The 57,671-nt window shown below is 34.2% G+C and carries 46 protein-coding genes (1 of these 46 running past the window's edge); 12 read left to right on the top strand and 34 right to left on the bottom strand.

The genetic code is table 11. The annotated features are described in order from the left end of the window. Positions 1-748: 748 nt before the first annotated feature. Positions 749-1,981 carry an ABC transporter permease gene (locus AC1DVP_RS06595; protein WP_477182706.1) on the bottom strand — a complete coding sequence of 411 codons (1,233 nt, stop codon included), beginning with the start codon at positions 1,979-1,981 and terminating at the stop codon, positions 749-751. A 106-nt stretch (positions 1,982-2,087) separates the two neighbouring features. Continuing rightward, positions 2,088-2,582: a YkgJ family cysteine cluster protein gene (locus AC1DVP_RS06600; protein WP_477182707.1), complete on the bottom strand. Its 495-nt coding sequence runs from the start codon at positions 2,580-2,582 to the stop codon at positions 2,088-2,090. 75 nt (positions 2,583-2,657) lie between these two features. On the opposite strand from AC1DVP_RS06600, the gene AC1DVP_RS06605 reads away from it, so the two are divergent. Next, the gene (locus tag AC1DVP_RS06605) at positions 2,658-3,365 is read left to right on the top strand and encodes a class I SAM-dependent methyltransferase (RefSeq protein ID WP_477182708.1); all 708 of its coding nucleotides are present in this window, start codon (positions 2,658-2,660) and stop codon (positions 3,363-3,365) included. 72 nt (positions 3,366-3,437) lie between these two features. On the opposite strand, the gene AC1DVP_RS06610 is transcribed toward AC1DVP_RS06605, so the two are convergent. From AC1DVP_RS06610 to AC1DVP_RS06650, 9 genes are all read right to left on the bottom strand, one after another. Further along, complete coding sequence (locus tag AC1DVP_RS06610) at positions 3,438-3,836, bottom strand: energy transducer TonB (protein WP_477182709.1); 399 nt, start codon at positions 3,834-3,836, stop codon at positions 3,438-3,440. Positions 3,837-4,188: 352 nt separating this feature from the next. Continuing rightward, positions 4,189-4,821 (bottom strand): 7-carboxy-7-deazaguanine synthase QueE, encoded by a 633-nt coding sequence (locus AC1DVP_RS06615; protein ID WP_477182710.1) that lies wholly within the window; start codon positions 4,819-4,821, stop codon positions 4,189-4,191. A 150-nt stretch (positions 4,822-4,971) separates the two neighbouring features. Beyond that, positions 4,972-6,642 carry a tetratricopeptide repeat protein gene (locus AC1DVP_RS06620; RefSeq protein WP_477182711.1) on the bottom strand — a complete coding sequence of 557 codons (1,671 nt, stop codon included), beginning with the start codon at positions 6,640-6,642 and terminating at the stop codon, positions 4,972-4,974. A gap of 20 nt (positions 6,643-6,662) precedes the next feature. Further along, the gene (locus tag AC1DVP_RS06625; RefSeq protein WP_477182712.1) at positions 6,663-7,586 is read right to left on the bottom strand and encodes a PstS family phosphate ABC transporter substrate-binding protein; all 924 of its coding nucleotides are present in this window, start codon (positions 7,584-7,586) and stop codon (positions 6,663-6,665) included. A 2-nt stretch (positions 7,587-7,588) separates the two neighbouring features. Further along, positions 7,589-7,819, bottom strand: coding sequence for a hypothetical protein (locus AC1DVP_RS06630; RefSeq protein ID WP_477182713.1), 231 nt, complete (start codon positions 7,817-7,819; stop codon positions 7,589-7,591). Continuing rightward, the gene (locus AC1DVP_RS06635) at positions 7,819-8,616 is read right to left on the bottom strand and encodes an energy transducer TonB (RefSeq protein ID WP_477182714.1); all 798 of its coding nucleotides are present in this window, start codon (positions 8,614-8,616) and stop codon (positions 7,819-7,821) included. Before AC1DVP_RS06635 ends, AC1DVP_RS06630 begins: the two co-directional genes overlap by 1 nt. A 30-nt stretch (positions 8,617-8,646) precedes the next feature. Beyond that, positions 8,647-9,219, bottom strand: a complete 573-nt coding sequence (locus tag AC1DVP_RS06640; RefSeq protein WP_477182715.1) for an ExbD/TolR family protein — start codon at positions 9,217-9,219, stop codon at positions 8,647-8,649. A gap of 18 nt (positions 9,220-9,237) precedes the next feature. Next, positions 9,238-9,861, bottom strand: coding sequence for an ExbD/TolR family protein (locus tag AC1DVP_RS06645; protein ID WP_477182716.1), 624 nt, complete (start codon positions 9,859-9,861; stop codon positions 9,238-9,240). A gap of 42 nt (positions 9,862-9,903) precedes the next feature. Next, positions 9,904-10,728, bottom strand: a complete 825-nt coding sequence (locus AC1DVP_RS06650) for a MotA/TolQ/ExbB proton channel family protein (RefSeq protein WP_477182717.1) — start codon at positions 10,726-10,728, stop codon at positions 9,904-9,906. A gap of 363 nt (positions 10,729-11,091) precedes the next feature. On the opposite strand from AC1DVP_RS06650, the gene AC1DVP_RS06655 reads away from it, so the two are divergent. The 3 genes from AC1DVP_RS06655 to AC1DVP_RS06665 all read left to right on the top strand — a co-directional run bounded on the left by AC1DVP_RS06655 (position 11,092) and on the right by AC1DVP_RS06665 (position 13,486). Continuing rightward, a complete protein-coding gene (locus AC1DVP_RS06655) occupies positions 11,092-12,600 on the top strand; it encodes a helicase HerA-like domain-containing protein (protein WP_477182718.1) in 1,509 nt (502 codons plus the stop codon). 64 nt (positions 12,601-12,664) lie between these two features. After that, positions 12,665-13,033, top strand: a complete 369-nt coding sequence (locus tag AC1DVP_RS06660; protein ID WP_477182719.1) for a DMT family protein — start codon at positions 12,665-12,667, stop codon at positions 13,031-13,033. 6 nt (positions 13,034-13,039) lie between these two features. Further along, a complete protein-coding gene (locus AC1DVP_RS06665) occupies positions 13,040-13,486 on the top strand; it encodes a YybH family protein (protein WP_477182720.1) in 447 nt (148 codons plus the stop codon). A gap of 1 nt (position 13,487) precedes the next feature. Here AC1DVP_RS06665 and AC1DVP_RS06670 read toward each other — a convergent pair whose 3' ends face one another. Beyond that, positions 13,488-15,878 carry a penicillin acylase family protein gene (locus AC1DVP_RS06670; protein WP_477182721.1) on the bottom strand — a complete coding sequence of 797 codons (2,391 nt, stop codon included), beginning with the start codon at positions 15,876-15,878 and terminating at the stop codon, positions 13,488-13,490. Between the two features lie 271 nt (positions 15,879-16,149). On the opposite strand from AC1DVP_RS06670, the gene AC1DVP_RS06675 reads away from it, so the two are divergent. After that, positions 16,150-16,797 (top strand): flavin reductase family protein, encoded by a 648-nt coding sequence (locus AC1DVP_RS06675; RefSeq protein ID WP_477182722.1) that lies wholly within the window; start codon positions 16,150-16,152, stop codon positions 16,795-16,797. Between the two features lie 50 nt (positions 16,798-16,847). Here the strand turns inward: AC1DVP_RS06675 and kynU are convergent, their stop codons facing one another. The 17 genes from kynU to rhaT all read right to left on the bottom strand — a co-directional run bounded on the left by kynU (position 16,848) and on the right by rhaT (position 39,787). Then, entirely contained in the window at positions 16,848-18,125 is a 1,278-nt protein-coding gene (gene kynU / locus AC1DVP_RS06680) for a kynureninase (protein WP_477182723.1), read from the bottom strand. Between the two features lie 245 nt (positions 18,126-18,370). After that, entirely contained in the window at positions 18,371-19,420 is a 1,050-nt protein-coding gene (gene queA / locus AC1DVP_RS06685; protein ID WP_477182724.1) for a tRNA preQ1(34) S-adenosylmethionine ribosyltransferase-isomerase QueA, read from the bottom strand. Between the two features lie 175 nt (positions 19,421-19,595). Beyond that, a complete protein-coding gene (gene aroA / locus AC1DVP_RS06690; protein WP_477182725.1) occupies positions 19,596-20,831 on the bottom strand; it encodes a 3-phosphoshikimate 1-carboxyvinyltransferase in 1,236 nt (411 codons plus the stop codon). An 81-nt stretch (positions 20,832-20,912) separates the two neighbouring features. Then, positions 20,913-21,239: a nucleotide pyrophosphohydrolase gene (locus AC1DVP_RS06695; protein ID WP_077373631.1), complete on the bottom strand. Its 327-nt coding sequence runs from the start codon at positions 21,237-21,239 to the stop codon at positions 20,913-20,915. A gap of 42 nt (positions 21,240-21,281) precedes the next feature. Further along, positions 21,282-23,273 carry a DUF3857 domain-containing protein gene (locus AC1DVP_RS06700; protein WP_477182726.1) on the bottom strand — a complete coding sequence of 664 codons (1,992 nt, stop codon included), beginning with the start codon at positions 23,271-23,273 and terminating at the stop codon, positions 21,282-21,284. Between the two features lie 4 nt (positions 23,274-23,277). After that, positions 23,278-25,302, bottom strand: coding sequence for a transglutaminase (locus tag AC1DVP_RS06705; protein WP_477182727.1), 2,025 nt, complete (start codon positions 25,300-25,302; stop codon positions 23,278-23,280). A gap of 7 nt (positions 25,303-25,309) precedes the next feature. Continuing rightward, positions 25,310-27,226: a DUF3857 domain-containing protein gene (locus AC1DVP_RS06710; RefSeq protein WP_477182728.1), complete on the bottom strand. Its 1,917-nt coding sequence runs from the start codon at positions 27,224-27,226 to the stop codon at positions 25,310-25,312. 164 nt (positions 27,227-27,390) lie between these two features. Continuing rightward, positions 27,391-28,545, bottom strand: coding sequence for a mannonate dehydratase (gene uxuA, locus AC1DVP_RS06715; protein WP_477182903.1), 1,155 nt, complete (start codon positions 28,543-28,545; stop codon positions 27,391-27,393). A 30-nt stretch (positions 28,546-28,575) separates the two neighbouring features. Then, a complete protein-coding gene (locus AC1DVP_RS06720; protein WP_477182729.1) occupies positions 28,576-29,394 on the bottom strand; it encodes an SDR family oxidoreductase in 819 nt (272 codons plus the stop codon). A gap of 208 nt (positions 29,395-29,602) precedes the next feature. Then, on the bottom strand, positions 29,603-30,190 hold the full coding sequence (locus AC1DVP_RS06725; protein WP_477182730.1) for a LutC/YkgG family protein: 588 nt from the start codon (positions 30,188-30,190) through the stop codon (positions 29,603-29,605). Beyond that, positions 30,180-31,583 (bottom strand): lactate utilization protein B, encoded by a 1,404-nt coding sequence (locus AC1DVP_RS06730; RefSeq protein WP_477182731.1) that lies wholly within the window; start codon positions 31,581-31,583, stop codon positions 30,180-30,182. The genes AC1DVP_RS06725 and AC1DVP_RS06730 overlap by 11 nt, the downstream gene beginning before the upstream one ends. Positions 31,584-31,593: 10 nt before the next feature. After that, positions 31,594-32,964, bottom strand: coding sequence for a glycoside hydrolase family 28 protein (locus AC1DVP_RS06735; RefSeq protein WP_477182732.1), 1,371 nt, complete (start codon positions 32,962-32,964; stop codon positions 31,594-31,596). Positions 32,965-32,969: 5 nt separating this feature from the next. Next, a complete protein-coding gene (locus tag AC1DVP_RS06740) occupies positions 32,970-33,710 on the bottom strand; it encodes a (Fe-S)-binding protein (protein WP_477182733.1) in 741 nt (246 codons plus the stop codon). Between the two features lie 87 nt (positions 33,711-33,797). Continuing rightward, positions 33,798-35,168 (bottom strand): FGGY-family carbohydrate kinase, encoded by a 1,371-nt coding sequence (locus tag AC1DVP_RS06745; RefSeq protein ID WP_477182734.1) that lies wholly within the window; start codon positions 35,166-35,168, stop codon positions 33,798-33,800. Positions 35,169-35,171: 3 nt separating this feature from the next. Then, complete coding sequence (locus tag AC1DVP_RS06750; protein ID WP_477182735.1) at positions 35,172-36,446, bottom strand: sugar isomerase; 1,275 nt, start codon at positions 36,444-36,446, stop codon at positions 35,172-35,174. Between the two features lie 114 nt (positions 36,447-36,560). Next, entirely contained in the window at positions 36,561-38,702 is a 2,142-nt protein-coding gene (locus tag AC1DVP_RS06755) for a bifunctional aldolase/short-chain dehydrogenase (protein ID WP_477182736.1), read from the bottom strand. Positions 38,703-38,737: 35 nt separating this feature from the next. Beyond that, positions 38,738-39,787, bottom strand: a complete 1,050-nt coding sequence (rhaT, locus tag AC1DVP_RS06760; RefSeq protein WP_477182737.1) for an L-rhamnose/proton symporter RhaT — start codon at positions 39,785-39,787, stop codon at positions 38,738-38,740. A 524-nt stretch (positions 39,788-40,311) separates the two neighbouring features. On the opposite strand from rhaT, the gene AC1DVP_RS06765 reads away from it, so the two are divergent. From AC1DVP_RS06765 to AC1DVP_RS06790, 6 genes are all read left to right on the top strand, one after another. Continuing rightward, positions 40,312-41,352 carry a GntR family transcriptional regulator gene (locus AC1DVP_RS06765; RefSeq protein ID WP_477182738.1) on the top strand — a complete coding sequence of 347 codons (1,041 nt, stop codon included), beginning with the start codon at positions 40,312-40,314 and terminating at the stop codon, positions 41,350-41,352. A gap of 29 nt (positions 41,353-41,381) precedes the next feature. Next, the gene (locus AC1DVP_RS06770) at positions 41,382-43,073 is read left to right on the top strand and encodes a glycoside hydrolase family 28 protein (protein WP_477182739.1); all 1,692 of its coding nucleotides are present in this window, start codon (positions 41,382-41,384) and stop codon (positions 43,071-43,073) included. Between the two features lie 309 nt (positions 43,074-43,382). Then, entirely contained in the window at positions 43,383-44,399 is a 1,017-nt protein-coding gene (locus AC1DVP_RS06775; protein ID WP_477182740.1) for an STM3941 family protein, read from the top strand. 83 nt (positions 44,400-44,482) lie between these two features. Beyond that, positions 44,483-45,277 carry a hypothetical protein gene (locus AC1DVP_RS06780; RefSeq protein ID WP_477182741.1) on the top strand — a complete coding sequence of 265 codons (795 nt, stop codon included), beginning with the start codon at positions 44,483-44,485 and terminating at the stop codon, positions 45,275-45,277. 13 nt (positions 45,278-45,290) lie between these two features. After that, positions 45,291-45,692: a ribosomal maturation YjgA family protein gene (locus tag AC1DVP_RS06785; protein WP_477182742.1), complete on the top strand. Its 402-nt coding sequence runs from the start codon at positions 45,291-45,293 to the stop codon at positions 45,690-45,692. Position 45,693: 1 nt separating this feature from the next. After that, positions 45,694-46,248: a hypothetical protein gene (locus AC1DVP_RS06790; RefSeq protein WP_477182743.1), complete on the top strand. Its 555-nt coding sequence runs from the start codon at positions 45,694-45,696 to the stop codon at positions 46,246-46,248. A 165-nt stretch (positions 46,249-46,413) separates the two neighbouring features. Here AC1DVP_RS06790 and AC1DVP_RS06795 read toward each other — a convergent pair whose 3' ends face one another. From AC1DVP_RS06795 to AC1DVP_RS06815, 5 genes are all read right to left on the bottom strand, one after another. Then, positions 46,414-47,628 carry a glycoside hydrolase family 88 protein gene (locus tag AC1DVP_RS06795; RefSeq protein ID WP_477182744.1) on the bottom strand — a complete coding sequence of 405 codons (1,215 nt, stop codon included), beginning with the start codon at positions 47,626-47,628 and terminating at the stop codon, positions 46,414-46,416. Between the two features lie 4 nt (positions 47,629-47,632). Then, positions 47,633-48,964: a BNR repeat-containing protein gene (locus AC1DVP_RS06800; RefSeq protein ID WP_477182745.1), complete on the bottom strand. Its 1,332-nt coding sequence runs from the start codon at positions 48,962-48,964 to the stop codon at positions 47,633-47,635. A 301-nt stretch (positions 48,965-49,265) separates the two neighbouring features. Continuing rightward, entirely contained in the window at positions 49,266-51,125 is a 1,860-nt protein-coding gene (locus AC1DVP_RS06805) for a rhamnogalacturonan lyase (RefSeq protein ID WP_477182746.1), read from the bottom strand. Positions 51,126-51,232: 107 nt separating this feature from the next. Continuing rightward, on the bottom strand, positions 51,233-53,362 hold the full coding sequence (locus AC1DVP_RS06810) for a hypothetical protein (protein WP_477182747.1): 2,130 nt from the start codon (positions 53,360-53,362) through the stop codon (positions 51,233-51,235). A gap of 106 nt (positions 53,363-53,468) precedes the next feature. Continuing rightward, positions 53,469-57,104, bottom strand: coding sequence for a DUF4450 domain-containing protein (locus tag AC1DVP_RS06815; RefSeq protein WP_477182748.1), 3,636 nt, complete (start codon positions 57,102-57,104; stop codon positions 53,469-53,471). Positions 57,105-57,392: 288 nt separating this feature from the next. On the opposite strand from AC1DVP_RS06815, the gene AC1DVP_RS06820 reads away from it, so the two are divergent. Next, positions 57,393-57,671, top strand: the beginning of a protein-coding gene (locus AC1DVP_RS06820) for a rhamnogalacturonan acetylesterase (RefSeq protein WP_477182749.1). The gene runs 1,071 nt beyond the window's last position; 279 of the gene's 1,350 nt are visible here — the first part of the coding sequence; the start codon lies at positions 57,393-57,395; its stop codon lies off the right edge, out of view.

The raw sequence follows: 57,671 nt of genomic DNA on the forward strand, positions 1-57,671 counted from the left end.
CAAATTCTAGTGGTCTTTCTCAAATCTTCCGATTCTATTACTCTTATTTTATTTGTCTCGTCTTTTGGACGAGACGGCTGTCAATTCAATATGTCTAGGAACGTGTTCTTACTTATTTATTCCGCTTTTCGTTTATCTCTCAAAGCGGGTGCAAAAGTAACTATTCTTTTTTATCTGGCAAGATATTTTTGAAGTTTTTTTTGAAAAATATTTTTTTTCAATTTCTTCTCATTTTCTTATCAGCCTATCAAGGAACGTTACGCGTTTTGCGGGGTGCAAAAATAACATCCGTTTTTAAATCTCACAAGCTTTTTTAAATCTTTTTTTGAAAATAAATTTTCTCTTTGATCATATTGCCTGCCAGTATTTTAAAGAACGTAATCGCCGTTGCGGGTGCAAAAGTAGCCCCTTTATTCGTTTCTGCAATGCCTTTTCTTAACTATTTTTTGTTTATTTTTTAATACATTGGTTTGGCGAGGGTTACAATGCGGATTCTTGAAGATTATTGAATCGGAACAAGTGATTTTGCAGAGTTATATCGGTTTTAGCCGGATTTTGGAGGTTTCTTTATGAATCCTGCACACTTTATGCCCCTGAAAAACCTATACCTAATATATACAGGAAAGATCACCCCTATGAAAAACCAATGCCCTAGCCCTGATCGAAGCGGAAATCCCTGCGGGCCGGGGTTCGGAACACAAGATTGAAACGAAGAGCAGGTGGAAGCTACTGATTATCACCACAAGAACTAATCAAATCGAATAGCTTTGACTGGAGAAATTTTTGTGACTATATAAGATGGTATTAATAACACCAGTCCACATATTATTACCGTAAGAAAATTCAACGCTAAGATATATCCTAAGTTAAGATACACTGGAGCTTGATTGACATAATAATTTTCGGGATTGAGTTTTATAATTCCGAAATGTTGCTGAACTAACAGCAAAGAAATTCCGATTCCATTACCCCAAACAAGACCTCTTACGATAAGATAAAAGGCATTGTAAAGGAATATTTTTCTAACTGACCAATTATTAGCTCCTAATGCTTTTAGAATCCCTATCATTTGAGTACGTTCCAGTATAAGCACCAACAAGGCTACTACCATATTTATAGTTGCCACAAGTATCATTACAACCAATATTACAATTATATTGAAATCGAAAAGCTGCAGCCACTCAAATATGTAACTGTATTTTTCAATAATTGTCTTAGTATCCAAAGTTGAAGATGTTTTTTCATATACCTGCTCTCCTGTTTCCTTTATTGTATTGAAATCTTTGACAAAAACCTCAAACGCTCCAATTTGATTTGGTCTCCATTTATTGATTCGCTGTATATGGCTAATATCTCCTATTATATATGTAGCATCAAATTGCTGGAATCCTGAATTAAAAACACCAGCTATTTTGAATCTTCGAACATTTGGCAATTGATTTTGATCTTCCTTAATAAAGAAGGTATTAAAAGAATCTCCAACTTTGAGCTGTAGCCGGTTAGCCAAAAACTGAGAAATCACAACTTCTTGGGTGTTTTTTAAAAAATTAGGCAATTCTCCAGAAACAAGATACTCTTTTATGTTCCCCCATTGATAATCATTACCTACTCCTTTAAAAATAATTCCTTCAAATGCAGTATCAGTTCTAATAATTCCAGATTTACTGGCTATTGCCTGAATATGGTTTACTTCTGGAACAGCATTAAATTTTGGATAAAAATCCTGATTCTTATCGATAGGTGATAATGTAATTTCAGATTGGTTATTATCATAGTTCGAAATTATAATATGCCCGTTGAAAGCCGCAATTTTTTCGCGGATTTTATTTTGCAAACCAATACCAGTCGCCACAGAAACTATCATCATAATCATACCTATAGCTATAGCCGATATAGCAATGTTAATTATTGGAGCCGATATGCTGCTTTTATAATCTTTGGCCGTAATAAGCCTTTTTGCAATAAAATATTCTAAATTCAAATTGATTTATTTTGAGGAACTAAACAAATATACGTAAAGTTTTATTTAAGGCCTTGTTAACCTTTTTTAGCGATTTGAATAACAATCGCCTTAACAAACTAGAATCTTAAAGTGGTAATTTCTTTTTCATTTCTTCGACAATATTGAATACCGCTGGACATATTGCAATATTTTTAAGTGTCAAATCAGTAATTTGCTGAAACTTCTTTCTGTCAGTATGTGGAAATTCCCGACACGCTTTCGGGCGAACATCATATATAAAACAAGTATTATCATTATCCAAAAAAGTACAAGGGACATTTTGCAACACATAATCCCTATCCTCATCTATACGTAAATATTGCTCAATAAATTGTTGTGGCTTTTGCCTCAAATGTTTTGAAATACGTTCAATATCCGCCAATGTAAACAACGGACCAGTAGTTTTACAGCAATTGGCACATTTTAAACAATCCGTTTTTTTGAATTCAGCATCGTGAATATCCTGCATTACATAATCCAAATTCTTAGGTGTTTTCTTTTTTAGCTTATCAAAATACTTTTTATTTTCGATATGCTTATCTTTGGCAAGTTTTCCTAATTCGTTTAAAGCTGGTTTCAATTTTTAAATGTTGGATGTTGAATTCGCAAAAGTAATAAACTTTAAACTCGGAAATTTAAACTTGAAACTAATTTTATGAAAGATCTTTTTGGAAAAGCAATACTTGACTACCAAACCAACAATAAACCTGAAGATTTAATAACCGAAACTTCTATTTCAGAAGAAGACGAAATGAGCGTTGCTTATCTGTTTCGAGGCTATACCGAGATGCCTAAAATAGAACAAAAAGCATTACAACTGGCCAAAGGAAAAGTTCTTGATGTGGGATGTGGAGCCGGAAGCCACAGTTTAACTTTACAAAACGACAGGCATCTTGATGTTACATCCATCGACATTTCGGAAAATGCAATTCAAACTTGTAAACTTCGCGGATTGAAGAATGCCAAAGTACAAGATTTGATGACTCTAGAAAATGACAAATTCGATACCATTATTATCCTAATGAATGGACCAGGAATTTGTGGTAAACTAAAAAACCTTTCAAAATTTCTTTTGAAATTAAAATCCCTGTTAAATGATGGAGGACAAATATTAATGGACAGCTCTGATATCATCTATATGTTTGATGAAGATGAAGATGGCGGAAAATGGATTCCAACAGAAAATGAATATTATGGAGAAACCATTTTCAGCATAACCTATAAAGGAGAAAAAGAAGAACCTCTGGACTGGTTATTTCTAGATTATAACACATTGCAAAACGCAGCTTTCGCAAATGGACTTCAATGCGAAATGCTTCTTGAAGGAGAACACTATGACTACTTAGCGAAACTTACAATCTAAAAACAAGGAAACCAAATGCAAAAAACATTTGGTTTCCTATAACAACGATTCTTTATATTTTAAATACTCAAATTAACCTTGACCAGCAATTTTAATAGGTACCTCATAAAGAACCCTAACTTTTTTTCCTCTAGTTTCGCCTGAAGTCCATCGAGGAGACTTACTGATAACTCTCTTTGCTTCAGCACCAGTGCCTCCGCCAAGATCTTTAACAACATTAACATTAGTTACCGTACCGTCAATTTCAATAATAAAAGCAACTTTTAAAGTCCCTCCACTACCATCATACTCAGGCATTTGATAGTTAGTGCTAATAAATGTCATGAATGCATTGTTTCCGCCAGGAAATTCCGGCCTCACTTCTACCTCTTCATAACTGTAAGGAGCATCATCAACAATAGTGGCAGTTACCTGTGCAGAAGCAAAATCCACAATAAACAAAGTAATTACAGAAAGTAAAATTCTTTTCATGGGCTAATTCAATTATATGTTTTTAAAAAAGTAGGTTTTGGTAAATGTATAAAAAAATACACTTATAAAAACAGATTGAATAAAAATAATAAAATAAAATTAACACATTGTCACAAAATTATATTTTAGAGTTAACAATTTAATCCAAAAAAAATTTGAAATATCAAAAAAACAATTTTTAACAAGAAAAAACATAGTGATTACTTTTCTAAAAAAAGACCAAACCATCTAATTTATAGACAAATAGAAAAGTAAGCAATCAAATCAAAAAAAACATTGCTAATTACCCGACTAGCATTTTGGCAATTAACAATATTTTCAAAAAAAACTATAATATAAACTAAAGTATATATTAAGGGATATTTAAGTATTTATGCGTTTGCAATGAAACGCGCCATTTGGGATTATTCATGACATATTCAACAATTAGAGGGGTCATTTCTTCCTTTTTGCTCCATTCTGGCTGCAGAAAAAGAATTGCGCCAGAATTAACCTTTTCAGCTTGTTCCTCGGCAAAAATAAAATCATGCTTATTATAAATAATCACCTTAAGTTCATTAGCATTATCATAAACTGTTTCTGTTGGCAATTTGTTTTTCTTTGGCGAAAGACAAATCCAATCCCAATTACCACTTAAAGGATAAGCTCCGGAAGTTTCAATATGAACTCTTAAATTATGGTCTTTTAATTTTTGAGTCAAAGGACTCATATCCCACATTAAAGGTTCACCCCCAGTAATAACTATCGTATCAGCATATTTAGCCGCATTCTCTACAATCAAATCGATTTTGGTTGGCGGATGTAGCTCTGCATTCCAACTTTCTTTAACATCACACCAATGACAACCAACATCACAACCTCCTATTCTAATAAAATAAGCAGCGGTACCTGTATGAAAACCTTCTCCTTGTATAGTATAAAACTCTTCCATTAACGGAAGCATAGTCCCTTTATTAACTTCTAATTGAACTTCTTTAGATAACATTATATAAATTTAGGCTACAAATATACGCAATTAAAAGAAACCTAAATAATAACCAAAAAACACAATCAAAATGAACAGGGAAACACCAATTAGGAATATAAAAAAAACGGCAACTATTTCTAATTGCCGTTTTAAAAAAAATATTTTTGATTATTTTAAAGATTTCAATGAATCTAAGGCATATTGATTCGCAGGATCAATAACCAATGTTTTATTAAAATATTCAATTGCTTTAGTTTTATCTGAATTTGCATAACTAGCTCCAGCAGTATTGTAGCTTTCAATTAATTTTTTAGCTACAGCAGGTTTTGCCAATTCTTCTGGTCCTTTTTCCGTAACAATATTTACGTAATCATTGTAATATTTTATTGTCATCTCATCATTTTCCAACAAACTGTTTGTTCTTGCTCTGTATAAATAAGCATCTTGAGTTTTAGGAGAAGCCTCAATTACGGCAGCATAAGCTAAATCAGCTCTTTGCAAAGCAATCGGATCTGGTTTCGCATCCTTTTTTGTATTATCAAAATATAAACTATTTCCTAAATAAAAGTTGTCCAAAACATAGTTTTTAGATTCTTTATTAGCAACAGCGATTTCATAAATAATTCCAGCCTGTTTGAATAATTTTAATTCGTATAATTTTTTCCCAATATCGCTAATATTCATAGCTAAACTATTAGCATCCATTTCTGATGATTTTTTCACATCAAGAATACCATTATCAAACAATGCAGCATCAAGATTTTTTCCATCTTCACCAATTGCTTTCTTAATTTTAGCAAAACCTAAAACTTGATAATCAAAAGCAATAACTTTATTCGTAGGATCTGAAATAAAACTTTCTAAAGATTTTATTGCGACATCATAATTTCCATTTTGATAAGCTGAAATCCCTAAATAGCGCAGAATTCTAGGATTAACCTTATCTAGTTCAACCATTTTATTTGCTTCAGCTTCTAACGCCTTATACTCACCAGCTAAAACCAAAAAGTCAGCATGACGCATTCTAGAGCTAACTGAATAATCTGTTAAACTCAAATATTTTTCATAATTAAGCAAGGCTTTTTCAATATAAACTCTATACTTAGAAGGTTCATTTCTACCCCATAAATAATACGTTTCAGCTAACTCACGATAAACTGGCCCATAATTTGCATTGATAGCAATAACTTCATCAAAGGCTTTTATTGCTTCTGTATAAGCTTTAGCGCCTTTCAGCAAAACACCTAACTGCATTTTTGCTCTAATCATTGTATTATCAATAGTATAAGCATTTCTATAAGCTGAGTAAGCTTCATTTTGATTTTTATCACCAAAATAAGCATTCCCTAACGCTAAATTTAATTGCGCATCTTGAGGATTAACTAATTTGGCCTTATTCAAATATTCTAATGCTTTTTTATAATCTGGATTGGTCGAAAATGTATAAGCACGACCTATAAAAATATACTCTTCAATATCTTTCTTTTTTAAATCTTTGGTTGCTAACGCAAATTTTTGTTCAGCTTCTGCTGCATTACCATTATCTAAATCTATTAGACCCAAACCAATATTATTTAGTCTTGCACCTTCTGAACCAGTAAGACCTTTTTGATAATAGATTTTTGCTGAATCTGCATTATTCTGCAATAAATAAACATTTCCTAAATAAAAAGCTGCAGTTCCATTAGTTGGTTTTGCTTGAATTATAGATTTTAATATGCTTTTTGCACTTTCAAATTGCTCAGCATCAATAGCTTTCTTTGCTTGATTAAGATCTTGCGCACGGCCTGTTGCCACAACTGCCAATAGAGCAATACTTAAAATTTTAATTTTATTCATCTTCATTAAATTAATTTATTTTATTTCTTTTCGATATTAGACTTACTTCGTATTATATTTAATTTTCTTGCGGGAATCTTATATGGCAACAAACCGGATTTTAAAATAATTCGTTGTCCTATATCGCCTGCAACGAACGAAGAAAGCCCCATTCCTAAACCGGCATACCCTTGGCAATTCACAATATATAAATCTCTCAATAAAGGATACGTCCCTTCGGCAAAATTACTTTGTGAAGGAGCATAATACCCTTCTCTATTTAAGCCCTTAACATTTAAAACATTTATATTCTTAATAACTGATTCCATTGCTGCAACAGGCTGAGACAGCCAATTTACTCCAACAACCCCAATCATTCCATCATTTTCTGAAACAAATTTTAAAACTTCATTATTAGTTTTAAAAGTGTAAATATCATTCTCTGACAAATTGTTCAATCCAGCTAAATTATTCATATAACTCACAGTGCTTGAATTTGGATTGTCAAAAACGATACCTTTTATTTTAGAGCTTCGTTCTCCTTTCATAAAACCAATTACATCTTTCAATGCAATTAATGTATCATTACTAGATTTATTAGAAACAAAAGCTATGCCATCAATAGCAAATTTAGTTATTTTAGGAACTATTTTTCTTTGTTCAAAAAGATTTAACTCTTTTTTTGATAAATTCCGAGCTAATACAACAATACTAGCCTTTTTGTTAAATAATGAATTTAAGACTTCAGATTCAGATTTAGAAATTAAAGTGAATTTTGCATCATATGAACCTTCAAACACCATAACTTCATCTTCAACAATAGGAGTAATTGTCTCATCGACATAAATAGTAGCTTTACCTTTTAAAATTGTTTCATCATTTAGAGCATTGTTTTCATCCTTTTTGCAATTAAAAAAGAAAAAAATAAAGGATCCAAAAATCAAATAAAAACTAAATCTGGACATAATTATTCTTTATTAGCATTATATACACGGAAAAATCTAATAATAGCATATGCAATTAATACAACGCCTAAAGCTATTCTATATTGCATTTGCATATCAAATGGAAATTTATCCCAAAAAATAACCATTATTCCTAAAAAGAAATAAGCTAAGAAAACCAATATGGTTATAACAAGAAGAAATCGCTCAATAAGCGATTTCTTCTTCAAATTGTTAAATAAATTATTTAACATTATTCTGCTGATTGAATAGTAATCGGAAGAGAGTATAAAACCCTAACTTTTTTACCATTTTGTTCACCTGGAAGCCATTTCGGACATTTATTCAAAACCCTGATTGCCTCTTTTCCAGTTCCATAACCAATATCTCTAATTACTTTGATATCCGTTAAAGATCCATCTTTTTCAACAACAAATGTAACGTAAACTTTTCCTTTAAGGCCTTCTTCTTCTGGAGCTTGATAATTTTTACCTACGAAAGCATAAAATTTTTCAATCCCTCCAGGGAATTCAGGTTTTTGCTCAATACCGGCTAAAGAGTGTACACTAGTATCCTCTGCAATAACTTCAACTACTGGTCCATTACCCACTTCTTCAACTGTAAGAGGAGCATCCGGATCTCCTTTGATAGTTTCTGCACCAGTTTTCTTGTCTTTGATATCATCCATTTTTGGCGGATCTTCAGTAACATCCTCTGCCTTAGCAACAACTGGTTTCACAAATTTAACCATGTCTTGTTTTGGCGGTGGTGGTGGTGGCGGTGCGAGATCTTTCGGCGCCTCAACTTTCTTCTTAGGAGGCATCTTCACGGTAACAATCTTTTTATCCATATCTTCTTCTTCCCCTCCCTTTGGCAAGTAACTTGCGATAAGAGGAGCGCTGATAGCTAGACTAAAAAGAACACTACCAATGATAAGAGCCCGTATAGAAGTCTTACGATTCGATTTTCTAAGTTCGTACGCACCATAAAGTTTATTACGCCCTTCGAAAACGATCTCAATCCATTGATTTTTTATTAAATCTAATTTCATTTTTTATAATTATTAGGTTATTAGTAAAAATTATTTTTTTACTTCTAACAATTTTACTTCTTCAGGTGTAAAGTCATTAACTATTGCATAAGAACCAGTCTTATTTACCCCAACAATTGCCATTTCATCCAAAACATCAACCAGATTACGATAGGTTGATTTTTTGCTCGGCTTGATAATTACAATCATTCCTTTCCCTGGTTCTCCTTTAGCAGTTGAATACTGCTTTACCTGTTCCATTCGAGTTATTAATTCTTTACGAATTCCATCTTTACCATAAGAAAAATCTTTAGGAGTAGCAATTGGACTTTCTAACATTCCCATATAACGCACCAATTTCCCATTTTCCCCAAGCAACAATGTTAATGTTTTATTTTCATCAACTTTAATTGGCTTTTCCTTGGTTTCATCTTTTTCTTTATCTGGCAACGTCAAATCCATGGATTGAGGTTTTGACAAAGTAGTAGTAAGCATAAAGAATGTGATTAACAAGAAAGCCAAATCCACCATGGCAGTTAAATCTACCTTAGAGTTTTGTTTTTTACTTCTTACTTTACCACTGCCTTTTTTGCCACCGCCACTGTCGGTATTTAATTCAGCCATTTTGTGTGTCTTTTTTAATTAAAAATTCTTTCCTCTTAAACCTGTAACCAAGTTAAAGCTATTGACCTTTTGATCTTGCAAAATATCCATTACTTGCTTAATTGCAGGATATTGCTCCTTCGCATCTCCTTTTATTGCAAAATTCAATTCTTTGTCATTAACCTCAATATTTGCTTTACGAGAATAAAGAACCCAATCCTTCAACTGGTTATCCAAAGAATCTTTAGGTATTCCAGGCTGTCCTGCTTTACTTCTATCTGCTGCTTTCATATTCAAAATTTCTTTTAAATTTTGAATTGGCACACCAAAACTTTCCATTAATCCAAATTCCTCAGATTCTTTTTCAGTAAAGGAAACATTATATTTATCCGACATAAATTCAAGTGCTTTTTTACGAACATCTTTTCCTTTTAGGTCAAAAAATACAACTGATTTTCCTTGTACCTTACCAATCGTCAACGTCGACAGATTATCTGCAGGCAATTTAGTTTGAACGGTAGATTGCGGAGTATCAACTGGTAATACTTCAGGTGTTTTAGCAGTGGCAGTCAAAATAAAGAACGTTAGCAAAAGAAACGCAACATCACACATCGCCGTCATATCGGTAGACGTGGACTTTTTTTTCATTTTTATTTTAGCCATTATGTATGTCTATTATTTTGATAAAAAAATATCAAAAATTAATTATTGTTTTAAACTACCTCTAAAATGTCTGTAAGTATTTACGATTGTAGTTCCAGCTTCATCGATTGAATAAGTTAAATCATCAATTTTTGAAGTAAAGAAATTGTAAGCAACAATTGCTGTAATAGAAGTAGAGATTCCTGTAGCCGTGTTAATCAAAGCTTCAGAAATACCAACAGCAAGAGCAGCTTGATCTGGAGTTCCAGCAGTAGCCAAAGCACCAAACGCTTTAATCATCCCAGATACAGTTCCTAATAATCCACCAAGTGTTCCTAAAGAAACTAAAGAAGAAATAATAGTCATGTTTTTCTCTAACATTGGCATTTCAAGAGCAGTAACCTCTTCGATTTCTTTATGTATAACTTCAGAAGCTTCTTCACTATTAAAACCTTCTTTTTTAACATCTTGATATTTAACTAATGCAGATTTAATTGCATTTGCAACAGAACCTTGTTGTTTATCACATGAAACAATCGCTCCTTCAATATCTCCTGATTTGATACTTACTTGGATTGCTTTCATAAATTTATCTAAATTTCCTTTACCTGCAGCTTTTGCGATAACAAAAAATCTTTCAATAGAGAAAACGATAACCATTAATAACATACCTAATAATACTGGTACTATAAATCCTCCTTTGTAAACTTGTCCTAATGTATTTAATGGGTGTCCTTTTTCCGTATCTCCACCTTCAAAATTCGATGGGTCTCCCATCACTTGAGACCAGACTAACCAACCTACAAAAATACATAATGCAATAATAATTCCTGAAACCATTCCTCCACCATTTGAAGTGCTTTCTTTTTTAACTTTAACGTTTGCCATTTTTTTAAATTTTAAATATTTATTTTAGTTTTAATAAACTTGTATAGGAGCAAATTTAATTTTTTAGTTGAAATAAAAAAACTTTTTTTTAAGTATTCTAACAATTTATTTTATTCTTAAAACAGTACTGTAAGGTTTTTTAAGAATAATTGAATATTTTTTTTAAAAAACCTTTCAAAATTATTAAAAAAACAAGACGTTTTAAGCATTCCGAATGTTTTTATTCAAAAAATAGCCTAATTAAAAAACTTACAATTCCTATCAAATCAATCTTTTTTTGTGATATTATTTATAAGAAACACTTGATTATTCMGTTTGAAGAATATTTAATATCTTGCAGTTGATTTCAAAAACTCCCTTAAAATGAGCAACAAAGAAAATTTTATTCAGTGCATAAATAATGGCTATTTATCCAAAGGTGAAAGCATTACACTTGGAGCCTCTATCCTAGATGGTGAAGTATTAGCAAACACTCCTGTAAAAATCCCATTAAAAACATTAAACAGACATGGATTGATAGCTGGCGCCACTGGAACCGGAAAAACAAAGACAATTCAAGTTCTCTCTGAACAGCTATCCTCTTTCGGCATTCCTGTTTTAATGATGGATATAAAAGGTGATTTTAGCGGTATTGCCAAAGAAGGAGAAGAAAAAGATTTCATAAAAGAACGGCATTCAAAACTAAATATCCCTTATGCTGTATCGGGTTTTCCTGTCGAATTAATGACACTTTCCAAACAGGAAGGCGTAAGGCTTCGATCTACAGTTTCAGAATTCGGACCTGTTCTTTTTTCCAGAATTTTAGATTTAAATGACACACAAGCCGGAGTTGTTTCGGTTATTTTTAAATATTGTGATGACAATAAAATGCCTCTGTTAGATTTAAAGGATATTAAAAAGGCCATTAATTACATAACAGAAGAGGGAAAAGACGAAATTGAAGAAAGTTACGGTAAGATATCTACTTCGACTACAGGAACTATTTTAAGAAAAATAATTGAACTGGAACAGCAAGGCGGTGATTTATTTTTTGGAGAATTATCTTTTGAAATTGATGATTTACTGCGTATTGATGAAAACGGAAAAGGTTACATTAATATTATCCGACTAACAGATATTCAAGATAAGCCTAAATTATTCTCCACTTTCATGCTGAGTTTATTAGCCGAAATATACCAGCAAATGCCTGAAAAAGGAGATGCAGACCAACCCGAATTGGTTATATTTATAGACGAAGCCCATTTGATTTTTAATGAAGCCAGCAAAACTTTATTGGAACAAATAGAAACCATAGTAAAGTTAATTCGCTCCAAAGGAATTGGTGTTTATTTTATTACTCAAAATCCAATGGATATCCCTAGTGGCGTTTTAGCACAACTCGGATTAAAAATACAGCATGCCCTAAGAGCTTTTACCGCCAATGACAGGCAAGCCATCAAACAATCGGCGGATAATTACCCCTCATCCGAATATTACAAAACAGATGAAGTATTGACCAGTTTAGGAATTGGAGAAGCCTTTGTAACTGCCTTAAACGAAAAAGGAATTCCAACTCCGCTTGTAGCTACAATGATGCGTGCGCCTATGAGCCGAATGGACATTTTAACGGATGCTGAAATTCAGGAAATTAACAATAAGTCAAAATTAGTTAAAAAATACAGTGAAGTGCTCGACCGCGAAAGTGCTTATGAGATGCTCACTAAAAAAATAGAATCTGCACAAGAACAAGCGATTGTTATTGAGGAAACAAAAAAAGTAAGTAATGAACCAAGCACTGCAAGTGTTGTCACAAAATCGGTTTTGAAGGTTGTTACCAGCGCAACTTTCATCAGAGGCGCATTTGGAATACTCTCTAAAATGTTCAAAAAATAAACCTCCACAGTTTTCAATATTAAAATAGCAACTATAATTACTATTTTTGGTTCAAAAACAAAACATGAAAGCATACGCTACTATAGGATTATTGCTGTTGTCGAATATTTTTATGACATTGGCTTGGTATGGGCATCTTAAATTCAAGGAATTAAAATGGTTTGAAAATGCAGGATTAATAACTGTCGTATTGATAAGCTGGGGCTTGGCATTATTTGAATATTTTTTTCAAGTTCCTGCCAACAGGATAGGCTATGAAGGCAATGGCGGGCCATTTTCTTTGTTACAGCTTAAGGTAATTCAAGAAGTAATCACATTAGTTATTTTTGTGTTGTTCTCCTTGCTTTTTTTCAAAAATGAAACTTTGAGATGGAATCATTTTATTGGTTTTATATGTTTAATTTTATCCGTTTATTTTATATTTAAAAAATAATTCACAATGAAAAAAGTCTTCAAATTATTGATTTTTATATTAATTCTGAATAGCTGTTCGCCAAAGTCAGAAACTAAAAATGCTGCGTATGTCAAATTACAAATTGTTAAAACCGAAAAAGACTTTGAAAAATTAGTAGCAGAAAAAGGATTGGCTGAAGGTTTTTATCAATTTGCAGATTCTAACGCAGTTATCAAAAGAGAACATGACACTTTAATTATCGGCAAGAATAATATTAAGAACTATTATTCAAATCCTAAATATCAAAATAAAACCGTAACATGGTCTCCTGATGCCGTAACTGTTTCCAATGCTGGCGACATGGCTTCGAGTTACGGCAAATATGTTTGGACTTCAAAAGATTCCTCTGGAAAAGCACAAACTTCAAAAGGCATTTTTCATACTGTCTGGAAGAAACAAAAAGACGGTTCTTGGAAATACATTTGGGATTAGATTAATTCTTTACAGGATAAAAGACCAGCTTTGTGGAAGACTGTATAATTTCTTTTTTATTCAATTTCATTTTTCTGAATTTTCCAGAATTATACAATTCAAACTGATCATTGTAATGCGTGCTAAATGGATTTCCGGATTGACCCGTTGGCAAAATCCCCCAACTATTTTCAATATCTGAAAAATCTATCACTCTTCTGCTTGAAGGCCCTCCTTTTACTTTATAAAAACCATCTTCAGCAAAATCAAAAAATTGATTATTTATCACTTCATTCGATCCTGAAACTTCAAAAGGCCCCACATTAAAAAAAGGTCTTAATAATGCTAATTTACCTATTGGGTGCTGATATTCTGCCGTGTGAACTTTTTCCCATTTCCAATCCGAAAGTGTACTGCCTAATTGTTTTTCTAAAGCTGTTACCGCTTCCTCAAATGACTTTGCCACTATTTCGTTTCTGGTTTCCTTCTTGTTTTTGGTCGTAATATCATCCCACCATGGTGAATTTTCACTAGAAATTTGCCTTGTGGTAATTTGCTTCATACAATGAGTCCCCAGAAACCGTTTAAACTTTTCATTCCCTAATTCGTCTTGAAAAGTATTCTTTAAATACAAATAAATCCATTTATTATAAATGACCGGAGCTGTATCAGTCAGATTATTAGTTCCTTTCCATGATTTTAAAACAAATATTGCTTCTTTTTCTATTTTGGAAAGTGATTTTAAATTTAAACTTGAAATCAGTTTTTTCACCATTTCAGGGGCAATTACAGATGTATTGTCATTAATCATTTCGCCAACTGAACCTTTATCCCAATTCGATTTTGAATCCAATAATTGTGTAATTCTTTTCGCTCTGTCTTCAGGAAGATAATATCCAGGATACACAAAACCATCAATTGCTTCCGGCTGATTATTTGCAGAATAAACATAGTTCCAACTTGGATTGACAGCTGAAGGATTTTTAGAAAAATCTAAATATTCAAGATCATCATCTTTACCATCGGATCCATTCAGTATGAAATTAGTATTTACATTATTCTTGTGCCTGTACAATTTTCCTGTTGCCCACCAGCCCACATTTCCTTTAGCATCACCATACATTACATTGAGTCCTGGCGCATGAATAAGTGCTGCGCCTTTTTCAAATTCGGAAACAGACTTAGAATGCGATAAAGCATAAATAGCCTCAATATTATGATTAGGATGCTGTGTATAAATCCAAGACATTGCAACTGGTTTATCGCTTTCCAAACCTACTAATAAATCATTCATAATAGGGCCGTGCTGACTTACTTTAATATTCAGAGCCACATCTGCTGAATCTTTTACTTTTATTATTTTCTTTCTGATTCCGTACTCTTGGAATCCGTTTTTAGTTTTATACTGATTACTGTTTTCCGGATTATTTTCTTCTTGGTAAAAATCCACATCATCGTTTTCAAACATCGTCAAACCATAAGCATATTCATGATTATGCCCCAACAAAGGAAACGGCGCGCCAGCCAAATAACAGCCATATAATTCGAAATCTGGAGTTACTATATGAGCTTCATACCAAGTGCCTGGCTGTGAGAATCCAATATGAGGATCATTGGCAAAAATCACTTTTTTATTTTTTGTTTTCGGTGGAGCAATAACCCAGCCGTTACTCCCTACAAAAGGAGCAACTGGCGATTCATCCAATAATGAAGCAATAGATTGTGAAATAGCCGCATACTCTTGTATATTTTGTTTTGCATTCTTGATTTGAGTCGTATTGAATTGTCCTTCTAAGCCAAAATCTTTTAAATAATCCATTCCAAATTTATTACGAATATCGGTAAGCAAAGGATCTGTTTTTTGAGCCATTGCAAAACTAAAAGACATGTAACCAAAAATATTATAGACATCTTGTACCGTAAATTTATCTTTTTTAATTCCTAATAACTGAAACTCAACAGGAGTTGATCCTTCTTCAATATACTGATTAATTCCATCGAGATACGCTATCATCAATTGATATGCCGGGCTATTTTTATCGAAGCCTGCAATTGCTTTTTGAGAAGCTTCTTCAATTCCTAAACCAACAAAAAAGGTATCATTCTTTAAAGCTACCGAACCAAATATTTCGGACAGCCTCCCAGGGACTATTCGTCTAAGCAGTTCCATTTGCCATAATCGATCCTGAGCATGTACATATCCCAAAGCCTCCATTGCATCTTTGGAATTTTCCGCATAAATGTGCGGCACACCAAATTCATCAAAATAAACAACAGTTTCCTTTTGAATACTTTTTAAATAAATTTCCCCTTCATATTTAGGCTTTTGATATCCTCTATATACTGCAAAGAAAATTAGTACCGCAATAAGCAAAAAAATAAATGCAAACAAGACCCGTTTTAATATTCTCATCAGAAGCAATTTTAAGACTTTCCCAAACTTATGTAAAAATCATTATATTTTATATCCATTTTCTAAAACATCTTAAAAAAAGAATCATTTTTTCTCATCAAATGCTGACAAATCATGATTTTGCCACTTTTAATATTATTGTTGAAATTTTAATTACAAAACAAAGAATGCTCATTCTAAAAATTAAAATCAACTATTTAAAATAAGATTTTCACAAGAAATTCTGCATGATTAAACAGCAGTTCCTTATATTTGTTTAAACAGAAAAAACATGAAGAGCATTTCGAAAGAAACCATTTCACAGATGGATAAGATTGAAAAATTAAATTTAATCAGTTCATGTACAGGTTATAAATCTGCCAATTTAATAGCTACAAAATCTATCGAAAACACAACTAATGTTGCTATTTTCAGCAGTGTTACCCATTTGGGAAACAGTCCATCATTAATCGGTTTCATTGTACGCCCAACCACTACTCCAAGAGACACTTATAAAAATATCATGGAAACCGGTTACTTCACCGTAAACCACATAACAATTGATATGATTGCTGACGCTCATCACACATCTGCCAATTATGAATATGGAATTTCTGAATTTGACAAAACCAATTTAGAAGAAGAGTATAAAGAAGGAATCAGTATCCCTTTTGTAAAAGGAAGCCCAGTACAGCTTTATTGCAAATTTGTGAATGAGTATAATATAAAAGAAAACGGAACTATACACCTCATAGCTTCCATCGAAAGTATTTTTTATGAAGAAGCATTAGAACATAAAGATGGCTGGCTGCAATTAGACAAAGGAAATGTTGTTGCCTTAAATGGCACTGACGGTTATTTTTTACCAAAACTAATTGACCGTTTTCAACAGGCTCTGCAAGACGTTCCGACAAAACCTTTCAGGAAAGACAAAGAATAAAAAAATATTAATAAAAAACGGGAACAGCATATCTAACTATTCCCGTTTTTTTATTTCTCTAATATTCCTTTTTTCAAAATCTGCCCAAAGTGAAACATATCTTCATAGGATGTATATAATGGAACTGGTGCCAATCGAATTACATTAGGCTCACGCCAATCAGTAATTACGCCATTTTTCATTAGATAATCAAAAAGCCTGCGCCCTTCTCCATGCAGAAAAACAGATAACTGACATGCTCTTTCGGAAGAATTAGCGGGTGTAATAACCTCAAAAGAACCTTGCACTTCTTTGCCGATTTCTTTCAGGATAAATTCTAAATATGACGTTATTTTATCTCTCTTTTCAATTAATTGATCCATCCCGATTTCTTCAAACATTTCAACAGACGCTAAATAAGGCGCTAAAGATAAAATAGGCAGATTACTTATTTGCCAGCCATCAGCTCCGTGAACAGGGTCAAAAACAGGCTCCATCTTGAAACGTCGTTCTTTGTTGTGTCCCCACCAACCGGCAAAACGGGGCAGTTCTTTATTATTGTGATGTTTTTCATGAACAAAACAGCCCGAAGCATTTCCTGGTCCGGAGTTCATGTATTTATAACTGCACCATGCGGCAAAATCAACATTCCAATCGTGCAGTTCTAATTTAATATTTCCTGCAGCGTGAGCCAAATCCCAACCCACATAAGCACCTTGTTTGTGACCAGCCTCCGTAATTGTTTTCATGTCAAAAACCTGGCCTGTATAATAATTTACACCGCCTATTAAAACTAGAGCCAACTCCTCTCCCACTTCTTCAATTGTTGCCAGAATGTCTTCCAATCGAATGTTATGTTCCCCATCACGGCGCTTAATCTCTACGATTGCATCTTCTGGTTTATAGCCGTGAAAATGCACTTGGCTCTGAAACATATATTGATCTGAAGGGAATGCTTTTTCTTCGCAAATGATTTTACAGCGTTTTGCAGCTGGTCTGTAGAATGACACCATCAATAAATGAAGATTCACTGTCAAAGTATTCATAACCGTGACTTCTGACGGCAATGCGCCCACTAATTTACTCAACGGATTAGCAAAACGTTCCTGATAGTCCCACCAAGGTTTTTCGGCATAAAAATGGCCTTCAACGGCTAAATTTGCCCAATCATTCATTATCTCATCAATATATTTTTTGGCTCTTTTAGGCTGTAATCCCAAAGAGTTACCTGTAAAATAAATTACTTTTTCATTGTTGACTTTTGGAAAAATAAATTCGTCTTKGTATTTATTTAAACAGTCTTCAGCATCTAATTTTTGGGCAAATTCCAGTGTGTTTTTGAAATCCATATTTTCATTATTTATGCTGTAAAAATAAAAAAAAGAACACATCTAAGTCATAAAAAAAGATAATTCAATAAAAAATCAATTCATTTTAAACCAAATTTTACATTTAAGCCAACAAATACTTATTGCCAGAATAGTATTCAGATTGCAGTTTACCTATTATTTAGACAAGTGTTTTTAATAACTAGATTGCATAAAAAAACTCGCCATTGCTGACGAGTTTTAATTTTATATAAATTGAATATTTTTTAGATAATCAACATGGCATCTCCGTAAGAGTAAAATTTATATCCTTCTTTGATTGCTTCTTCGTAGGCCCTTTTCATTAAATCATGTCCGCAAAAAGCTGAAACCATCATTAACAAAGTAGATTTTGGCGTATGAAAATTAGTAATCATACAAGTTGGAATACTGAAATCGTGAGGAGGAAAAACGAATTTATTTGTCCATCCATCATAAGGATTTAGTGTGTTTTGTGAAGAAACCGAACTTTCTACAGCGCGCATAGAAGTAGTTCCTACAGTACAGATTCTTTTCTTAGCAGCCTTTGCAGCATTTACAATATCGCAAGCTTCTTGAGTGATTTTTAACTCTTCGGAATCCATTTTATGCTTAGACAAATCCTCAACCTCAACAGGGTTAAAAGTCCCTAAACCAACGTGAAGCGTAACTTCGGCAAACTTAACTCCTTTGATTTCCAATCTCTTCAATAAATGCTTAGAAAAGTGCAAACCAGCAGTTGGTGCCGCTACTGCTCCTTCTTCTTTGGCGTAAATTGTTTGGTAGCGCTCAGCATCTTCCGGAGTCACTTCACGGTTAATATATTTTGGGATAGGAGTTTCTCCTAGTTCAGTCAATTTATTTCTGAATTCTTCATAAGAACCATCATATAGAAAACGTAAGGTTCTACCACGAGAAGTAGTATTATCAATTACCTCTGCCACTAATGAATCGTCATCGCCAAAGTATAATTTATTTCCAATTCTGATTTTACGGGCTGGATCTACCAATACATCCCAAAGTCTTTGTTCTGCATTTAGTTCTCTCAATAAAAATACTTCAATTCTAGCACCAGTTTTTTCTTTATTTCCGTACAAACGGGCTGGAAAAACTTTGGTATTGTTTAAGATTAAAACATCACCATCATCAAAATAATCGATAACATCTTTGAACATTTTATGCGTTATCGTTTGATTCTTACGATCTACAATCATCAAACGAGACTCATCTCTATTTTCGGCTGGGTATTCTGCAAGAAGTTCTTTTGGTAAATTGAATTGAAAGTGTGATAATTTCATTTGCTGTTTGTTTAAAAGTTTAAAATTTCAAGTTTCAAGTTGTTTAAACTGAACTTAAAAATCTTTCGGATGCAAATATACGATTGTGGGATAGGCGTTGTCAAGTGTTTAGGTGTTTATTTTTACCTCACTCCAACCCTACCCAAAAAAGAAAGAGCTTTAACTCAACAAAAGTCTATGTAAATGACCATTTTTGAACAACTAAAAAGTCTAATTTTTTTAAATCATCCCAAAAATCAGGATATGATTTTGACACAACATCTGCATCATTTATAACAATTGGCACTTTTAATGCCAATGGAGCAAATGCCATCGCCATTCTATGGTCGTTATAGGTATCAATTCTTATTTCTTCCTTAATCTCTTTTGTGGCAACCAATGTCAAACTATCATTGGTTACTGAAATGTTTGCACCTAGTTTGGTCAATTCTATTCGAAGTGCTTCTAGCCTGTCAGTTTCTTTAATTTTTAAGGTATGCAAACCTGTTAAGTGACATCCAATTCCTAATCCTAAACAAGTAACCACAATAGTTTGTGCTATATCTGGAGTATTATTCAAGTCGAAAATGATGTCTTTATAATCAAAATCTTCTTGTTTTGTTAATGTAATTTTATCTCCTTCAAACTGTGAAGAAACTCCCATTTGCTTATAGATTCCAACCAAAGCCGAATCACCCTGCAAACTGGTTTCTTTGTAACTCGTTAAAGAAATTGAAGCTGTTTTCGCCAAAGCTGCTAAACTAAAAAAGTAGGAAGCCGAACTCCAGTCGGATTCTACTGTCATTACTTTGGTTTCCACTTCTTTCTTAGGTTTTACTGTTATTACGTTCCCAACAAAACTCGTTTCAATGTCCAAATCATTTAGCAAAGCTAAAGTCATTTTGATATATGGAACAGAAGTAATTTCGCCAACTAAAGTCAGCTCAATTCCATTCTCTAATTTTGGCGCTACTAAAAGCAATGCCGATATATACTGACTGCTCACATTAGCAGGAATACTGACTTTGTGAGCTGTTATTTTTTGTCCCTTGATTCGAATAGGAGGATAACCTTCTTCTTTTTCATAAGTGATTTTTGCCCCTAATTGCACCAAAGCTTCCACCAAAACTTTAATTGGGCGTTCTGTCATTCTTTGAGATCCAGTCAACACAACTTCACGTCCTTCATTAACTGCAAAATAAGCGGTTAAGAAACGCATTGCTGTTCCTGCATGATGAATATCTACAATTTCATCATTCCCTTTTAGTGCTTTTTGCATTACCTCGCTGTCATCTGAATTAGAAGTGTTCGCTAAAGTAATATTAGGAAACAAGGCTTTTAGCAGCAAAAGTCGGTTTGTTTCACTTTTGGAACCTGTAATTGCAATTTGGTCTTGTAAATCGAGTTGGGAAGTCTGTACTAGTAAATTCATTTTTGGATAAGTTGAAAAGGTATGTTTGGCAAATTTATTTTAAAAAAAGGATGTACCAAAGCTTTGCCCTCACTTATAACATTATTTTAGTTTATCGTTGTTTTTGTGGCGGTCTTTATCTCTTACTGATTTCAAATCCATCTTCTTATCAAAAGCTGCCTGCAGATCGATTCCTGTCTGATTAGCCAAACACAGCACTACAAAAACAACATCGGCCAATTCTTCGCCAAGGTCTTTATTTTTATCACTTTCTTTTTCGGATTGTTCTCCGTAACGGCGGGCAATGATTCGGGCTACTTCGCCTACTTCTTCTGTAAGCTGAGCCATATTAGTCAGTTCATTAAAGTAACGGACTCCGTGTTCTTTAATCCAAGTATCTACGTCTTGTTGGGCATTTTTTAGGTTCATAGCTTTATTTTTACGGCAAATATACAAAGGCACAAAGTCATACTATATTCTTTTGAGGACTATTTTTTCATTTTGCTTGTCAATTATTTTTTGATAAAAATCTTTAATTGATTGGTAAAAATCACTCGAAACAATTGCAAAATTTATCTCTTTGGTTATACCAATCTGGATTTTATTATTTTGAGAAACTGCATTAAATGAAAAGGTTAATTCTTCCCCTTCTGTTGCAATTTTTATCGATTTTGGAAGCGACTCTATAGTATAACCGTCGGGAATTTCATAACTAATATTATACCTTTCTAATTTTGGATAACCAAAACAAATTGGCATTTCTCTTTTTTCCTGAACAAAAGGATTATGAGATTCTGTAAAAAACAGCATTGGATTGATATATATTTTATCCTCAATGCTGTCATAAAGATTATTTGCTGTAAAAGTAAAAGACTGTACAACTGGATTAGCAAGATTAGTCTTTTTATTATCAATGGTATATCCTTGAATTCTAATTCCGTTTAAATCATTTTCTGTTTTTTCAAGATAGCCATCCGTATCCATTTCTGCATACTTTTCTCTAAAATTGTATGCTTCATAATCCGTTAATTGTGATCTATACTTTCCCTCCATGCTACCCGATTTATCCAATTTCACCATCAGAGTATAAAATTTACCTGAACTCTTTGCCGGCACTAACTCCACTTCTTGAGAAATTCCTTCTTGCTTAATAAGCCGTCCTTTCCAGTTTAAAACATTCAGCGGCAAAATATTTTGTGCTGTGTATTTATGAGTGGCATCTAATAAAATTTGCTTTCCATCGATAACTACAGCAACTATAACATAATTAAAACCTGTTCTATTAGGAAAAAAAGGCTTCCCATGTTCTTTTGTACTAACTAATACAGTACTTGCATCCAATCCTGCCAGTTTTAGCATTGAGATGAGTATAAAATTTATTTCGGCTACATTTCCAGTTCTATTAATGTATGCCTGTTTTACGCCTTTATCTGTATAATACCCATTATCATTGTTCCAATGCATTCTGTCTTGAACAAATTTAAAAACTGCAGCTAGTTTTTCTTCCTTAGAATCTATCCCTTTCAAAATTGATCTAGTGTCTTCAAGGAGATAAGTATGCTCTTCCAGCTCTTTCCCAAATTCTTTTTCCGCATAAATAGTTTTGGCTACGCCATCCCAATCTTTCGAATAATTTTTTTCTTTTTCATCTGGAAAATTTGTTTTTTCAAGTTCATGATGCAATGACGATTGATAGTTTTGGATATTATCAACAAAACTTTCCTCTTTTAATGCTGGAATATTTTCTGCACTGTACTTGCTTTTTAATTGATTGAAACTCAAATTAACTGACTGATTATGCTCATCATCAAACGAAAAACTTCCACGCGCAACTTTTGAATCTGCTTTGAGCTCAACATAACCAATCTGAATAGGTTTGTAAGTAAAAAAAAAGGGGATATTTGTGTTATATTCAGCTGAATTTACTGGAATTTTATCTTGAAAATAAAAAACAGGAAACTTAACAATGTTTTCCGTTCTTAAAACATATTTAAACTCGATAACCGATCCCTCTTTTACATTTGGCAATGTTATGGAGGCTTCATTCCAATATTCATTTACATTTTTCTTAAAACTTCCTTCGCTGTTGAGTTTAGTTTTAACAATCGAGCCATTCACTAGATTATAAGTTGCTGCGCTGGAAAACGCAACAGTGTCATCATTATAATTTTCATATCCTACGTAATAAGGTACCATAAAATTAGCCCAATCATACCCCTCTTTCTTATAAATTTTAATTCGCATAGAAACCTCAGTAATTGCTGCAAATCCTCTGCTTCTAGTGTACTCAAAACTGGTTTTTCCGTTCTTGAATAATATTGCCGCAACAGCACTGGAATCTTTGGGATGCTGTTTTTCCTTTAACTCTGCAATTGATACTTTTCCTAATTCAAAATTTTGAGCATTTATCTTTACAAATGAAAACAAAATAAACAAACTCAAAAGAATTTTATTTTTTTCCATTCTTTTACACTTTTTTCAAGACAATTTTTTCAGTTTCTTTAGCAATCACTCCTTGGTAATAATCCTTTATCATGGAATAATACTCGGACGACACAATTGGAGTATTTATTTGATGCGTAATAGTGAACTGTATTTTATTTCCAGATGAGTTTACAATAAATTTGAACCCTCCAATATTGTCTTCCATAGTTAACTGAGCCGATTTTGGCAGTGTTTCTACCATATAGCCCTGAGGAATATCAATATTAATATTGTATTTCTCTATAAAAGGAAAACCATAATCAATAGGATATTCTCTGGTTTCCTGTTTGAAAGGGCTGTGTTCTTTCGTAAAAAACAATAATGGATTTATATATATTTTTTCTCCTATAACATCACAGAGATTCGTTCCGGTAAAAGAACAGGTTTCCATAATGGGTAATTTCACATCCTTCTCATTAGTTCTGGAATAATCAGCAATTTCAATTTTTTGATTCTCATTTTCTAATTTTTCCAGATAGTCTTCTTCTTTTGTATTGGCAATCTCCGATCTAAAAATCATCGCTTTATGATCTGTTCTTTGACGTCTTACCTTACCAGTTATTTTACCAGCAGCATCAACTGTATACATCATGGTTATATTATCATTTGAAGCCATTTTAGGCATTAAATCGACTTCTTCAGACGACCCATCTTTTCTAATTAATCTTCCTATCCAGTTTAAGTCTCTAAATGGCAATACATTTGGAGTAGAATATTTGTTTGTAGCATCCAATAGTATTAAACCTGTTGAAGTTTCGACTGCAGCAATCACATAATTGAAAGCTGTTCTACTAGGAAAAAGTGAAATTCCATTGGATCGGGTACTTACTAAAACAGGATTTGCCTTTAAGCCCGAAAAACGCAACATTGCGGTGAGCATTAAATTAATTTCGGCTACATTTCCTGTTTTGTCTTTATAAGCACTTTTAACTCCTTTGTCACAAGAATAACCGTAATCTTCGTTCCATTTTACAATAGATTTTACATAATTAAAAACCGATGCAATAATTTCATCTTGAGAAGTTACAYCAGCAATAATGGCTTTCAAATCGTTTTCAAAATAACCTGTTTTATTTAACTCTGAATTAAAGCCATCATACTCATAAATGGTTTTGGTTACAGAATTCCAGTCTGTCGAATAGGGTTCAATTGGGCTGTTTGGATATTGTGTCATCGACAATTCCTGGGCTAAACTCATAGCATAATTATCAATATTATTTACAAACGCTTCCTCTTTTATGGCTGGCATATTATTTATAGTGTAGGTAGTTTTTGTTTCTTTATAATCAATTTTATCCTGTGAAAAAGAAGTTCTCGTCGTTGATCCCATTGCCCCTCCAATTCTTTCCTTACTATTGATAGTAAATGATTGCATTGAATTTTCAACAACTGTTTTTGGGCTAATAAAACCTTTGAGTTTAGTATTATAAACAAAGTATTCAGGCACATAGGTTTTATATTCTACATAATTTATAGGAATATTTGTCTGAAAATCAAATTCTCTTAGCATTCCAATATTATTGGTGCGAATAGTATATTTAAATTCCAATACTGAACCTTCTTTTACACTAGGTAAAGCTATTTTCTTTCTGCTCCAGTATGTATTAATATTTTCTACAAACTCACCCTCTGGTTTCAATTTTGTTTTTTCAATTTTCCCATCCACCAAATTATAAGTTATAGCATCAGAAAAAGTCACTCTTTCTTTAATCTTACCACTTCCAACATAATATCTAACTTGTTGATTTGCAAAATCATAACCCTGTTTTTTATAAATCTTAATTCGCATAGTAACTTCCGTAATCACTATAAACCCTTCATTTTGATTAAACTCAAAACGGCTTTCCCCTTTTTTGAACAAAATTGCTGCTACTGCGGCTAAATCTTTTGGATGTGCCTTTTGTTCTAATTCGGCGATGGAGACTTTTCCTAATTTAAATTCTTGAGCATCCACATTGGAACAAAATAGAACTATAAAAAACAGAAAGGTTAAAAGTTTGATTTTCATTTGGCAATTAGCTTTTGGTTAAAATTATTTTGGCATTGTCATTTCTAGAAATCTGTTCCATAAAAAGCCTAAATTCATCGTACTCTTTATTGGTATACAATCCTTTTTTCAAAAAGAATTTTCTCTTGTAAATGATAGTAGCATTATCTTTTTTTATAATCTCAGTTTTATATTCCCCAAATTTCCCGTTAATCTCGACATTAGCTGGAAGAAATTCGATTGAAAAACTGGCTGGCAAAGCAATTTCAATTTCATCAATATCTACTGAACCTCTTTGAATTTCTAACGGATTCTTTCTGTTTCTAATTCGTTTTATACTTTGCTTTAACGGATTAAAAGCATTTAGAGCAAACATCATTTTATTTGCAGACATGTTTCCATAATTGACAGCCGAAATCTCTGCGTTTTCAGTAAAACTTATTTTATCGCTGTCATTTTTAAAAGTGATTTTTTTAATTTTTAAGTTATTAATCGTACTCCAATAATCTTTATAAAAAGTTTCCACTTCAGTTGGTGAAAGTTTATCATTATGAAATTTTTGATTGTACTGAGAACCCTCTGAAACAATTCCTATTTTACCCGAGAAATCACCATTCTCGGCAATAGAATAACTACCTCTGCTCGTTTGAAAATTACCTGTATCTTCATAAATTTTTGTTCTTACGATTTCTCCGCCTTCTGGTTTTACAACTAAAACATTTCGATCATCGGTAAACGTTCCTTGATACCCAAAAGGATCTACTTGACTTGTACATTCCAAAAAAACATACGAATCTTTATTAGGCACAGCCAAAATCATGTGATTCCCCTGCATGGAAACAAAATCAGTCTCAATATCACGTTTTCTTGTATTGCCGTATAAAATAGTATTATAAGAAGGTACATCCACTGCTTTGAGAAGCGCTTTGGTATAATTGCTCAAAGCTTTACAATCTCCATAACCCAATCGGTCTACATCACCGGCCAACATTGGTTTCCAACCGCCAATACCAATGCTTATGTTAACGTATCTTGATTTTTCCTGTACATATTTATAAATAATCTGAGCTTTCTTGATAGGATCGGTTTCGGCCCCGACCAAAGCTTTAATTTTTGCTTTAGTTTCTTCTGGTAAATCAGTTGTTCCTGCCAGAATTTTTTCGCTGTACCATTTTCCAAATTCAGTCCAGCTCTTAGCATTTCCATCAACCCCTTCCAGATGAAACAGTTCTAATCCCATCATCACTCTTGGAAAAAGATGACTCACAGACGGACTGGCCGTTTCTTCCTTTTGCGCCATTATTTTTGCTGCCTCAAAAGAAATACCAGTGGCCGTTTCCTGTGTTTTCTTTACATTAAAATTGGAGAAATTAAATTCTTTATATTTAAATCCAAGGTTGGAAGGATAACTTACATTGAGAATACTTTTTTCTATACTTACGGCATAATCATTCAACGGCAGCCATTGTGGAATAAAAGCCGTATTTGAAGTCTGTATTTCACTTTCAAAAACGATTGTAAATGGATACTGAGTTGGAGTAAAATCTAAATAAATATATCGATTCTCTGAAAAAAGTGTACTGCCACTTACAGCACTTACATCTCTAAAATCACCTCTCTTCACCTTTTTAATTTCCTTACCAAAAGAATCATAAACCGTTGCTAGTATATTCTTGACAGGACTAGACTTGTCATAATTCTCATAAGCTTCTACAGCTTCCATCCCATGTTCATTAAGAACTGTTACCACCCTTTTCGTTTTGATATTCATGCTGCGCTGAGAGGCAATTAAAATATCAGTTTGGTTTAAACGAACAATAGCATTGGCATTTTCTTTGAGGCTATCGGAAATACTTAGGGCGCTGTAATCAGATTTTTGAGAAAAAAGCAGGGTTGTAGTAAATAACAAAAAAATAGTTATCGCTGAAAAAAATCTGTAGGTCATAAAAAAATATTTGCGAAATATAAGAAAATTAAGTTTCTTTTAAACGAAATTTTCTTATTTATTTTACATAAAAATTTTAGCTTAAATTATAAAAAGGCAGAGTTTAGACTACAAAAAAGGCTGTCCAAAATGAACAGCCTCCTCCTTTTAACTCTAGCTTTTTTTTATAACGAACGGATAATTCCTTCTTCTAAACCTCTTAATTCTGCTAAGCCTCTAAGTCTTCCAATTGCTGAATATCCAGGATTATTCTGTTTCCCTAAATCATCTAACATTTGGTGTCCGTGATCGGGACGGAATGGAATTGAAATTTTGTATTTTTTCTGAATCAGTAATAATTCTTTCATCACAGCATACATATCCGTATTTCCATCTAAATGATCKGCTTCAAAAAAGTTTCCTTCTTCATCGCTGCGAACATTTCTTAAATGAATAAAATGAATTTTATCATCTAATTTTTTAACCATTTCGGGTAAATCATTTGCTTTTGAAGCACCTAAAGAACCAGTGCAAAAGCAAATTCCATTTGATTTATACGGCGCATTAGACAAGATATAATCATAATCTTCTATTGAGTTAACAATTCTTGGCAAACCTAAAATATCAAATGGAGGATCATCAGGATGAATGGCTAACTGCACTCCAGATTCATCGGCAACAGGACAGATTTCATTTAAAAAATAACTCAAATTACTTCTTAAAGCATCTCTGTCAATATTATCATAGGCCTTCAATGCATTGCGCATATCTTCTACCGTCATCTTCTTTTCTCCGGGAATTCCAAACATTACCACACCTGCCAAATCTTGTAATTGTTTTTCGCTAAAAGTTAAAAACCGTTCTTTGGCTTTGGCAACGATATCTTCAGGAAAGCTTTTTTCGGCATTTTCTCTTTTTAAAATATAAATATCGAAAATTGCCAAATCGATCCAATTAAAATACAGGGCTTCGGATCCATCAGGCATTTTGTAATCCAATTGCGTTCTAGTCCAATCGTTTACCGGCATAAAATTATAGGTGATTACCGGAATACCGCAAGCCGCTACATTACGTATACTTTCTTTGTACTTATCAATATATTCCTGAAAATTTCCTGTTCTGGTCTTAATGGATTCATGCACTGTGATACTCTCTACCACATCCCATGTTAAACCAGACTCTTCGATTTCTGCTTTTCTTTTATTGATTTCTGCTATTGTCCAAACTTCACCATGAGGCACATGATGCAATGCTGATACAATTCCCGTCGCACCTGCTTGTTTGATATAGGATAAACTTACGGGATCATTTGGCCCAAACCATCTCCACGTTTGTTTCATTTTATACATAATTCCTTTCTTTAAAAATTATTAAACTCCGCTAAAAATTGTAAAACCTCCATCTAAAGTAACTTTTGATCCAGTCGCAAATTTAGATGCATCACTTAACAGCCAAACCAATCCTCCAACTAATTCATCTGGACTGCCAAAGCGGCCGTAAGGCGTATTTTGAATTACCAAATTTCCTCTTTCTGTTAAACTGCCGTCTGCATTGGTCAATAACGTTCTGTTTTGTTCTGTTAAGAAAAACCCTGGCGCAATAGAATTCATACGGATTTTATCGCCATAACGTTTAGCAAGTTCTACAGCAAACCATTTGGTATAAGAATCAATGGCAGATTTTGCTAAGCTATATCCTAAAACCTTGGTCATTGCCGCAACTGTAGATACCGAAGAAATATTCACGATACTTCCTCTGCCAACAGTATCTTTCATTGCTTCTCCAAAAATTTGAGTTGGTAAAAGCGTTCCAAACAAATTTAGATTTATTACCTGCTGTAAAGCATCCATATTTAATTTAAAAACATCCTGATCGGGCTGCACAACTGCATCAGGCATGTTTCCGCCGGCAGCATTAACCAAACCATCAATCTTTCCATATTTAGAAAGAATTAAATCGCGAGCAGCAATTAAATCTGCTTCTTTGGTAACATCAGCAATTAAAGCAATTGCTTTTCCGCCTTTATCAGTAATAGCTTTTACACGTTCATTAGCTACTTTTTCATTTCTGCCTAAAATGCCGACAGCTGCTCCAGCCTCAGCAATTCCATCCACAAAAGCTCCTCCTAAAATTCCTGTAGCTCCTGTAACAACAATAACTTTATCGTTTAATAAAAAATCTGTTTTCAATTTTGGTTATTTTTAATTAGTATTTTAATTCCAGCCTCGAAAGATACGGATTTTATTAGGAAAGGAAATTGTTTCAGATAAAAAAGTGTGCGCACACAGCTACAGTCTTAAAATCTCAATTGAATCGATAAAACGGCTCTATCATTGGGATAACAAAAAACACAAAATATGATAACTAAAATTCAAAAAATCTGAAGTAAAATAGTGGTTATTCCATTAAAAAAACGGTCAGTCCTCTTGCTCCGTGAGCCCCTAAAACTAAAGATTGTTCAATATCGGCAGTTTTTGAAGGTCCGGCGATAAATGTTCCAAAACCATATTCCTGATTCCCAATACGGTCATAAGCCTGGTGCATTTTGGCAACAAGATCCTTTTTGTTAACTATAATTGCCAAATATTGCGGAATAAAAGTCGAAACCCGTTGTCCCATAATCTCATCGGTAACCCAAAGCGCACTGTTTTCGGCTACGCCAAAATGTGCTTTAACCAAAATAAGTTCGGCATCCTGTAAAGAATGAGGATCATCACTAGTCCAATCCAGATTGGCTATTTCAGAAAGTTCTGAAAGGGTAGTTAATATGCGCTTGTTGGTGTCGAAATTTTCTTTAACAAAATCAACGATTTCAGCATAACTCGATACTTCTGCAAAATCGCCTCCAATACTTTTTAAAATCGTTTTATATTGTTCTAAAACATCTAAATTAGATTCTTTTAAAGGTTCTAAATTAGGAAGCTCATTCAGCTCTTTTGGCTGATTTTGTTTTATTTTTTGTAAAATAGATTCTTTACTGCTCATCGTTTTTTCCTTTAGTTGCTTTACCATTTTTCTTATACCATTCTCTAAAAGATTCTTCTGGAACTTCAGGCATTTCACGTTGGTCGTACCATTTATTCAATTTATTATTTACCAAACCAGGCAAATTCTTCATTGTAAAACGGCCCGCTTTTCCGGCAATCTCAAACACTGTTGGATTGGCTAAAACAGTAGCCATTGTTTTCATCGCTATTGTTTTGGCTTTTGGAGTATAGCCTTCTTTTACCAAAACCTGTCTCCATTTGTATAACTGATCATGTATGTCAATTTTTACAGGACAGACATTCGTGCAGGAACCGCATAAAGTGCTGGCAAAAGGTAAATCGGCATTTTTTTTCATATCCAGATTAGGAGCCAAAATCGAACCAATTGGCCCTGCAACCGCATTGTGATAACTATGTCCGCCGCTTCGTCTGTACACTGGGCAAGTATTCATGCAGGCACCGCAGCGAATACATTTTAATGAATTTCTAAAATCTTCTCTTCCTAACTGCTCACTTCTTCCATTGTCGACTATGACAATATGAATCTCTTTTCCTTCACTTGGTTTTTTAAAATGGCTGGAAAAAGTAGTTATCGGCTGTCCGGTGGCGCTTCTTGCTAATAATCTCAAGAAAACACCTAAATGTTTGCGTTGCGGAATTAATTTTTCAAATCCCATACACGCAATATGAACATCAGCTAAATGTGCACCCATATCAGCATTTCCTTCATTAGTACACACCACAAATTCCCCAGTTTCGGCAACTGCAAAATTTACTCCTGTCAAGGCAGCTTTGCGCGTCAAAAAAACATCTCTTAAATGCTGGCGGGCTGATTCGGTTAAATACTGCGGGTCAATATTTCCTTTTTCTGTTCCAAGGTGTTCATGAAAAGTTTCACTTACATCTTCTTTTTTAAGGTGAATCGCCGGTAAAACAATATGACTTGGCGGTTCGTTACGAAGCTGTACGATACGTTCTCCCAAATCAGAATCTATAACATCAATGCCCCGATTCATCAAATAATCATTCAAATGGCATTCTTCAGTAAGCATCGATTTTGATTTCACCATTTGTTTAATGTTATGTTTTTCTAATATCGAATGAACAATAACATTGTGTTCCTCTGCATTCGTTGCCCAGTGAACGATAATTCCATTTTTTTGAGCATTGGTTTCAAATTCCACCAAATAATCATGGATATTTGAAAGCACATTGAGTTTTATCTGCGATGCTGTTTCTCTAAGCAATTCCCATTCAGGAATCTGATGTGCAGACCTATCTCTTTTTTCACGAACAAACCAAAGTGTTTCATCGTGCCAATTGACGCGCTCTTCATTTTTATTAAAAAGAGCTGCAGCTTCACTATGCGGAATCGTTTTATTTGAACTCATTTTGCCTTTTTTATTCTTTATCAGAAAAATTCAATACGTTTTCGGTAATGTATTTTTTATCGGTAATAGTTTCTGCTTTTACATTTTTTAGAAATATATTCTCTACAGGCAATTCTTTCTGCCCCAGTATTCTGGCAATGAATTTTACATCTTTTACCTTATAATTATCTAAATACACATTGTTGATTGGTGTAAGTTTACGTTCAACAGTTGGAACTAAATCACGCCATTGGTACAAAACATCGGTTTCAATACCTAATACTCCTTCGGCAATTTTCCCTGAAATGATATTTTGAGTATAAATATTTTTCACATAACCGCCTCTCCGTTCATTAGTTTTAATGAATAACAGATGGTTCAATTTTGCTCCATCGACTACAGTGCAGTTATCCATAAAAACATTTTCAATTCCGCCAGACAATTCACTTCCCAAGGCCAATAATTGATGGCCATTTTTCACCGTCACATTGCGAATAACAATATTTTTTGAAGGGGTGCCCAAATCCCAAGCCCCTCGACCACATCCCGATTTAATTGCAATGGCGTCATCTCCCTGGTCAAAAACACAATTTTCAATCAATACATTTTGTGACATTTCAGGATCAATACCATCATTGTTATGCCCATGAGCATACACCATAAGATTTCGAATTACCACATTCTTAGACAAAAAAGGATGAATTGTCCAAAAAGGACTATTTGTAACCTTTACACCTTCCATTAGCACATTTTCGCAACGATTAAATTGAATAAAATGGGGACGCAGATTAGCAGTGTCATTAACCATTTGTCGTTCTTCGACAGGTTTACTATATGAAGCTAAATAATACAAACGCTTTAAACTTTCCATGTGAGCTTTAGGTCTAGCAAACCATTTTGTCCAAAGATCCATTTTTGCTTTTAATTCTCCCTCACCGGTAATTGCAATCTTTTTGCAGTTGTAAGCATACACTAACGGCGAATAATTATAACATTCATAGCCTTCCCAAGTAGAACGAACGGCAGGCAGATAATCATTAGGATCATCTGAAAATAAAAGGACGGCACCTTTTTCTAAGTGCAGATTGACATTGCTTTTGAAGTGAATTTTACCTGTAATCCATTCGCCTTTTGGGATTACTACAATACCGCCTCCCATTTTATTAGCCTTATCAATGGCATTAGCTATAGCTTGTGAATTTTTATTTTTATCCCCTTGTACCGCACCAAAATCGGTAATGATTAACTTTTTGCAATTCTTAAAATTTGGGATGTAAATCTCAGGCATTTCAAATGGTGCTTTCACTTTTATACCAGTTAAAGTAACTGTATCTTTTTCAGCATTAAATGAAAAAAAACAAAAGGCACAAACTATGAATAAAATTGAGATTATCTTTTTCATCGTGTTTAGCCTTTCAAAGTGTTTAAAATTTCTGCGATATGGATAGTTTTAATTGGGCTTTTCTGTCTTCGCAAAATCCCTTCCAAATGCATTAGACAGGACATATCTGCACCGGTAATATAATCAACGTGGTGGTTTTCGTGATCTTTTATACGGTCTTGCCCCATTTTTGCAGAAATGGCTTCTTCTGTAACGCAAAATGTGCCTCCAAAACCGCAGCACTCATCTTTTCGGGACAAGGATACTAGATCTATCCCTTTTATTTTGGTTAATAACTGTCCTGGTTTTGAGAAAAATGGAGCATTTAATTCACTCATTTGCGAAAGCTTCAATCCCCGCTGCCCATGACAGCTTTGATGCATCCCTACTTTAAACGGGAAATTACCTTCAATACTTTCAATTTTTAAAATATCAGTAATAAATTCGGTTAACTCGTAAACAGTTGCCCTAAGTTTTGCAGCCTGTTCTTTGTTTGTATCACTGTGCAAATGCTCTTTTACGTGCATTACACAACTTCCCGAAGGACAAACGATATAATCAAAACCGGTAAAATTAGCAATAAAGTTGGCATCGCATCCCTCGGTTAAATGTTGATAACCGCTATTAGCCATCGGCTGTCCGCAACAAGTCTGCTTCATTGGAAAATCAACATCACATCCTAATTTTTGCAGTAACTCAAGTGTTGCAATACCAATTTTTGGATAAAACTGGTCTACATAACAGGGAATAAAAAGTCCAACTTTCATATGGAAATACTATTTTTTAAGAATACCGCATCACGATATTTCTTAAGATTCATCTCATAGAGATTAATAATTTGACTGGCCCCAATACTAAAATAATAAAGGAACCAATTTTTTCATCCTGTAATTTTCTTTAAGAAATTGGGATGTAATTTGTTTGTCAGAAATAACCATTGCTGCTCCCAAGGCTGACCCTAATGGCGAGTGCGTAGATAAAACCTTAAATGAACTGAAATGATGTGACATCAATTTCATAAAGACATCATTATCTGTAAATCCGCCATCAATAAATATCTTTTTAATTTTACTGTTTCCAATAGCTTTATTGATAGTATCCACCTGCAGTTCCATTAATTCAATCATTAACTGATGATAAGCCTCTTCAAAAGTATCGAATAAATTCAATTCTGTTTTTTGTGGCAGGCGCTGCAAAGATATGCCTTCAAATTTAAAATAAACAGCTGGTTTTTCAATTAAATTCAAATAAATATTTTGGTCAAATTTTACCTCGCGGTGATAGCCGTATTCTTTTTTATAGTATTCACAAAGTTTCTCAACCTGCAAACGGTATTCATTACCCATAAAAAAACGGGAAGCCTTAACTCTTTTGCCGTCAATGCGCAGGTAATTCAAACAATTATTTGAAATATCTTCTTTATTTAAATTTTCTGAATTAAAAGGATTTAGAGCAATACTCCAAGTGCCTGTTGAAAGTAAAAGAAATGGTTTCTTTTTGCTCAAAATATAAGGCAACAAGGCAGATGAACTGTCATGGATTCCTACTCCGATTTTTATCTTCTTATCTCTGTATATTGTATTGATACTGGCAGAAGTAGGAACAATTGGAGGCAATATTTTATCAATATCCTCATCATGTACCCATTTATGATAATCTTCCTGCTCATAATTCCATAAATTAGTATGGCAACCGATACTAGTATATTCACTTACCGGAATACCTGTAAATAAGTAGGAAAGATATTGTGGCAGGTGCAGACTATGTTTTATTTGAGCAAATACTTCGGGTTTCGTTTTCTTAATCCAATAAAGCTGCAAACCCGAATTCAGCATCCCTGATTGCGGAGAAGCCGTTTCGGCTCCTATTGTAAGAGGATCTCCATGCTGTTTATAATATTCATCCAAGATTTCCTGAGGAATTTCTTTTATATAATTATAAAGCGGCGTTAGCGGTTTGCCTTTGTAATCCAGATGGACTAAGCTTGCTCCATACGACGAAAAATTTAAGGTTCTTACATCATACTCAGAGGCCTCTAAAATTGAATCAAAAGTATTTTTTATCCAATGTCTTAATGCTTCTAAATCTTCGGTTTCGAAACCATCTTCATCTTTAGTAAGCGGAAGATTTACATAATCACGATATACCTCATTATAATCATCGTCAAAAAGAAAAAACTTTTTATTGGTTTTCCCAATATCAAATACTGCATTTACCTTAATCATAACTTATAAGCCTGTAGCCATTGTTTTAAGTCCTCTTTCTCCAATAAGTTCTTTTCTTACATTCAAATTACGGTATAATGCAACAGGATTTATTGCTGCACCATTACGCAAACGAGCTTCGGCAACTAAGGCACGAACATCGGTACGAAACGCATTCTGTAAAATTTCCTGAGCTTTTACCACATCATTTTCTGCCTGTGCAGTTTCCAAAGCTTTTCTGTCTACAGAAAGTGCTTGTGCATAAGCAATCATAATCGCTTCAACAGACTGCAGTAAATCTTCCAATGGATCTTTTATGTTATGCGAAGCATCAATCATCCAGCCTAAATCTTTGGCGTGATTCATTCCTCTGGCATCCATACCTTCTACCAATTCGTTAAAAATCAAGAATAATTGGTATGGTTTCAAAGCTCCAGCCGTTAAATCATCATCTCCATATTTTGAATCATTGAAGTGGAATCCGCCCAATTTATCTTCCATTAGCAATAAAGAGACAATTTGCTCAATATTTGCATTTGGCAAATGGTGTCCTAAGTCAACTAGGGTTTTTGCTTTGTCTCCTAATTTTTTTACATACGAATACGATTGTCCCCAATCGGCAACAGTAGTAGAATAAAAATTAGGTTCAGCACATTTGTATTCTAAAAACAGCTTCCAGTTTGACGGAAGTGCCACATAAATTTCCTGTAAACTTTCTAAAGTGTTTTCGTAAGCTCTTCTGAAATTTAACTGGCCAGGAAAATTTGATCCATCAGCCAGCCAAACGGTCAATGACTCAGACCCTAACTCAATTCCCTGCTTAATCACTTCGATATTATGATCTACCGCTTGTTTACGGACAGCTTTATTTACATTTTGCAATGAGCCGTATCTGTATGAATGCTCCGAATTCGCCTGATCCTGAAAAGTATTAGAATTAACAGCATCAAACAATAAATTATGCTGTGCTGCTAAACCTTTTATAGCTTTATGATCTTGCGGAATATCCCACGGAATATGCAGTGAGATAGCTCCCGAAGCATTATTAAGTGCGTGCAGCAAACCTACATCTTCTATTTTTTCTTCTAATGAGCGCGGTTCTCCCCCTCCGGCAAAACGGCCAAAACGAGTGCCTCCTGTTCCTAATGCCCAAGATGGAATTGCAATTTGAAAATCAATTAATTTTTGGATAATTGCCTCGCTATTTGCTATCTCAGAAACGGTAAAAATTAATTTATTGGAATGACTTTTTAATAAATCGTCATTATGTGAAGCTATTTTGTGTGATTCTATTAACATAATCTTTTTGTATTATTAATGTTTGCAATTTACGTGATTTTAAAGTAAACTAACGTTTGAAACCACCAAACGTTAGCTACTTCTGGTTAAACCAATAAACCAACCAAATCAATATTATCTATAAAAGCCCATCGCTACACCGCCATCAACATTTAAGGCATTTCCAGTTGATTTATTCAACAAGCCGCCAACAAATGCAAAACAAGCATTAGCAATATCATCAGGCAATATAATTTCGTTTAATAAAGTGCGTTTAGCATAATATGCGGGCAATTCTGCAACCGTAATACCATACGCTTTCGCACGGCCTTCTGCCCATCCTCCTGACCAAATATTTGAATCAGAGATTACCGCATCAGGATTTACCGTATTTACGCGGATTTTATCTGCTCCTAATTCTGCAGACATCAAGCGGGTTAAATGCGCTTGAGCCGCTTTGGCCGAACCATAACCAGGATTATTTGGTCCTGCAACTACTGCATTTTTAGATACAATATTTACAATATCACCGCCAAAACCTTGTTTGCGCATTACTTCTATTCCAGCTTTTGAAACAATAAATTGTCCTTTAACTAAAATATCATACAATCTGTCCCATTCTTCAAGTGAATGTTCTGCAATAGATTTTGAAATACTGATACCTGCATTATTTATCACAATATCTACACCTCCAAAAGCCAAGGCAGATGCATCATACGCTTTTTCAGCACTAGCTTCGCTAGTTACATTTAAAACTGTGCTTCCTACAGCGTCTTTTCCAAACAATTTGACAAATTCTGCTTTAGCACCTGCTAAACGTTCTTCATCAATATCATTAAGAATAACACATGCACCTTCTTCTGCGAATTTTTTAGCGATAGCTTTACCAATTCCACCGCCTGAACCAGTAACAAGCGCTACTCTTCCAGACAATGCTTTTGGTTTTGGCATACGCTGTAATTTAGCTTCTTCCAACAGCCAATATTCAATATCAAAAGCTTCCTGGCGCGGCAATGAAGTATATTCTGAAACAGCTTCAGCACCTTTCATCACATTTACGGCATTGACATAATATTCTGATGCCAAACGAGCCATTGTTTTATCTTTTGCAAAAGTGAACATTCCTACTCCTGGGTATAAAATTACCACTGGATTTGGGTCACGCATTGCTGGTGAATTCGATTTTTTGCAAGTATCGTAGTAAGCTGCATACATTTTTCTGTAAGCCTCAAATGCAGGAGTCAATTTTGCTTTGATTGCATTCAAATCAGTTAAATCTTCATTTGGATCTAATTCTAAAACCAAAGGACTGATTTTTGTTCTCAAGAAATGATCGGGACAAGAAGTACCTAGAGGAGCCAATTTCTCTAAATCATTAGAATTAATGAACTCTAAAACTCTGGCATCATCTGTATAATGACCGATCATTTTTCTTTCGGATGAACAAAAACCTCTTAAAATCGGAGCAACTTTTGATGCTTGCAGCTGACGCGCTTCCGGATTTAAGCTCTCTATTTTTTGCCCACCAAAAACTGGGCGTTTTTTTCCATAATTGCTCTCCAAATACTCGGCACATTTTTCGATTACCTCAAGCGTATTTACATAACTTTCATAAGATGTATCTCCCCAAGTAAACAAACCGTGAGAGCCTAACATAATACCGCGCAATTTTTTACCTTTTTGCGAAGCTTCTTCCAGACACGCTCTCAATTGGAGTCCCAAATCAAAACCAGGACGCTGCCATCCTACCCAACCAATTTCTCCATTGAATAATTCTTCTGTAATTTGTTTTCCATCCTTTGCAGCAGCAATTGCAATAGCTGCATCCGGATGCAAGTGGTCAATGTGTTTAAATGGCAGGAATCCGTGCAAAGGCGTATCGATTGAAGGCGCTTTTGAAGCCAAATCAAAAATACAGTGATTGAATAATTCTACCATTTCATCTTCAAATTCAATGCCTCTGTATACATTTTCAAGATTACGAAGTCTTTCTAAATATAAGGCTGCACAACCTGATTTTGTTAATGTTCCGATGTCTCCGCCCGAACCTTTAATCCACATCACCTCCGAAGATTCACCCGTCAAAGGATCTTTATCCGTAATTTTAACTGAGGTATTTCCCCCTCCATAATTTGTTAATCTTAAATCAGCTCCTAATATGTTAGAGCGATAAATAAAAAGCGCTACTTCATCCCCAGCTAATTCTTGTGCTTTAGCTTCATCCCAAAGATAACTTACGTGCTTAAAAGTCATATTTTCAGTATTTATATTTGACATTATATATGTTATTTATGTATTTATTATATGTATTGTTATAATGAATTGCCGATTCCTACTAAAACAATTGACAGCATAATCAATCCGATTCCCACTAGAAAAGTGCTGAATGTTTTTTGGGAAACCCCAGACCATTCTTTTAAATAAAATCCCCAAAAGTTAGCTGTTAAAATAATTGTTGCCATATGCAAAATCCAAGAACTGGCGCCATTGCCTAATTTGCTTTCACCCATACCATAAAAGAAAAATTGTAAAAACCACATAGTTCCTGCCAAAGCTGAAAACATAATATTCTTTCTTATTGGTGTTGCCTTATTGGTGTAATCCCCAAAAGTTTTATTTTTGAAATTAAGATATATGCACCAAATAAAATTGGTAGTCAATCCACCCCAAAGCACAACTATATAAGTTACATTATTTTGGAATAAAGGATTACAGCCGCTAACCACAGCTGCTTCTGCCAAAGGTTTCCCCACTTCTATTCCAAAATTGAAAAAAGAACTCAATATCCCAGAAATCACCGCAATAATCAAACCTTTTACTAAGCTAAAATCCCTGTCTTTATCTTCATGTCCTACCGCAAAATCTTTCTCTTTAAGCATTCCTGCTTTTCCAGAAATCGCAATTCCAATCAAACAAACCAAAACACCCAGTAAAACCAATTTTCCACCAGAACTGTTACACATATCTGTAAAAGAAATTTTCCCTTCGGATGGATAAAAATTATAATATATAGATGGGACTAATGCTCCAAAAGCAGAACAAAAACCCAACACTATTGAATTTCCCAATGACATTCCTAAGTAACGCACGCCAAGACCATAAGTAAGCCCTCCTATACCCCAAATCAATCCCATCGAAAAAGCAAGCGCTTTTATAGAAGGTGAAGCCACACTAATAATTTCAGTAAAATTAGGAATGGTCAAATAGGCTGCAATCGGCGGAACGATTAACCAGGAAAAAAAACCCCCTATCAGCCAATAGCTTTCCCATGCCCAGCCCTTAACTTTTTTGAAAGGCATATAAAAACTGCCTGATGAAAATCCTCCGATAGAGTGAAAAAGAATTCCGAGTATTGATTCCATTGATTTAAAATGTTTCTTGGTTAATTGGTTATGATTTAGGATTGTAAAATAATAGAATACCTAAAAGATAACTATCCTGTACTATCCTTTAAACGAATGATTTTTTATTATCATCGGATAAGTTTTTAATTTTTAGAAAAGTATCGCGCTATTTTAAAGCCCTCATTCAAAATAAAATACTGCCCAAAAAAAAACGCTTCAGCATGAATAATGATATTTTAACCTTATTTTATTTTACTTTAAAATTTTAAGTGTTAATTTTAAATAATCATTAAAATTTTATAGGTAATTATTACGAATTACTAGTTTTAAGATATATATTTGTGCAATCGATTACATGTTTGATTTTGTTTAGATATTACAATACTTCTAATACATTTATTGCGTATATTTAAAACAATCTGATTACTCAAATGAATCCATAAATACCATTTTTAGCCATTGGCTAACAGGATAAAAAACAAATTTAAATTTCGTTTTCTTTATACATTTTTAAAGAAAAAAAACATCTAAAAGCGAAAGCTATGATAAAGATTATTAAAATTGACGAGGACTCACGTGTACCAAAATACAAGCAAATTGTTGATTCCATTTTAACTAATATCAGTAATGGAAGTTTGAAAATAAATCAAAAAATTCCTTCAATTAACAGTTTTAGTGAAGAGTTTTATATGTCAAGAGATACTGTTGAAAAGGCATATAACATCTTAAAAGAACGAAAAATCATCACTTCAATCCGTGGAAAGGGATATTATATTACCCAAACCAAATTGGTTTCGAAAGTAAATGTGCTGTTTGTGTACAACAAATTAAGTTCTTATAAAATGGCAACTTATAATTCTTTCATTAACACCATTGGAGCCAACGCCCACACCGATCTGCAGATTTATCACTGCGATGAAACGCTTTTTTTGAATTTGCTCGATAAATATGAAGGAGCTTACGATTACTATATAATCACGACTCATTTTAAGACCGAAGCTTTAAAACACAGCAGTTATACTGATGCGGTTATTGATGCCATTAATAAAATTCCTAAAGAAAAACTGATTATTATGGATAATATCAAATTAGGAATAAATAATGATGTTATTAAAATTTATCAGGATTTTGAAAACGACATTTATAATGCGCTGAAGGAAGGTTTGGATAAAATAAAACACTATACCCGAATAATTTTAGTGTATCCGGATAGAGCCGTGTACCCATATCCTAGAAGAATTCTGCATGGTTTCAAAAAGTTTTGCGTCGAATTTGGAATCAATTATGAAATTATAGATGAAGTATATGATGACATTGTGCTGAAAAAGGGAGATTTATTCATCACCATCGAAGAATCGGATTTGGTGAACCTAGTGAAACAAATCAGAGACACCAAAATGAAATTAGGCAAGCATATTGGCGTTATCTCCTATAATGACACACCGCTGAAAGAATTATTAGGCATTACTGTAATATCAACAGATTTTAAAATAATGGGGGAAACTGCAGCGCAGATGATTTTAAACAAAGAAATCGGGCAGGTAAAAGTTCCGTTTAATTTCATTTACAGAAGATCCATTTAAAACTTAAAATACTAACACTTTACAAAACAATGAAATTTAAATTAAATCAATTATTATTTCTTGCATTTGCAGTCACATTCTCAAACTGCCCCATAAATATTCAGGCACAGAATACTGGTTCATCAAAAGATTCCTATAGTGGCATTGAATTTAAAATGAACAAAATAAACGAACCAAAAATCCCAAATAACAGTGTAAATATTACAGATTTTGGAGCTGTAAACGGCGGAACCGTTTTATGTACCAAAGCTTTTGCAGATGCCATCGATGCTGTTTCCAAAAAAGGAGGCGGAAAAGTAATTATTCCTCCGGGAATCTGGCTTACCGGCCCGATTATTCTAAAAAGCAATATTGAACTGCATGCACAAAGAGGAGCTTTGATTAAATTTTCGAATGACAAAAATCTGTATCCTATTATCCAAACAAGCTTTGAAGGATTAAACACTTGGCGCTGTATCTCGCCCATTTACGGAAAAAACCTTGAAAATGTAGCTTTTACCGGAAATGGTGTTTATGACGGTTCCGGCGAAGTATGGAGAATGGTAAAAAAAGGCAAATTGACCGAAGACCAATGGAATAGTTTTGTAAAATCCGGAGGAGTATTAAACGATAAAAAAACAAGCTGGTATCCATCAGAACAATACGTGAAAGGAAACCAGAACGCTGATCAAAATGTCCGTCCTGATTTAAAAACCAAAGAACAATTTGAAGAAATCCGTGATTTTCTTCGTCCTGTAATGGTCAGCATTCAAAACAGTAAACGCGTTTTATTTGACGGTCCTGTTTTTCAAAATTCACCAGCTTGGAACATTCATCCTTTGATGATTGAAGATTTAATTATCCGCAACACAACTGTCCGTAACCCTTGGTATTCTCAAAACGGAGACGGGCTGGATGTAGAATCCTGCAAAAATGTCTTGGTAGAAAATTCCAGTTTTGACGTTGGCGACGATGCAATCTGCATTAAATCGGGGAAAGACAAAGACGGCCGTGACCGCGGTGTTCCCTGCGAAAATATCATTATCAGAAACAACATTGTGTATCATGGGCACGGAGGAGTAACTGTAGGAAGCGAAATGTCTGGCGGCGTAAAAAACATGCATGTTTCCAACTGTACTTTTATGGGAACCGATGTTGGTCTACGTTTTAAAAGTAACCGCGGACGCGGCGGTGTGGTAGAAAATATCTTTATTTCGGATATTTTTATGAACAATATTCCATCACAGGCTATTTCTTTCGACTTGTATTACGGCGGAAAATCGATTGCCGAAAAACTGGCCGAAGGAGAAACTAACACTGTAGCTGCAGCCGTTCCAGTTGATGAAAAAACACCTCAGTTTAAAAACATCGTTATTAAAAATATCTATATAAATGGCGCACAGCAGGCTGTGTTTTTACAAGGCTTGCCTGAAATGAATTTAGAAAACATCGAAATTTCCAATTTAACAGGTAAAGCCGATAAAGGTTTTTCTATCATTGATGCTAACGGAATTAAACTAAACAACATCAATTTAGAAATTGCAAACCCTACAATTTTTGACATTTACAATGGAAAAAATATGTCTCTGAAAAATATCAGTTTCAATTCAGATTCTCCAAAAGCGGTAACTATTAACGGCGAAGCAAGCAAAAACATCGAACTGGTTTCGAACGCTAAAACTGACTTTAGCAAGAAAACCACTGTAGGTGAAAAAGTGGCTAAAGGCGCTGTAAAAATGTAAGCATCTCGCTTTATAAATTTAAAGAAAAGGCAATTTTACCGCTTGGTAAAATTGCCTTTTTTGATTATTTGCTGTTGAAGATAGAAATGTTTAAATACTAATGATACCCTAGCATGCCAACAGTAATAAAATTATCTCGCAGAAAATTCTTCAAGAATTTGAAGTTGTTTTTTTATATATTAGCAACATAACAAAAAGCTGTTTAATGACACAAAACTAGCTAATATGGGCAGATTGGAGTCGTTTTATGGCACATATAAACGAATTGGCAGCAATATTTCCGCACCAAACAAAAACATCTAAAATAAAATGACCGAAATAAAATTATACAAATCAAGTTGGAAGGGAATTAGACTTATAGCATTGTCTTTACCTTTTGTTATAATTGGTATTTGGATGATTTCAAAAGAAGAAATAGGAACATTTGACTATATTATGGGGTGGCTTTGTGTTTCGTTTTTTGGTTTAGGAATTCCATTAGGATTTTTTGTTTTATTCGATAAAAGACCACAAATAATAATTAATGAAAATGGAATTTCAGATAGAACTTTAAAACAAGGAGAAATAAAATGGGAACAAATCATTGAAACTTATCCAATTGATATTCATAATCAAAAATTCATTTCAATAGTTGTTGACGAAACATTTGAGTTTAAGAAAAAACAATATAAATGGGCTGAAAAATTAAACGAATTTATTGGTGCTCAAAAATTAAATCTAAACTTAAGCCAAATAAAAATTGATGAAATTGAACTCACCGAATTATTAAACAAAATAATAAATTCAGAAAAAAACGAAAGAAAAAATCATATCCGAATATTTTCATCAAACCAAAAATTAATACCAAATTTTGAACTTCAAAATTATCTAATTTATTTCATCATTTTAGTTATTTTGGTTTTAACATCATTAAGCAATTTCAATGCTTTTATGACTATAATGATTCTAATGGGAATATCTGCAATAATTGCAAGTTGGTATCGAGGAACAAATAATAAATCAACCCTATATAAATATGCTAGAATAATGACTTTTTTAGGTTTTATCAATATGGTTGTGCTATTACTTGTGTTTGAAATTTATGATTTTACCTCTAACAAAATAGGAATTGAAATACACAACGAAATAGAAACATATAAAAGCAAATTTGGAAATTATCCAAATGATATTAAAAATATTCGTGAAAAACTAAATTTAAACCCAATTCAAAACTATATTGTTGACAAAATAGAATACGAAAAGAACGGAAATGAATATAAATTGAAATTAGAAACTTTAAATAATAATCAAAAAGAATTTGATGCCGAATTAAATGAGTGGAATTAATACTGCTACCAACAGCTACAATGGAACTTCGGTGAATATATCTATCCAAAAAACAAAACTTTTAAATAATAAAAAATCAACTTATGACACCTAAACAATTAGTAAAACTGAGCAACATAATTGGAATAACTGCAATAATATTGTTGGTTTATTGGGTTTTCACATTTATAACTATTCAAGTTTTTGGATTAAAAGTTTTTAGAGAAAATATGACTGAAACTTTTTACTTAAGTATTTTGGGAATTCTTGCGTTGATGCTTGGTTCGCTAATTATAAATATTATGTTTAACCTAACCAGAATTGCAGAAAACAAAAGCACAGAAGAAAATAATACAAATTCAAATAAAAAATTCTATTTAATTGTACTTGCTATTTTTCCAATAATAGCGATAATATTATTTGGCGGAGATTATTTAACTTCAAGAAATAAAGAGGAACTTTTGGTTAAATCTGCTAAATCAATCATTGAAGAAAATGTCACTAACAGCGAAAAACTGGTGAATTATAATTTTTCGAAAAAATACATAATTGAAACTAGCGATATTTTAGAAATCTATTCAGAAACTGATACAAATTTCCCAAGTGTAAATTTATTAGTTAGAGATAGCATAAATGGCTCTCCAGTTTATTTAGGGTTTAATCAAAATAATAGTCAGAATTTAAATGACACCGTAAAACCTCAAAAAATAAGATATATCTATAAAACAACTCAAATAGAAAGAGAATATTTAGACAAAATATTTAATGGAAAAAGTACCGAATTAAGATATAGTAATAAAGATGGGAACTATGAATTATTTTATCCCTATAAAAAAGGTAAAAAAATAATTGTTTTATATTTTTCAGATCAAGTACGATATGGAAAATTAGGAAGCTAAGAAACTCAAAACTATGCTAACATTCAACAAGAAATACTTCCTCTTAACAATTCTAATTTTTGCCATAGAAGTTTTCATTGCATTATATGTTCATGATACAATCATTCGCCCGTATATTGGTGATGTGCTGGTGGTGATTCTGATTTACTGTTTTGTAAAATCTTTTTTGAAACTGCCTGTTCTGCCTGCTGCAGTATTTGTACTGCTGTTTTCCTTTGGAGTAGAATTTCTTCAGTATTTGAATATTGTCGAAAAACTGGGTTTGCAAAATTCAAAAATTGCCAGAACTGTTATTGGAACCTCATTTGCATGGATTGATTTAGTATGTTATATTGCGGGAATTATTATTGTTCTTATTGCAGAAAATAATTCAGGAAAAACAGAAGACGATACTATAGTTACCAACAAACCGTAAAATGAGAAAATTTATCATCATATTAATTTCAATTTTGACCGCAAATGCTTTTGGTCAAAAGAAAACTGAAAATTCACAGGCAATTTCCGAACAGGACACTGTCATTAAAGTCGTTAATGTAATTAAATACAAAGGCGCTAAAAAACCCGCTTACTTTTTAAATGGGGAAATCGTAAGTCAAAGCGTTACAAAATTTTTAGATCCAAATAAAATTGAGAGTGTCAACGTTGAAAAAGAAAATATTGAAATAGGGAATATTAAATATACAGGTAAAATTACAATTGTAACAAAAAATAATTACAAGCCTAATTTAATTTCGCTGAATGAATTAAGACTCAAATACACTACGGTTCCCGAAAATGGAGCAGTTTTCCAAATTGACAATGAAATAGCTGACGGCGATTACAAGACATATTTAATAGATAAAAATTACATCTTGAAAATAGTAGTCAATAAACTCGAAAATCCAGATATAAGCATCATAAAAGTACTAAGTAAATCGGAGGAAAACATAAAAAAATCCAACGAAATAATAATCCGCGGAGATACTCATTAAGCCACGTCATTCGCATTTAAAAAAAATTAAACACGAATTTCACAAATTAACACAAATTAAAATCTGTTATATAAGGTTATAAAAATTATCCATTAAGAGATTAAGTCTAAAGTTTAAATGATGCTTAATTTCTTAACGGTTAAAAAAAACTAAAACCTGATACATTTATTTAAGTCTTGGGTCCTTTTTTATTAAAGCTTTGTAACGCATCATCGCTTCGACCAGATAATAATCGCCATACGTGAGCGGTGTATCTATTTCGGTTTTCTTCGGCATATTCCCTACTCCGTGTTTTAGCAAAAAACCGCCGTTTGTTCCCACAGCTGCAATATATTCTGGTGTCAATAAACTTGATAAAATAGTTTTGGCTGTATCATAATAATGCATTCCTTCTTTTCTATCAACATAACCGCCTAACTCCAATAAAGCCGAAGCAATCAATGAAGCTGCAGAAGAATCCCGTAAAGCATTAGGAATATTTGGTGCATTAAAATCCCAATACGGAATTTTATCTGCCGGCAGATTAGGGTGATTTAAAATATAATCAGCAATGTTTTTGGCCTGCTTTAAATATTTAACATCTTTTGTTTCCCTGTACATTACAACATATCCGTACAATCCCCAGCCTTGTCCGCGTGCCCAAGAAGAATCATCGGCAGCTCCTTGATTAGTGATTTGTTTGGTTACTTTTCCAGTTTCATTATTGTAAACTACTTCGTGATACGAACTGTAATCTTTTCTAAAATGATTGACCATCGTTACATCAGCATGCTGAACGGCAATTTTATAATAAGTGCTGTCTCCGCTGTGTTTTGTTGCCCAGAATAAAAGCTCCAGATTCATCATATTATCAATAATCACCGGAGATTCGTCTTTATCAGCATGATTCCAAGGTGCACTGTCCCATGATTTGATGCAGCCTGTTTTTGGGTTAAAACGGCTTGCCAATGATTTGGCACTGTTCATCAATATCGCTTCATATTCGTTGCTTGGCTGTAACCGTTCCGCATTTCCGAAACTGCAGAACATCATAAAACCCAAATCGTGCGTAGTGGTATTAAATTGTTCTTTTTTCAGGTCTTCCAATACGTTCAGCGCTTCCTTTTTTAATTCGGGAACTCCTTTTACTTCATCCAGATACAGCAAAGTTCCTGGATAAAAACCGCTGCACCACCAGCCAGAATCCGAGGTTTCCAGTTTATTTTTATCTGCAAAATAAGTTTTTGGATACTTCCCAACACTCACTTGTTTGCCCAAATAAGCATATTGCTGTACAGCAGTTTGTAAAGCGGCATTTATTTTTTCCTCTAAATTTTGTTTGCGAAAACCCGCAGAAACAAAAAACACAGCCACAATAATCAATAAGCAATACTTCTTCATACAACTATTTATTTACAGATATTTTTTTTAATTCAATTATGCGTACGGCTTGAGGCTCTGCATCTGCTAATCCTTCTCCATCTGCCTGACTCACATTTTGAGAAAAAATATGCAGCTCCGACTTATCCTTCCACAATTCTTTATCAATATTTGGTTCCCACTGCCCTACAGAATAATCCGTAAGATCAGTAAGTTTCCATTGCTTTTTATCCAAACCAGCACTGGCCAGAGTGATTTTATTAGCTCTTTCCTCATCTCTGAAAAGCAGATAAAGCATCGATTTGCTGACCAAAATTTCTGGACGCGAAATCGGAATCCTTTTCGTTCCTCCGCCTCCTAAAGAAAAAGTCTTGCTATGAAAATCAGTATCAATTTTATTCCATTTTCCCTTATCTAAATACACCACTTTATACTGTGGCACTCCATTATCATCCCAATAACTCGCAATATACGGATTTCCCAGCGCACCAACTGTCATTGCTGTTTGATTTATTAAACTGCTGTTTTGAGGCACTTTCCAAGCAATTTCTGCGCTGGTTTTTGTAATTGGTAAACTGTATTGCTCTCCTGTAGATTTTTGCCAAGTTTGTCCTCCGTCTGCTGAAAAAGCGTAACAAATATCATGATTAGTCGAAACATCCCAGCTCTCACGCCAAACCCACGAGATATAAATTCCTTTTTTGCCCACGCACATCTGCCAGTAAGCACTGCGCTGGTTTTCGCCATCAATTAAGTTATTCTGCAAGGAAATCCATTTTTGAGTTTTCACATCATACGATTTCAAAATCATATTCCCTCTTCCCGAAGCGCCCGAACGGTAACAAAACAACAGCTTCCCGTTTGGCAGATTATGAAATTCGGGATAAGTCACCTTCACTTCGTCATTGCCAGTCATGGATTGTTCCTCACCCAACTCTAAACTAAAAGGTGTTTTGCTCTTTGCATACCGCAAACGGGTATCATGCTGATCCCAGCTTACATGAAGAAAACCATCCGTATCGACCGCAATGCTAATGCTGTTATGAGCATCTTTTACATTGCCGCTATAGGGCGTTATTACTTTTTGCCATTCATTAGAATTCAGTTTGCGCTTTGCCAAAATCATTTTGCCATCAGCATTATAATAAGCGGTAAATTGCCAATTTTTAAAAGTTGTCAGAGCACTATTCCTAAAAATAACGGTATTCACCGAATTATTACTCCAGCCCAAACCAATTTCGCTTTCACTGGTTTCTAGCTGAGCATGAACTACTGCACAAAAAAACAGCATCAATAAAGCTAAAATTTTACGGCCAAATCTACATCTGTACAAACTATCGGTGACTTTCTGTGACATATATTTTTATAAACTTAGTACTCTGAATTCGATTATTAATTTTAGAAGCAACAACATCAGGTATTTTTGGTTATATGATTCCTGCTCTCCACTATATCTTTTCTTTTTTAAAGGAAAGAAGAAAAGGTAATTGCGAGAGCAATTTTAGGAGATCAGGGCTAAAAACAAACATATTGCCTGCTTGTTATTATTTGGCTCCAGCCAAAATCAGGTAAGTAGCAAATATAATAACAGAACTATTAAATACAAACCAGTACCCACCAGTTTTTAGAAAACCAAAACTAGAAATCCTAAATTTTTTCTAAGGCGTTTTCACCAAAACAATATTAGGTTTTGGAGCAGTCTTCATTCCTTTTCCCATATAAAAACCTGTATGCGGCGGTTGGTTGTAACCTACATTCTGCCAAGCGATGCTTAAGCGGTATTGCGGATCGTGCATTAAAGTATACTGCCTGATATCTGTTGGAATTGCAGTGCTATAGATTCGTAATTCGGTATTATCAGTGCTTCTCAAAATCAATTCTTCTCTCCAGTCACCCAAAATATCTGCCGATAAACCAGGAGTCGATTTGGTTCCATTATTGGATTGTGCACCTTCTGCAGTGAACAATCTTCCTTTGCCGTATTTGTCAATATAATTAGAGTTAAGAAGTTCACGGGAAGTATCACCATCCCAATAAATTAAAAAATTAGCTGCCCTTGGAGATTCTCCAATTTCATTTCCTTTAATATCATATAAAAATTTAGATCCCGACCACCACATTTGCGCACCAATTCTAGTATCGTCAATATTATCAGCTACACCTCTGCCTACATCTTCATCATTCATTGCAGTAAATAATGTTTTTCCGTTTGCTGCCGAAAACAAAGCAACACCAGGGCCTTTTGTTCCTTCTTCAATTTCATGAACTCCAAACACTTCCAAACCTGGAATTTCTGGATCCAAATCACTCACGTGCAAAGCATCCCCGTGACGATAACCTGTAGTGTACAATCCTTTCCCATCATCATCAACACACATCGAACCATAAATAATTTCATCTTTTCCATCAGCATCTACATCAGCAACCGAAAGTCCGTGATTCCCCATTCCAGAATATGTACTTTTACCATCTTTGGTATCAAAAACCCATCGTGAAGTTAATTTCTTATCCCTAAAATCCCAAGCTGCCAAAACTATTCTTCCATAATATCCGCGACACATAATCACACTAGGATGAACACCGTCCAAATAAGCCACACAGGCAGTAAAACGATCTACTCTGTTTCCGCTGGCATCGTTTCCGCCATTACCGCCTCTGCCTCCCCATGCACCAATATCTCCTCTTTCGGCAATGTAATCGACCGTTGTAACTGCACTTCCTGTCCGTCCGTCAAAAACGGTAAGATATTCAGGTCCCTCTAGAATTTTACCAAAAGTTCCAGACTTCTCATCAGTATCTCTCCAGTCTTTTGACGCATCACCAATCACTTTACCAGTTCCGTCCACAGTTCCATCAGCAGTTTTACAGACAATTTCGGCGATACCGTCACCATCCAGATCGTATACCATAAACTGAGTGTAATGCGCTCCTTCTCTAATGTTTTTGCCCAGATTTATTTCCCATAAAAATGTACCATCAAGCGTATAAGCCTGAAGAATAACAGGATCTGTTAAGCCTTTATGCGAATTATCGTGTCCTATTCCCGTCATGTGAACAACTAATTCGTACTGCCCGTCACCGTTCAAATCTCCCACCGAAATATCATTGGCAGTATATCCGTTTATCGCTTTCAGCGGAATAGACAGATAGTCTTTTACCGCTGCATTGGCAGCAATAGTAAAACTGCCTTTGGTATCACTTTCCTTTCCATTAACAACCGTTTTCACAAACCATGTATTATTTTCATCAGCCTTAGCAGTTTCATCACTGAAATTGGTCGCTCCAGTAATTGGCTTTTCGTTAAGCAGAATAGCTTTTCCCGTACCGCTTTTTCTATATAAATTAAAAGCTAAATCATCAGGATCTGTGCCTAAAATACGCCAGCTGATAAAAAATTTTCCATTTTGATTAATGGCAATAACTCCTCTGTCCAGATTTTCCATCTGTCTTTGACCCAAAACAGAAAACCCAATCAGAAACAACAATACATTCCATTTTAAAAGCTTAACTTTTGACATATTTTATCCTTTAAAACTAATTAGTATAAGAAAAATTTATTGTGGTGAAATTCCTCCTTCCAGAGAAAAACAATCCAGTATAGTAGACTGTTTATCGGCTAAATGGTTTAAAACATTTTTTGAAAACCTTCACTTTTTACTTTCCAGGTGCCGTCTTTCGGGAATCCCGGATTAGCTTCTGTACTGCCTTCCCAGCCTCCGCACATCATTGCAACCGCAGTTAATAATCCTCCATTTCCTGGAAGATAAAGCGTCAATCTTTCTGCTTGATAATTGTGTCCGTTTTTCAGATAAGTATTAGTGGTTACTTTCATAAAAAGAGCGTCAATAGCTTTTCCAGGAAGTCCCAAACGTGCTGCAGCCATAGCAGTCATTGGGAAATCCCAGCCCCAAGTTTTTTGCCAAGACCAAGTATCCCAAACTAAATCAAATGTGTTTTTCATTATTTTTTTATCCAATAAAGAAGTTTCAGGAAGCATTCCAAAAGTTCCCAAAACCGATGGGTGGTCTGTTTTAAATTCAGGGTTGGTATACGAATCTTGAGCACTTTCAGCCGCCAGATACACATTGTTTTGAATAGGAAGCGGCGACAAGTCTTTTAGGACAGCTTCCCATTTTTCGGGAACAGGCTGCTTCATTTTCTTTTTCCACGCAATAGCCGTTTTTAATCCCCAGTTCCAATACGCCAATTCGTAGGTTGGATTAAAAGTCTGCATTGCCACAAAACGCTCCTGCGCCGGAATTACTCCTGGCCCTAACATGTAGCGTTTTTTGTCTTTATCATAAAAAGCAAAGGAAGCCATAAAATCGGCGGTGGCAAAAACACGCTCGCTGTATTTTTTCAAAGTAGCTTCTGACTTGGATGATTCATACAATAATTCAGCATAAGTGATAAAATGCGGCTGCTGCCAAATCAAAAATGACCCTACCGATGACGGGCTTTCGTTACCGTCCGGATCTGTCATTTTCTGCCATCTTGCTCCTTCAAAGCCTTGTCTCTGTGCTATTTTTTTGGCTTTATCAAATGCCTTTTGATACCAGCCTAATGTGTTTTCCAAATATTGAGGTCGGTTCCAAAGCGCATAATGAACACCGTGCCACCAATGCATTTCCAAATGCGGTTTTCCATACCAGCTGTTATAAGTCAGCCCCGTTTCCTGCGGAGGCATAGAACCTGCGCATTGTATTTTTGTCAAATATTGCGAAAGCACAATTCTTCGTTCCAATTCATTTGCTCGTGGGTCAGTACTTCCTGCAAAATCAACTGCAGCACCGCTTTTCCAGAATTTTTCCCAGCCTGAAACAGAACTTTTTTCAATATCTGTAAATGCAGGAACAGTTCCTTTATTTTTATTCGTTTGAATGAACAGACAGCTCAATTCTATCGTATTGCTTTTGGAAGGTTCCAAAAGAAAATAATGCTTTGCTTTTTCTTTTAACTCAGCAGTCCCCTTCCATTTCAAATTAATGTCATACGAAATACTGTCCATCACATGAGTAATCGCAGCTTCCGATTTATTTTTGATTTTCAGGATGCTTTTGTAATCCTGTTTGCCTTCCCATTTCATTCCCATATCGCCCCAATCTCCTGTTGGAAACGGAATGCGGACACGAATTTTCAAACGTCCTTGTGTGATTAAATCCGATTCTACTTTGAAACCTAAAGCATCTTTTGTCTGATCGCAGGCAGTTATTACTTTTACAGCAACTCCTTCGACTTCGAAATAACTTTCGATTTTACCTGTCCATAAATTCAGTTTCTGATTAATCGCTTTGATGTCATCAGGCTGTACTAAACTGCCGTCTTTTTTGGTGATTTCAAATCCAATATTAGCTAACTGCAATAAATGTGGATTCTGACGAAACCATTCGACAGCTTCTTTTTTGTGTGCCGGTTCTTTGATCTGTGTCGAATACGAAATTTTTCTTCCGTACTGATCGACATCTTTCAAAGTTTCAGAAAACTTATAACCGTTTACATTTTTATAACTGTCCCAGCCCCATTCGGCCTGAGTTCCTAATGGAATTCCTCTTTGATATTTTTCGGGAAAAGTCTGCAAACCTGTAGCATCAACAGTATAGGCAAAAGCACCGTTCCCAACACTCAGCGAAGCCAAAGTATCGATTTGCGTAATGATAACATCGTGTCTTGCCACTACAGCTTTGCGGTCAATTTTTTCTTGGGCGGCTACACCTATGGAAAATAGCAAAATGCAAATAATCGAATATCTTTTCATATGTAGATAATATTTGTTTTTTAATGGAATATGGTATCGCCATTCTTCATTCCTGTTTGTGATTTGGAATCATGGCGATTTCATGTTTTTAGATTTTAAAATAAAACTATTTAATTAATGTAGCACTCATCAAACCAATTACAACATCATTGGCAATGGTTTGTATTGAAAGACTTTTTAAGGTTTTTGATGTATTCAATGGAAGATCCAAAACTGTTCCGGCTCCGCCATCAATACCATTATTAGCAAAGCCTTTTATTGCTTTATAATCATTGAAAGTGCGGGAAACAATTCCAGACTTCAAATAAACACGCGGCGGTCTTGGGGCATTGGTACTAAATGCCAATCCGTCCACAAAATAATCCTGTTCAATGGGCCACCAGTTTTCAGGATTTTTCAGTTCCAATTCTTCAGAAGAACCATCGGTATAATTGACAATTACTTTACCATTTGTCATTCGGCTTTGCATCGGATTGGTAGAACCTGCGAGCATTAGATACAAATGAGACGCTTTTCCGCTTAATGGAATTGTTACCTTTTCGGGAAAATTATCCCACATGGAAGTGAAAACAATATTGTTCTTATTTTCGTCTGATGGAGTTTCAAAAACAATTCCTTCAGGAGTCGTAATTTTTCCATTTGCTTTGGCTTTCGAACGTAAACCAGCATCATCAATAACCGGATTAATCAGCGGATAACACCAATTCCCAATTCCCTGTAGAGGCAACTGCAGCGTAGGAGTTTTTGGTCGCGGCGATTCGTATTTTTGTTTGAAAATATCGGTCACTTTTGCATTAAAATAAGACGCCAGAGAAATTGTTTCTGATTTTAAAGTTTTGTTTTCAGGTATGTCCCAACTGATAAATGATAGTGGATAATTGCTACCGTCATTGGTTTGTAATTGAAAATTATTGGTTCCTGTAATTAGATTCTTCAGCGGAATTGTAATGATTTCTGAACTGTTTGCATTAATTGAAACTGCCTGCGGAATTTCTTTTCCAAATGGATTGAAAAGCAATTTTCCGTCACCATTTTTACCTGAATTATTTTGAACAAAAAGCAATAGATTATTCGCATTTACTTCTTTGACAATTGCTTCAAATCGTGGTTTGCAATTGAAAGTAATAGGTTCCCACCAAATCATTTCGCCCTGCTGCAACTGTACAAAAAGTGTTTTATCGCCAATACTGTTTACCATTCCAGAAACTTTATTTTCGGTTTTTGAAATAGAACTCAAAACCTTCTGCGGATCATATACCTCGATGATTTTTACCTTTTTAGTTTCCAATACAAAAATATCTTTCGGATTGTAAATATCCTGTACTTTTATTTTTTCTAAAGGAACAGCTTCCCAATTGACTGCAATAGTATATTTGTCAGCATACGGCGATTCAATTACAATTTCAGGTTTCCCGATTCCGTTTTTTGTAATCGTATAATTGGCTTTATTTCCATTAATAGTAACGCTGTTTATTTTTTCATCTGCACTGTTTAGGATGAACTTTAAATTCATTTTTGCAGTTAAACGATTGGCAATTTCATAAGAATCAATGTTTTTTTCTCTTTTGAAAGAAAAAGAAATATCTGGAATTTCCAGTGAAGCCGAATCCCATTTTTCCGGGAATCCCGGTTTGATTGTCAGCTGATGAGCCAGTGCATCGGGCTGAATTCCAAAAAGTCCTTCGACCAGTGTTCTTGATGCCATCCCGATTGGATCGGCAAAATCGCGATACAATTCTCCGCGTATGGCATCCTGATACATTAACTGCTCAAATCCGCCTGGTGAAGGGCTTAAATACATGCTTTCTACCAAAGCACTTTCCCACATTTTAAACGCTTTTTCAGCATTTCCTCCCTGCCAATACGCCAACGAAGTATGCAGTTGTTCAGCCAAAGCCACATTATTAATCGACCAAGTATAAGGTTGCCAATTGGTTGTGCCTATTACATATAAATCTTTTTTGTCCAATCCTTCAACTTGAATTGGAATATGAGGGATTTGTGTGTCTACATAGCGAAGCATTTGATAATTCTGAAAAGGATTCGCAAGTTCGGAATCAATGGTATGGTAAATACTCCAAATCGCAGGAGTTTCGTGCAACAATTGCTTGCCCATAGCATCTTTATATTCGGCAAAAATTCCTTTTTCTGGAATCCATAATGTAGAAGCTGTAGCTTTGGCTATTTTATTGGCTTCGGCAGTAAACGAGTCTGCATTTTGCTGTAAAACAGTTGCAATTGTTGCAGCTGTTTTGTTCGAATAATAATTATAGGCTGACGAATGAATCACGCCTCCACCACTATATTGCAAAGCATCACTCGCCCAAATGGATGCATAAGCATCATACAGACCGTCATTATCTACATCGAAATTTCGTTTTTCCCAATCGAGATGTCTTTGCAAAACTGGCCACATTTCTTTCATAAATTTGGTGTCGCCTGTCCATTTGAAATGGCGCAGCATTTGATCGAAAAAAACCAAATTCATATCATAATGATGTGCAATTGTATTATTGTCTGGCTTACGGCTAATGTATCCGCTGCTGAACATTGAATTGCCCATTTCTTCTTTTTGACGTGCCAAATTTCGTTCGGCATCAAAAACTACAGGACCGGTTAATGGCTGTGTAACCTGTGAATGGCTATAACTGGTAAAATGTGTTTTTGCTCTATCGTGCCAGCCCAACGGATCTGCAACATACGCACCGCGCCAAGCATTTAAATGCATACGCCAAGCTACAGCACCGTGCAGATAAGCGGGACTTTCCCAAATTCCATCGGCTGCAACTGCCAGCGCCGAACCTAATGTATTTATATAAGCATCTGATGTGGTTACTTTTACTCTGCTGGCTAATTCCTGTGTCTGCTGTGATGCTTTTTTGAACAGCTCAGCTAAATCTGCCTGAGTTTTTGCTTTAGAATTTACATTTGTATGGAATGACCAAAATAAATCTGTTTTTAAAATAAAATTGATTTTACCCACAATCAGATTTTGTTTTTCTGGTGCTGAAGCAAATAATTCTAAAGGAGAATTTTGTTTTTCAGCATTCGCTAAATGAACTTCGGATGATGGAAACATTCCCAACAAACTTTTGTCATTTCCTGTTTTTTGCTTATTCGTTTCGGAACCGTATTCCAGCAAAAACGAATTCTCTTTTATCGTATATTGATTATTGGTGCAATACTCGGGCTTTAAATAAAAACTAGATTCTGGGTCGGCGCCAATGTCTCCATCACGGCTAAATTTTCTGCCACTGGCTCCTCCAAACGCCCAAATGAGAGAATTCTTTTTATCGGTATCAATGCCAGAAACTTTCAAAACAAAACCTTCTTCATCTTTCAGCGCAACGATTTCAATTTTCAATTTTCCTTTGCCTAAAATAGGGTCATGAATTTCGTAAAACATTTTTCCGTTGGCATAACGAGTCGTAATTGTATTGGCTTCGGTTATCCATTTGCTTTTCTTTCCATTGGACAAACCTAACTTTAAATTACCTCCCATGCCAGGCATGTACATCGCAAATTCGGGTAAATCTCCAGCCTCCACTCTAAAAGCTGTATTGGAGCCATACAAGGCACGATTGAATTTTCGAGTACCATTTTTAAGTAAAAAGCCATCTCCATCCGGCACGTAATGAATTTTACGCGGAGCTGTTTCTTTTATTCCTTTTTCCTGACCAAAAAAGACTGTCGAAAACATAATAAAAAGCAAACAAAGCAGTGAAATCGGCTTAATTTTCATAGATATGTATAGACAATATTAAACTTTTCTGCATTTTTTTATTCTAATTAAATATCTCTTTAAACAGAAGTAAAAATCAGTATCAAACTAAAAAATCAAAAAAATGCAGATTGAATAATAATTAATAAAGCAATATTGCTGTTTTTTAAACACTATTCTATCCTGTACCTACCCGTAATTTATATAAAATCAGTACTTATTTAACATTTTAAGCAACCTAATAGTACAGGATAGTATTTAAAAAGCGAACCATTAGTTTTGAAAATCTATTAACCAAAATTAAATTAAATGAAACCTTTTAGAATCTTTACTTTGCTTGTATTGGTTTTGTGCTCTTCAAATATACTTTTATCAATAGATAAAAATGTGGATGATCTTAATCCAAAAAGCACGACCACACCCATTAAACCAAAGGTTTTTAATTTTGAATCTTCTAAAAAAAACAGCAAATCCACCAATGTGTTTTCTGCTGATAAATATGAAGAAAATACAGGATATGGTTTTGATTTTGATACTGCTGAAAATGCTGTTTTTACTGCCATTGGTTTAAAGATTACTAAAAGCACT

Source organism: Flavobacterium sp. P3_A6 (assembly GCF_056403035.1).

Coding starts and splice junctions, on each gene's coding strand:
- AC1DVP_RS06675 (WP_477182722.1), top strand. CDS start 16,150: ATGAAGAGCATTTCGAAAGAAACCATTTCACAGATGGATAAGATTGAA.
- AC1DVP_RS06740 (WP_477182733.1), bottom strand. CDS start 33,710: ATGAAAGTTGGACTTTTTATTCCCTGTTATGTAGACCAGTTTTATCCA.
- AC1DVP_RS06730 (WP_477182731.1), bottom strand. CDS start 31,583: ATGAGTTCAAATAAAACGATTCCGCATAGTGAAGCTGCAGCTCTTTTT.
- AC1DVP_RS06605 (WP_477182708.1), top strand. CDS start 2,658: ATGAAAGATCTTTTTGGAAAAGCAATACTTGACTACCAAACCAACAAT.
- aroA (WP_477182725.1), bottom strand. CDS start 20,831: ATGAATTTACTAGTACAGACTTCCCAACTCGATTTACAAGACCAAATT.
- AC1DVP_RS06770 (WP_477182739.1), top strand. CDS start 41,382: ATGAAATTTAAATTAAATCAATTATTATTTCTTGCATTTGCAGTCACA.
- AC1DVP_RS06645 (WP_477182716.1), bottom strand. CDS start 9,861: ATGGCTAAAATAAAAATGAAAAAAAAGTCCACGTCTACCGATATGACG.
- AC1DVP_RS06660 (WP_477182719.1), top strand. CDS start 12,665: ATGAAAGCATACGCTACTATAGGATTATTGCTGTTGTCGAATATTTTT.
- queA (WP_477182724.1), bottom strand. CDS start 19,420: ATGAAATTATCACACTTTCAATTCAATTTACCAAAAGAACTTCTTGCA.
- AC1DVP_RS06775 (WP_477182740.1), top strand. CDS start 43,383: ATGACCGAAATAAAATTATACAAATCAAGTTGGAAGGGAATTAGACTT.
- AC1DVP_RS06610 (WP_477182709.1), bottom strand. CDS start 3,836: ATGAAAAGAATTTTACTTTCTGTAATTACTTTGTTTATTGTGGATTTT.
- AC1DVP_RS06670 (WP_477182721.1), bottom strand. CDS start 15,878: ATGAGAATATTAAAACGGGTCTTGTTTGCATTTATTTTTTTGCTTATT.
- AC1DVP_RS06785 (WP_477182742.1), top strand. CDS start 45,291: ATGCTAACATTCAACAAGAAATACTTCCTCTTAACAATTCTAATTTTT.
- AC1DVP_RS06745 (WP_477182734.1), bottom strand. CDS start 35,168: ATGATTAAGGTAAATGCAGTATTTGATATTGGGAAAACCAATAAAAAG.
- AC1DVP_RS06815 (WP_477182748.1), bottom strand. CDS start 57,104: ATGAAAATTAAGCCGATTTCACTGCTTTGTTTGCTTTTTATTATGTTT.
- AC1DVP_RS06630 (WP_477182713.1), bottom strand. CDS start 7,819: ATGTTAAATAATTTATTTAACAATTTGAAGAAGAAATCGCTTATTGAG.
- AC1DVP_RS06805 (WP_477182746.1), bottom strand. CDS start 51,125: ATGTCAAAAGTTAAGCTTTTAAAATGGAATGTATTGTTGTTTCTGATT.
- AC1DVP_RS06765 (WP_477182738.1), top strand. CDS start 40,312: ATGATAAAGATTATTAAAATTGACGAGGACTCACGTGTACCAAAATAC.
- AC1DVP_RS06710 (WP_477182728.1), bottom strand. CDS start 27,226: ATGACCTACAGATTTTTTTCAGCGATAACTATTTTTTTGTTATTTACT.
- AC1DVP_RS06755 (WP_477182736.1), bottom strand. CDS start 38,702: ATGTCAAATATAAATACTGAAAATATGACTTTTAAGCACGTAAGTTAT.
- rhaT (WP_477182737.1), bottom strand. CDS start 39,787: ATGGAATCAATACTCGGAATTCTTTTTCACTCTATCGGAGGATTTTCA.
- AC1DVP_RS06625 (WP_477182712.1), bottom strand. CDS start 7,586: ATGTCCAGATTTAGTTTTTATTTGATTTTTGGATCCTTTATTTTTTTC.
- AC1DVP_RS06735 (WP_477182732.1), bottom strand. CDS start 32,964: ATGAAAAAGATAATCTCAATTTTATTCATAGTTTGTGCCTTTTGTTTT.
- AC1DVP_RS06780 (WP_477182741.1), top strand. CDS start 44,483: ATGACACCTAAACAATTAGTAAAACTGAGCAACATAATTGGAATAACT.
- AC1DVP_RS06800 (WP_477182745.1), bottom strand. CDS start 48,964: ATGTCACAGAAAGTCACCGATAGTTTGTACAGATGTAGATTTGGCCGT.
- AC1DVP_RS06650 (WP_477182717.1), bottom strand. CDS start 10,728: ATGGCAAACGTTAAAGTTAAAAAAGAAAGCACTTCAAATGGTGGAGGA.
- AC1DVP_RS06795 (WP_477182744.1), bottom strand. CDS start 47,628: ATGAAGAAGTATTGCTTATTGATTATTGTGGCTGTGTTTTTTGTTTCT.
- AC1DVP_RS06665 (WP_477182720.1), top strand. CDS start 13,040: ATGAAAAAAGTCTTCAAATTATTGATTTTTATATTAATTCTGAATAGC.
- AC1DVP_RS06700 (WP_477182726.1), bottom strand. CDS start 23,273: ATGGAAAAAAATAAAATTCTTTTGAGTTTGTTTATTTTGTTTTCATTT.
- AC1DVP_RS06620 (WP_477182711.1), bottom strand. CDS start 6,642: ATGAATAAAATTAAAATTTTAAGTATTGCTCTATTGGCAGTTGTGGCA.
- AC1DVP_RS06725 (WP_477182730.1), bottom strand. CDS start 30,190: ATGAGCAGTAAAGAATCTATTTTACAAAAAATAAAACAAAATCAGCCA.
- AC1DVP_RS06655 (WP_477182718.1), top strand. CDS start 11,092: ATGAGCAACAAAGAAAATTTTATTCAGTGCATAAATAATGGCTATTTA.
- AC1DVP_RS06790 (WP_477182743.1), top strand. CDS start 45,694: ATGAGAAAATTTATCATCATATTAATTTCAATTTTGACCGCAAATGCT.
- AC1DVP_RS06695 (WP_077373631.1), bottom strand. CDS start 21,239: ATGAACCTAAAAAATGCCCAACAAGACGTAGATACTTGGATTAAAGAA.
- AC1DVP_RS06810 (WP_477182747.1), bottom strand. CDS start 53,362: ATGAAAAGATATTCGATTATTTGCATTTTGCTATTTTCCATAGGTGTA.
- AC1DVP_RS06635 (WP_477182714.1), bottom strand. CDS start 8,616: ATGAAATTAGATTTAATAAAAAATCAATGGATTGAGATCGTTTTCGAA.
- AC1DVP_RS06640 (WP_477182715.1), bottom strand. CDS start 9,219: ATGGCTGAATTAAATACCGACAGTGGCGGTGGCAAAAAAGGCAGTGGT.
- AC1DVP_RS06750 (WP_477182735.1), bottom strand. CDS start 36,446: ATGTTAATAGAATCACACAAAATAGCTTCACATAATGACGATTTATTA.
- AC1DVP_RS06615 (WP_477182710.1), bottom strand. CDS start 4,821: ATGTTATCTAAAGAAGTTCAATTAGAAGTTAATAAAGGGACTATGCTT.